This is a genomic window from Gordonia sp. Z-3, from assembly GCF_036233855.1.
Lineage (GTDB): Bacteria > Actinomycetota > Actinomycetes > Mycobacteriales > Mycobacteriaceae > Gordonia > Gordonia tangerina.
The window spans coordinates 56,598-111,173 of sequence record NZ_JAZARS010000016.1 but is presented as its reverse complement, the minus strand read 5'-3'; the positions used below and the strand labels follow the sequence as shown (position 1 = coordinate 111,173).

At 66.9% G+C, this 54,576-nt stretch carries 65 protein-coding genes and 1 tRNA gene (2 of these 66 running past the window's edge); 24 read left to right on the top strand and 42 right to left on the bottom strand.

Annotated features, from left to right (window positions below):
• The 3 genes from topA to VX037_RS18370 form a co-directional block, all read right to left on the bottom strand.
• On the bottom strand, positions 1 to 1,433 hold the start of the coding sequence (gene topA, locus VX037_RS18380; RefSeq protein ID WP_235721803.1) for a type I DNA topoisomerase. 1,570 nt of this gene lie to the left of the window's left edge; the window shows 1,433 of its 3,003 coding nt (coding positions 1-1,433); it begins with the start codon at positions 1,431 to 1,433; its stop codon lies off the left edge, out of view.
• Between the two features lie 219 nt (positions 1,434 to 1,652).
• Positions 1,653 to 2,237 (bottom strand): hypothetical protein, encoded by a 585-nt coding sequence (locus VX037_RS18375; RefSeq protein ID WP_235721802.1) that lies wholly within the window; start codon positions 2,235 to 2,237, stop codon positions 1,653 to 1,655.
• Between the two features lie 162 nt (positions 2,238 to 2,399).
• A complete protein-coding gene (locus VX037_RS18370; protein ID WP_004022110.1) occupies positions 2,400 to 2,603 on the bottom strand; it encodes a cold-shock protein in 204 nt (67 codons plus the stop codon).
• Positions 2,604 to 2,938: 335 nt separating this feature from the next.
• Between VX037_RS18370 and VX037_RS18365 the strand changes: the two genes are divergently transcribed.
• Positions 2,939 to 5,302, top strand: a complete 2,364-nt coding sequence (locus tag VX037_RS18365; protein ID WP_235721801.1) for a DEAD/DEAH box helicase — start codon at positions 2,939 to 2,941, stop codon at positions 5,300 to 5,302.
• Positions 5,295 to 5,840 (top strand): hypothetical protein, encoded by a 546-nt coding sequence (locus VX037_RS18360; RefSeq protein ID WP_235721800.1) that lies wholly within the window; start codon positions 5,295 to 5,297, stop codon positions 5,838 to 5,840. The genes VX037_RS18365 and VX037_RS18360 overlap by 8 nt, the downstream gene beginning before the upstream one ends.
• A gap of 21 nt (positions 5,841 to 5,861) precedes the next feature.
• On the opposite strand, the gene VX037_RS18355 is transcribed toward VX037_RS18360, so the two are convergent.
• The 8 genes from VX037_RS18355 to VX037_RS18320 form a co-directional block, all read right to left on the bottom strand.
• Complete coding sequence (locus tag VX037_RS18355; RefSeq protein WP_235721799.1) at positions 5,862 to 6,215, bottom strand: Rv3654c family TadE-like protein; 354 nt, start codon at positions 6,213 to 6,215, stop codon at positions 5,862 to 5,864.
• Positions 6,199 to 6,645 (bottom strand): TadE family type IV pilus minor pilin, encoded by a 447-nt coding sequence (locus VX037_RS18350; protein ID WP_235721798.1) that lies wholly within the window; start codon positions 6,643 to 6,645, stop codon positions 6,199 to 6,201. The genes VX037_RS18355 and VX037_RS18350 overlap by 17 nt, the downstream gene beginning before the upstream one ends.
• Before the next feature lie 13 nt (positions 6,646 to 6,658).
• Positions 6,659 to 6,877, bottom strand: coding sequence for a DUF4244 domain-containing protein (locus VX037_RS18345; protein WP_328715262.1), 219 nt, complete (start codon positions 6,875 to 6,877; stop codon positions 6,659 to 6,661).
• 137 nt (positions 6,878 to 7,014) lie between these two features.
• The gene (locus VX037_RS18340) at positions 7,015 to 7,686 is read right to left on the bottom strand and encodes a type II secretion system F family protein (RefSeq protein WP_287016585.1); all 672 of its coding nucleotides are present in this window, start codon (positions 7,684 to 7,686) and stop codon (positions 7,015 to 7,017) included.
• Positions 7,641 to 8,453, bottom strand: a complete 813-nt coding sequence (locus VX037_RS18335; RefSeq protein ID WP_235721773.1) for a type II secretion system F family protein — start codon at positions 8,451 to 8,453, stop codon at positions 7,641 to 7,643. The genes VX037_RS18340 and VX037_RS18335 overlap by 46 nt, the downstream gene beginning before the upstream one ends.
• Entirely contained in the window at positions 8,450 to 9,619 is a 1,170-nt protein-coding gene (locus VX037_RS18330) for a TadA family conjugal transfer-associated ATPase (RefSeq protein WP_235721772.1), read from the bottom strand. The genes VX037_RS18335 and VX037_RS18330 overlap by 4 nt, the downstream gene beginning before the upstream one ends.
• Positions 9,616 to 10,677 carry a septum site-determining protein Ssd gene (ssd, locus tag VX037_RS18325; RefSeq protein ID WP_235721771.1) on the bottom strand — a complete coding sequence of 354 codons (1,062 nt, stop codon included), beginning with the start codon at positions 10,675 to 10,677 and terminating at the stop codon, positions 9,616 to 9,618. Before ssd ends, VX037_RS18330 begins: the two co-directional genes overlap by 4 nt.
• A gap of 90 nt (positions 10,678 to 10,767) precedes the next feature.
• Positions 10,768 to 11,712 carry an esterase/lipase family protein gene (locus tag VX037_RS18320; protein ID WP_372474950.1) on the bottom strand — a complete coding sequence of 315 codons (945 nt, stop codon included), beginning with the start codon at positions 11,710 to 11,712 and terminating at the stop codon, positions 10,768 to 10,770.
• A gap of 357 nt (positions 11,713 to 12,069) precedes the next feature.
• Between VX037_RS18320 and VX037_RS18315 the strand changes: the two genes are divergently transcribed.
• Positions 12,070 to 12,954 carry an HAD family hydrolase gene (locus VX037_RS18315; protein ID WP_287016586.1) on the top strand — a complete coding sequence of 295 codons (885 nt, stop codon included), beginning with the start codon at positions 12,070 to 12,072 and terminating at the stop codon, positions 12,952 to 12,954.
• A gap of 653 nt (positions 12,955 to 13,607) precedes the next feature.
• Here the strand turns inward: VX037_RS18315 and VX037_RS18310 are convergent.
• Entirely contained in the window at positions 13,608 to 14,363 is a 756-nt protein-coding gene (locus tag VX037_RS18310; protein WP_235721999.1) for an oxidoreductase, read from the bottom strand.
• A gap of 196 nt (positions 14,364 to 14,559) precedes the next feature.
• Here VX037_RS18310 and acs point away from each other — a divergent pair, with 196 nt between their 5' ends.
• The 3 genes from acs to VX037_RS18295 all read left to right on the top strand — a co-directional run bounded on the left by acs (position 14,560) and on the right by VX037_RS18295 (position 18,261).
• The gene (acs, locus tag VX037_RS18305; protein WP_235721770.1) at positions 14,560 to 16,512 is read left to right on the top strand and encodes an acetate--CoA ligase; all 1,953 of its coding nucleotides are present in this window, start codon (positions 14,560 to 14,562) and stop codon (positions 16,510 to 16,512) included.
• Positions 16,513 to 16,776: 264 nt separating this feature from the next.
• Entirely contained in the window at positions 16,777 to 17,313 is a 537-nt protein-coding gene (locus tag VX037_RS18300; protein ID WP_235721769.1) for a phage holin family protein, read from the top strand.
• A 3-nt stretch (positions 17,314 to 17,316) separates the two neighbouring features.
• Positions 17,317 to 18,261, top strand: coding sequence for an alpha/beta fold hydrolase (locus tag VX037_RS18295; RefSeq protein ID WP_235721768.1), 945 nt, complete (start codon positions 17,317 to 17,319; stop codon positions 18,259 to 18,261).
• A 54-nt stretch (positions 18,262 to 18,315) separates the two neighbouring features.
• Here the strand turns inward: VX037_RS18295 and VX037_RS18290 are convergent, their stop codons facing one another.
• From VX037_RS18290 to nth, 4 genes are all read right to left on the bottom strand, one after another.
• Positions 18,316 to 19,515, bottom strand: coding sequence for a MarP family serine protease (locus tag VX037_RS18290; RefSeq protein WP_235721767.1), 1,200 nt, complete (start codon positions 19,513 to 19,515; stop codon positions 18,316 to 18,318).
• Positions 19,512 to 20,273 carry an NUDIX hydrolase gene (locus VX037_RS18285; protein ID WP_235721998.1) on the bottom strand — a complete coding sequence of 254 codons (762 nt, stop codon included), beginning with the start codon at positions 20,271 to 20,273 and terminating at the stop codon, positions 19,512 to 19,514. The genes VX037_RS18290 and VX037_RS18285 overlap by 4 nt, the downstream gene beginning before the upstream one ends.
• 65 nt (positions 20,274 to 20,338) lie before the next feature.
• The gene (locus tag VX037_RS18280; RefSeq protein ID WP_235721766.1) at positions 20,339 to 21,091 is read right to left on the bottom strand and encodes a redoxin family protein; all 753 of its coding nucleotides are present in this window, start codon (positions 21,089 to 21,091) and stop codon (positions 20,339 to 20,341) included.
• The gene (nth, locus tag VX037_RS18275; protein ID WP_372474943.1) at positions 21,088 to 21,897 is read right to left on the bottom strand and encodes an endonuclease III; all 810 of its coding nucleotides are present in this window, start codon (positions 21,895 to 21,897) and stop codon (positions 21,088 to 21,090) included. Before nth ends, VX037_RS18280 begins: the two co-directional genes overlap by 4 nt.
• A gap of 159 nt (positions 21,898 to 22,056) precedes the next feature.
• On the opposite strand from nth, the gene VX037_RS18270 reads away from it, so the two are divergent.
• Positions 22,057 to 22,326 (top strand): hypothetical protein, encoded by a 270-nt coding sequence (locus VX037_RS18270; protein WP_235721765.1) that lies wholly within the window; start codon positions 22,057 to 22,059, stop codon positions 22,324 to 22,326.
• A gap of 175 nt (positions 22,327 to 22,501) precedes the next feature.
• Positions 22,502 to 23,176 carry a Crp/Fnr family transcriptional regulator gene (locus tag VX037_RS18265; RefSeq protein ID WP_006330855.1) on the top strand — a complete coding sequence of 225 codons (675 nt, stop codon included), beginning with the start codon at positions 22,502 to 22,504 and terminating at the stop codon, positions 23,174 to 23,176.
• Between the two features lie 88 nt (positions 23,177 to 23,264).
• Here VX037_RS18265 and VX037_RS18260 read toward each other — a convergent pair whose 3' ends face one another.
• The 4 genes from VX037_RS18260 to VX037_RS18245 form a co-directional block, all read right to left on the bottom strand.
• Positions 23,265 to 24,089, bottom strand: coding sequence for an MBL fold metallo-hydrolase (locus VX037_RS18260; protein ID WP_235721764.1), 825 nt, complete (start codon positions 24,087 to 24,089; stop codon positions 23,265 to 23,267).
• Between the two features lie 76 nt (positions 24,090 to 24,165).
• Entirely contained in the window at positions 24,166 to 25,296 is a 1,131-nt protein-coding gene (locus VX037_RS18255) for a flotillin family protein (RefSeq protein WP_235721763.1), read from the bottom strand.
• Between the two features lie 128 nt (positions 25,297 to 25,424).
• Positions 25,425 to 25,628 carry a hypothetical protein gene (locus VX037_RS18250; RefSeq protein WP_235721762.1) on the bottom strand — a complete coding sequence of 68 codons (204 nt, stop codon included), beginning with the start codon at positions 25,626 to 25,628 and terminating at the stop codon, positions 25,425 to 25,427.
• 48 nt (positions 25,629 to 25,676) lie between these two features.
• Positions 25,677 to 26,909, bottom strand: a complete 1,233-nt coding sequence (locus VX037_RS18245) for an MFS transporter (RefSeq protein ID WP_372474949.1) — start codon at positions 26,907 to 26,909, stop codon at positions 25,677 to 25,679.
• Positions 26,910 to 27,022: 113 nt separating this feature from the next.
• Between VX037_RS18245 and VX037_RS18240 the strand changes: the two genes are divergently transcribed.
• Positions 27,023 to 28,042, top strand: a complete 1,020-nt coding sequence (locus tag VX037_RS18240; protein ID WP_235721760.1) for a GlxA family transcriptional regulator — start codon at positions 27,023 to 27,025, stop codon at positions 28,040 to 28,042.
• A 27-nt stretch (positions 28,043 to 28,069) separates the two neighbouring features.
• On the opposite strand, the gene VX037_RS18235 is transcribed toward VX037_RS18240, so the two are convergent.
• From VX037_RS18235 to VX037_RS18225, 3 genes are read right to left on the bottom strand one after another with little or no spacing between them, the layout of a single operon-like run.
• Positions 28,070 to 28,828 carry a sulfite exporter TauE/SafE family protein gene (locus VX037_RS18235; RefSeq protein WP_235721759.1) on the bottom strand — a complete coding sequence of 253 codons (759 nt, stop codon included), beginning with the start codon at positions 28,826 to 28,828 and terminating at the stop codon, positions 28,070 to 28,072.
• A gap of 43 nt (positions 28,829 to 28,871) precedes the next feature.
• Positions 28,872 to 29,345, bottom strand: a complete 474-nt coding sequence (locus VX037_RS18230; protein WP_235721758.1) for a RidA family protein — start codon at positions 29,343 to 29,345, stop codon at positions 28,872 to 28,874.
• A 3-nt stretch (positions 29,346 to 29,348) separates the two neighbouring features.
• Complete coding sequence (locus tag VX037_RS18225) at positions 29,349 to 29,513, bottom strand: DUF4177 domain-containing protein (RefSeq protein ID WP_235721757.1); 165 nt, start codon at positions 29,511 to 29,513, stop codon at positions 29,349 to 29,351.
• A gap of 44 nt (positions 29,514 to 29,557) precedes the next feature.
• Here VX037_RS18225 and VX037_RS18220 point away from each other — a divergent pair, with 44 nt between their 5' ends.
• Entirely contained in the window at positions 29,558 to 30,583 is a 1,026-nt protein-coding gene (locus VX037_RS18220) for an ArsA family ATPase (protein WP_235721756.1), read from the top strand.
• A 3-nt stretch (positions 30,584 to 30,586) separates the two neighbouring features.
• Positions 30,587 to 31,690: an ArsA family ATPase gene (locus VX037_RS18215; RefSeq protein WP_235721755.1), complete on the top strand. Its 1,104-nt coding sequence runs from the start codon at positions 30,587 to 30,589 to the stop codon at positions 31,688 to 31,690.
• A gap of 56 nt (positions 31,691 to 31,746) precedes the next feature.
• On the opposite strand, the gene VX037_RS18210 is transcribed toward VX037_RS18215, so the two are convergent.
• Positions 31,747 to 32,061 (bottom strand): WhiB family transcriptional regulator, encoded by a 315-nt coding sequence (locus VX037_RS18210; RefSeq protein ID WP_160903936.1) that lies wholly within the window; start codon positions 32,059 to 32,061, stop codon positions 31,747 to 31,749.
• A 362-nt stretch (positions 32,062 to 32,423) separates the two neighbouring features.
• Here VX037_RS18210 and VX037_RS18205 point away from each other — a divergent pair, with 362 nt between their 5' ends.
• The 3 genes from VX037_RS18205 to VX037_RS18195 are packed head-to-tail and all read left to right on the top strand — an operon-like array spanning position 32,424 to position 36,610.
• The gene (locus VX037_RS18205; protein WP_235721754.1) at positions 32,424 to 34,871 is read left to right on the top strand and encodes a penicillin-binding protein; all 2,448 of its coding nucleotides are present in this window, start codon (positions 32,424 to 32,426) and stop codon (positions 34,869 to 34,871) included.
• Between the two features lie 60 nt (positions 34,872 to 34,931).
• Positions 34,932 to 35,909, top strand: coding sequence for a metallophosphoesterase (locus VX037_RS18200; protein WP_235721753.1), 978 nt, complete (start codon positions 34,932 to 34,934; stop codon positions 35,907 to 35,909).
• Positions 35,906 to 36,610 (top strand): haloacid dehalogenase type II, encoded by a 705-nt coding sequence (locus VX037_RS18195; RefSeq protein WP_287016588.1) that lies wholly within the window; start codon positions 35,906 to 35,908, stop codon positions 36,608 to 36,610. The genes VX037_RS18200 and VX037_RS18195 overlap by 4 nt, the downstream gene beginning before the upstream one ends.
• A gap of 1 nt (position 36,611) precedes the next feature.
• Here the strand turns inward: VX037_RS18195 and VX037_RS18190 are convergent, their stop codons facing one another.
• A complete protein-coding gene (locus tag VX037_RS18190; RefSeq protein ID WP_287016589.1) occupies positions 36,612 to 37,055 on the bottom strand; it encodes a nitroreductase family deazaflavin-dependent oxidoreductase in 444 nt (147 codons plus the stop codon).
• A 159-nt stretch (positions 37,056 to 37,214) separates the two neighbouring features.
• Here VX037_RS18190 and VX037_RS18185 point away from each other — a divergent pair, with 159 nt between their 5' ends.
• Positions 37,215 to 37,616 carry a DUF7144 family membrane protein gene (locus VX037_RS18185; RefSeq protein ID WP_235721750.1) on the top strand — a complete coding sequence of 134 codons (402 nt, stop codon included), beginning with the start codon at positions 37,215 to 37,217 and terminating at the stop codon, positions 37,614 to 37,616.
• Position 37,617: 1 nt separating this feature from the next.
• On the opposite strand, the gene VX037_RS18180 is transcribed toward VX037_RS18185, so the two are convergent.
• Positions 37,618 to 38,583 (bottom strand): AraC family transcriptional regulator, encoded by a 966-nt coding sequence (locus VX037_RS18180; protein WP_287016590.1) that lies wholly within the window; start codon positions 38,581 to 38,583, stop codon positions 37,618 to 37,620.
• Between the two features lie 166 nt (positions 38,584 to 38,749).
• Here VX037_RS18180 and VX037_RS18175 point away from each other — a divergent pair, with 166 nt between their 5' ends.
• From VX037_RS18175 to VX037_RS18165, 3 genes are all read left to right on the top strand, one after another.
• A complete protein-coding gene (locus tag VX037_RS18175) occupies positions 38,750 to 39,961 on the top strand; it encodes a cytochrome P450 (protein ID WP_328715259.1) in 1,212 nt (403 codons plus the stop codon).
• Between the two features lie 2 nt (positions 39,962 to 39,963).
• Positions 39,964 to 40,998: a 2Fe-2S iron-sulfur cluster-binding protein gene (locus VX037_RS18170; RefSeq protein WP_287016592.1), complete on the top strand. Its 1,035-nt coding sequence runs from the start codon at positions 39,964 to 39,966 to the stop codon at positions 40,996 to 40,998.
• Positions 40,999 to 41,094: 96 nt separating this feature from the next.
• Positions 41,095 to 41,304 (top strand): hypothetical protein, encoded by a 210-nt coding sequence (locus tag VX037_RS18165; RefSeq protein WP_235721746.1) that lies wholly within the window; start codon positions 41,095 to 41,097, stop codon positions 41,302 to 41,304.
• Between the two features lie 295 nt (positions 41,305 to 41,599).
• Here the strand turns inward: VX037_RS18165 and VX037_RS18160 are convergent, their stop codons facing one another.
• Positions 41,600 to 41,902 (bottom strand): hypothetical protein, encoded by a 303-nt coding sequence (locus VX037_RS18160; RefSeq protein ID WP_328715257.1) that lies wholly within the window; start codon positions 41,900 to 41,902, stop codon positions 41,600 to 41,602.
• A 54-nt stretch (positions 41,903 to 41,956) separates the two neighbouring features.
• On the opposite strand from VX037_RS18160, the gene VX037_RS18155 reads away from it, so the two are divergent.
• Positions 41,957 to 42,511, top strand: a complete 555-nt coding sequence (locus tag VX037_RS18155; RefSeq protein ID WP_328715255.1) for a hypothetical protein — start codon at positions 41,957 to 41,959, stop codon at positions 42,509 to 42,511.
• A 125-nt stretch (positions 42,512 to 42,636) separates the two neighbouring features.
• On the opposite strand, the gene VX037_RS18150 is transcribed toward VX037_RS18155, so the two are convergent.
• The 13 genes from VX037_RS18150 to VX037_RS18090 all read right to left on the bottom strand — a co-directional run bounded on the left by VX037_RS18150 (position 42,637) and on the right by VX037_RS18090 (position 49,378).
• The gene (locus VX037_RS18150; RefSeq protein WP_328715253.1) at positions 42,637 to 42,987 is read right to left on the bottom strand and encodes an HNH endonuclease; all 351 of its coding nucleotides are present in this window, start codon (positions 42,985 to 42,987) and stop codon (positions 42,637 to 42,639) included.
• 5 nt (positions 42,988 to 42,992) lie between these two features.
• Positions 42,993 to 43,508: a hypothetical protein gene (locus VX037_RS18145; RefSeq protein ID WP_328715251.1), complete on the bottom strand. Its 516-nt coding sequence runs from the start codon at positions 43,506 to 43,508 to the stop codon at positions 42,993 to 42,995.
• Positions 43,509 to 43,653: 145 nt separating this feature from the next.
• Positions 43,654 to 43,842: a hypothetical protein gene (locus VX037_RS18140; protein WP_328715249.1), complete on the bottom strand. Its 189-nt coding sequence runs from the start codon at positions 43,840 to 43,842 to the stop codon at positions 43,654 to 43,656.
• Positions 43,842 to 44,687 carry a phage major capsid protein gene (locus tag VX037_RS18135; RefSeq protein WP_328715247.1) on the bottom strand — a complete coding sequence of 282 codons (846 nt, stop codon included), beginning with the start codon at positions 44,685 to 44,687 and terminating at the stop codon, positions 43,842 to 43,844. Before VX037_RS18135 ends, VX037_RS18140 begins: the two co-directional genes overlap by 1 nt.
• Positions 44,688 to 44,839: 152 nt before the next feature.
• Positions 44,840 to 45,310 (bottom strand): hypothetical protein, encoded by a 471-nt coding sequence (locus VX037_RS18130; protein WP_328715245.1) that lies wholly within the window; start codon positions 45,308 to 45,310, stop codon positions 44,840 to 44,842.
• A gap of 4 nt (positions 45,311 to 45,314) precedes the next feature.
• Positions 45,315 to 45,635 (bottom strand): hypothetical protein, encoded by a 321-nt coding sequence (locus VX037_RS18125; RefSeq protein ID WP_328715243.1) that lies wholly within the window; start codon positions 45,633 to 45,635, stop codon positions 45,315 to 45,317.
• A complete protein-coding gene (locus tag VX037_RS18120; protein WP_328715241.1) occupies positions 45,628 to 45,894 on the bottom strand; it encodes a hypothetical protein in 267 nt (88 codons plus the stop codon). Before VX037_RS18120 ends, VX037_RS18125 begins: the two co-directional genes overlap by 8 nt.
• Positions 45,895 to 46,078: 184 nt before the next feature.
• A complete protein-coding gene (locus tag VX037_RS18115) occupies positions 46,079 to 47,602 on the bottom strand; it encodes a hypothetical protein (RefSeq protein ID WP_328715239.1) in 1,524 nt (507 codons plus the stop codon).
• Complete coding sequence (locus tag VX037_RS18110) at positions 47,599 to 47,934, bottom strand: DUF2742 domain-containing protein (RefSeq protein ID WP_328715236.1); 336 nt, start codon at positions 47,932 to 47,934, stop codon at positions 47,599 to 47,601. The genes VX037_RS18115 and VX037_RS18110 overlap by 4 nt, the downstream gene beginning before the upstream one ends.
• A gap of 100 nt (positions 47,935 to 48,034) precedes the next feature.
• Positions 48,035 to 48,379 carry a hypothetical protein gene (locus VX037_RS18105; protein ID WP_328715234.1) on the bottom strand — a complete coding sequence of 115 codons (345 nt, stop codon included), beginning with the start codon at positions 48,377 to 48,379 and terminating at the stop codon, positions 48,035 to 48,037.
• The gene (locus tag VX037_RS18100; RefSeq protein ID WP_328715232.1) at positions 48,379 to 48,621 is read right to left on the bottom strand and encodes a hypothetical protein; all 243 of its coding nucleotides are present in this window, start codon (positions 48,619 to 48,621) and stop codon (positions 48,379 to 48,381) included. The genes VX037_RS18105 and VX037_RS18100 overlap by 1 nt, the downstream gene beginning before the upstream one ends.
• A complete protein-coding gene (locus VX037_RS18095) occupies positions 48,618 to 49,148 on the bottom strand; it encodes a hypothetical protein (protein ID WP_328715230.1) in 531 nt (176 codons plus the stop codon). The genes VX037_RS18100 and VX037_RS18095 overlap by 4 nt, the downstream gene beginning before the upstream one ends.
• The gene (locus VX037_RS18090; RefSeq protein WP_328715228.1) at positions 49,148 to 49,378 is read right to left on the bottom strand and encodes a helix-turn-helix transcriptional regulator; all 231 of its coding nucleotides are present in this window, start codon (positions 49,376 to 49,378) and stop codon (positions 49,148 to 49,150) included. The genes VX037_RS18095 and VX037_RS18090 overlap by 1 nt, the downstream gene beginning before the upstream one ends.
• 103 nt (positions 49,379 to 49,481) lie before the next feature.
• Here VX037_RS18090 and VX037_RS18085 point away from each other — a divergent pair, with 103 nt between their 5' ends.
• Together VX037_RS18085 and VX037_RS18080 are read left to right on the top strand one after the other, a co-directional pair.
• The gene (locus VX037_RS18085; protein WP_328715226.1) at positions 49,482 to 50,036 is read left to right on the top strand and encodes a helix-turn-helix domain-containing protein; all 555 of its coding nucleotides are present in this window, start codon (positions 49,482 to 49,484) and stop codon (positions 50,034 to 50,036) included.
• Complete coding sequence (locus VX037_RS18080) at positions 50,020 to 51,210, top strand: tyrosine-type recombinase/integrase (protein ID WP_328715224.1); 1,191 nt, start codon at positions 50,020 to 50,022, stop codon at positions 51,208 to 51,210. Before VX037_RS18085 ends, VX037_RS18080 begins: the two co-directional genes overlap by 17 nt.
• A gap of 73 nt (positions 51,211 to 51,283) precedes the next feature.
• On the opposite strand, the gene VX037_RS18075 is transcribed toward VX037_RS18080, so the two are convergent.
• Positions 51,284 to 51,357: transfer RNA gene (locus VX037_RS18075), tRNA-Pro, on the bottom strand.
• A gap of 201 nt (positions 51,358 to 51,558) precedes the next feature.
• On the opposite strand from VX037_RS18075, the gene VX037_RS18070 reads away from it, so the two are divergent.
• The 3 genes from VX037_RS18070 to VX037_RS18060 all read left to right on the top strand — a co-directional run bounded on the left by VX037_RS18070 (position 51,559) and on the right by VX037_RS18060 (position 53,865).
• Complete coding sequence (locus VX037_RS18070) at positions 51,559 to 51,975, top strand: DUF7144 family membrane protein (RefSeq protein WP_235721745.1); 417 nt, start codon at positions 51,559 to 51,561, stop codon at positions 51,973 to 51,975.
• A gap of 150 nt (positions 51,976 to 52,125) precedes the next feature.
• Positions 52,126 to 52,752: a lipocalin family protein gene (locus tag VX037_RS18065; RefSeq protein ID WP_328715222.1), complete on the top strand. Its 627-nt coding sequence runs from the start codon at positions 52,126 to 52,128 to the stop codon at positions 52,750 to 52,752.
• A gap of 48 nt (positions 52,753 to 52,800) precedes the next feature.
• On the top strand, positions 52,801 to 53,865 hold the full coding sequence (locus VX037_RS18060) for an acyl-CoA dehydrogenase family protein (RefSeq protein ID WP_328715220.1): 1,065 nt from the start codon (positions 52,801 to 52,803) through the stop codon (positions 53,863 to 53,865).
• Here the strand turns inward: VX037_RS18060 and VX037_RS18055 are convergent.
• Positions 53,834 to 54,576: the 3' portion of a dipeptidase gene (locus VX037_RS18055; RefSeq protein WP_328715218.1), read on the bottom strand. It continues 628 nt past the right edge of the window; the window shows 743 of its 1,371 coding nt (coding positions 629-1,371); its start codon lies off the right edge, out of view — the gene reads right to left on this strand; it ends in the stop codon at positions 53,834 to 53,836. The two genes, VX037_RS18060 and VX037_RS18055, sit on opposite strands and share 32 nt — an antisense overlap.

Below are 54,576 nucleotides of genomic sequence, written 5' to 3'. Positions count from 1 at the left end.
GCCTGACCACCGGCGAGTTCGTCGACGGTCTCGACATAGGCCGAGAGGAAACCGGGGAAGGTGATGGTGCGTCCCGAAGCGGCGAAAGTGCAGCGTTCGCCGGAGGTGGCGGTGCCGCTGATCCGCAGGCTCATCGTGGTGCCCTTGGCGTCGGCCATCTGCGAGGCGACGGTGCGCTGCCAGATCAGCTCGTAGAGCCGGAACTCGTCGGCCTCGAGTTGCCCACCGACCTGTCCGGGCGTGCGGAATGTCTCGCCGGCCGGGCGGATCGCCTCATGGGCTTCCTGCGCGTTCTTGACCTTGCGGTTGTACTGCCGCGGTGTCGGATGGACGAACGACTCGCCGTACAGCTCCCGCGCCTGGCTGCGCGCGGCGTTGATTGCCGACTCGCTCAACGACGTCGAGTCGGTACGCATGTAGGTGATGTAGCCGTTCTCGTAGAGCCGCTGCGCGATGCGCATGGTGCGGTCCGACGAGAAGCGCAGCTTGCGGCCGGCCTCCTGCTGCAGGGTCGAGGTCATGAACGGGGCGTACGGACGCCGGGTATACGGCTTCTCCTCCACCGACGTCACGGTCATATCGGCACCGTCGAGGGCGGTAGCCAGGCTCGTGGCGCGCTCACCGTCGAGCACCAGCACGCCGTCGGCCTTCTTGAGCGCTCCGCGCGCATCGAAATCTCGGCCGGTGGCGACCTTGGCGTCATCCACCGACACCAGCCGCGACGTGAACGTGCGCGGCGTCGACGAACTCTCCGCACCGACGTCCATGGTCGCCGCGATGTCCCAGTACTCGGCGGAGACAAAGGCCATCCGCTCGCGTTCACGGTCGACGATGATGCGGGTGGCCACCGACTGCACGCGGCCCGCCGACAGCTTCGGCATGACCTTCTTCCACAGCACCGGCGACACCTCGTAGCCGTACAGGCGGTCGAGGATGCGGCGGGTCTCCTGTGCGTCGACGAGGTCGATGTCGAGGTCGCGGGGGTTCTCGGCGGCGGCCCGGATGGCTGACTCGGTGATCTCGTGGAACACCATCCGCTTGACCGGGATCTTCGGCTTGAGCGTCTCCAGCAGATGCCAGGCGATCGCCTCCCCCTCGCGGTCACCGTCGGTGGCGAGGTAGAGCTCGTCGACATCCTTCATCAGCGACTTGAGTTCGGTGACCGTCGACTTCTTGTCGGCCGAGACCACGTAGAGCGGCTCGAAGTTGTCGTCGACGTTGACACCGAGACGCGCCCAGGGCTGACCCTTGTACTTGGCGGGGACGTCGGCGGCGCCGCGCGGCAGGTCGCGGATGTGGCCGCGGGAGGACTCCACGACATAGTTCGCTCCCAGGTACCCCGCGATCTTGCGGGCCTTTGTCGGCGACTCGACGATGACCAGTCGTCGGGTCGAGCTCCCCTTGGTGGGAGTTGCGGTGCTGGAATCGGCCACCGGGCGTCCTTTACTTCGCATTCGCTGATGTCGTCCGCGCCAACGGCCTCGTCACACGCACGACACTCGATCAGGTTTGTACCTTATATATAGCGTCGTCTGCACACTCGGATTCCCGTCGGCAAACCCCCAGTGTGGCAAATTACGGCGCCGCGGCCGCATAATTCCTGGTCAGAGCAATATGCAAGGAATTTTGCGGCCTCGGGTGGGTCGGCGGCATCACAGACCGTCGACATGCGGCCAATGCACGGCGGCGTCGGGCACCGCAGGGGGATCCCCGATGTACTCCAGGAGGTGGCCGAGTCGCCGTTTGCCGGCGATGCGCAGGGCGTGCGACAGCCCCCGGCCGACCAGGGTGGGGGCCACGCCGACCCGCATCAGGGCGGTCGCCAGGGCGGGATGCGTGTCGGGGGCGTGGCTGTCGAGACCCAGCATGAATCGGTCGCCGTCGCGTTCGCCGGCGGCGAGAGTCCACAGCCGCAGGGCACGCGGTGACGGCACCCAGCCCGACGGCATCGCCTTGACCGCACCCGACGACCACCGGCGATGCAGGTCGTCGAGATCATGGCAGGGTTGCGTCCGCGCGATCGGATTGCCCTCATCGGAGATGACGACCTCGGCATCCACCCCGGTCGCGGACATCTCCTCGACGAGCGCGTCGGCGCGCCAGCGTTGCGCCACCACGACCGAGATCCGCGTACCGCCGTCGGATCGGACCGCTTGTCCGTGCGCGGCGAGCAGACCCGACAGATCCTCGTACGCGGGTTGGTCGATCTGCGCGGAGAAGAACGACAACTGGCCCACACACCGAGATTACTGCCTGACCGGCCGCGTGCAGCGTCACGCATCGCGCCGGACACGGATCACCACCGGTCGGCCAAGGCCACAAAAGAGTCGCTCCCGACCACCGTTACGGTGACCGGGAGCGACTTCGCTCAAGCTTTCGCAGCTTGCAGGAGGTGACTCCTAGACGGCGCGGACGCCAGTGGCCTGCGGGCCCTTGGTTCCCTGGCCGACCTCGAACTCGACCCGCTGGTTCTCCTCGAGGGTGCGGAATCCCGAGCCCTGGATCTCGGAGTAGTGGACGAACACGTCATCGGACCCCTCGTCAGGCGCGATGAAGCCGAAGCCCTTTTCCGCGTTGAACCACTTCACAGTTCCCTGTGCCATTACTGCAATCCTTTACATACATTCCAACAGACGCGACACGATGGGTCTCGTGTCGTGGCCGGTCCCGACCGCCATACCTCGATAGTTCCCCACGGAAGAATCCCCGAAAACCTGCCTCAGTACCACGGTCACAACACGATCTCGGGAGATCACCGGGGTCCCGGCGGCTCACGAAAGCTGCGACCGCCCATAAGTCAATCACGTTCACGGCGCGCGCGATAGTCACCCCGATCAACCAGATTCCAAACCTGCCGATTTTCGCGGTCCCGACATCCGTCGGTAACATGGGAGATCCGTGTCGAACCACGACACAGCACAATCGAACTCTCCAGGCAATGCACACTCCCACATTCGGGTCCGAGCTGCTCCGACGCAGCACGGCCGGCACCGACCCGTCCACCTCTCCGATCACACACATGTCGGTGATCGGCTCGCGCGCAGCCACTTTCGCCGACTGGCCGGAGTGGGTTCCGGCCGATCTCGTGGCCGCATTCGGTGCCGACGGAATCGATAAACCGTGGGTGCATCAAGTGGCGGCTGCCGAACATGCATTTAACGGAAAACACGTGGCCCTGTGCACCGGCACGGCCTCCGGGAAATCGTTGGCGTATCAGCTACCCATTGTGAGCACGCTGTTGAAGGATCCGAATGCGACAGCGTTGTATCTTTCACCGACGAAGGCTCTCGGTGCCGACCAGATCCGTTCGGTCACATCACTGCTCAGTGCGGCCGGCGACAGTCGTCGCGGAGCGGCGACAGGTGTTCAACGCCAGTTCACACATCTGCAACCGTGCGCCTACGACGGTGACACCGACGTGGAGCTACGCCAGTGGGCGCGTGCACACTCCCGGTGGATCTTCACCAACCCGGACATGCTGCACATCGGTATCTTGTCCGGTCACGCGCGATGGCGACACTTCTTTCGGCATCTGCGCTACATCGTCGTCGACGAGGCTCACCATTACCGCGGGGTGTTCGGCTCGCACACCGCGTTGGTCCTGCGCCGACTCCTGCGGATCGCGCGCTCGGCCGGTGGTGATCCGGTGGTCATCGCCACCAGCGCGACGATGGCCAAGCCGGCCGAGGCGCTGACGCGGCTCATCGGCGAACCCGCCGTCGCGGTGACCGAGGATGCCTCACCGCGCGGCGAACGGACAGTTGCGCTGTGGGAGCCGGATTTTCTGCCCGCGGTGACGGGTGAGAACGGCGCACCGATCCGACGTTCGGCCGGTTCCGAATCGGCTCGACTGCTCGCGGATTTCGTTGTCGAGGGAGCGCGGACGCTGTGTTTTCAGCGCAGCCGGCGCGGGGTCGAGCTGACCTCACGACAGGCCCGGCATCTGCTGGCGCAGAGCGCTCCTGAGCTCGTCGACCGGGTGGCCGCCTACCGCGCCGGGTATCTCGCCGACGATCGGCGGCGACTCGAACGAGCCATCTCCGACGGTGAACTGGTGGGGGTGGCCACGACCAACGCGCTGGAGTTGGGCGTCGACATCAGCGGTCTGGATGCGGTCATCGTGGGCGGTTACCCGGGCACTGTTGCGTCCTTCTGGCAGCAGGCCGGACGCGCTGGGCGCCAACGCACTTCCGGAGACTCGCTGGTGGTGCTGGTGGCCCGCGACGACCCGCTCGACACCTACCTCGTGCACCATCCCGAGGCCTTGCTCGGGCGGCCGGTCGAGGCAACCGTCACCGATCCCACCAATCCGTACATCCTCAAACCCCACCTGCTGTGTGCTGCTGCCGAACTCCCGCTGCGCGAGAACGAGATCGCCGCCTGGGACGCCACCGACGCGGTCGCCGAACTGACTGCCGAGGGAAAACTCAAGAGACGCAAGGCCGGGTGGTATGTCGCCGCAGGCATCGAGCCGCATGCCGACATCGACATCCGAGGCGGCATCGGCGGTCAGGTGCTGATCGTCGACACCACCACCTCGCAGTTGCTAGGCACCGTCGACTCCGGTCGCGCGATGTCGACGGTGCATCCCGGCGCCCTGCACATCCATCAGGGCGAGTCATTTGTGGTCGACGAACTCGACCTCGACGACGGTCTGGCGCTGGCACATCCCGAGGAGCCGGACTGGACCACGTCGGCCCGCGAACTCACCGACGTCTCCATCACCGACGTGGTGGACCGGCGCGACTGCGGGGACCTCACCGTCTCCCTCGTGGAGGTGGACGTGACCCATCAGGTGGTGGGGTATCTGCGCACGCTGCTGTCCGGTGAGGTGCTCGATGCGGTGGAACTCGACATGCCCGCCCAGACGCTGAGCACCCGCGCCGTCATGTACACGCTGACCCCGGAGTCGCTGGAGGGCGCCGGGGTGACAGTCGGCGATTTCCCGGGCGCACTGCATGCGGCCGAGCATGCCGCCATCGGCTTGTTGCCGCTGGTCGCCTCCTGCGATCGGTGGGACATAGGCGGCCTGTCGACCAACCAGCACCCCGACACCGGCCTGCCGACCGTGTTCGTCTACGACGGATACATGGGTGGTGCCGGTTTCGCCGATCGCGGCTTCACCACCTTCGACACCTGGATCGCCGCCACCCGCGACGCGGTGGCGAGTTGCCGATGCGAGAGCGGCTGTCCTTCGTGTGTGCAGTCCCCCAAGTGCGGCAACGGTAACGATCCGCTCGACAAAGATGGCGCGATCAAGGTGCTGACGCTGTTGTGTCGGAGATACTCGAAGGATGACTGACGATCGCGCAGGCGGACGCGAACATGCGGCCCGCACGATCACCTCGGTGCGCCCGGCGTGGTTCTTGTTGGCACGTCCGACCCAGAATGTCGACGAACTGCCCGCCACCATCGGCGAACGCGACGTGTTCTTCGACGACGAGGCCGCGATGGACGCTCTCGACCTGCATTACGCGTGGTGTGCGGCCCAGCGCGGTGGGTACCACGCGACGGTGGTCCGCAGCGCACATTGGTATCTGCAGAGCGCGATGATCGGGCCCCAGGTGGACCCGGGACTCGGCGATGTCTACGTCGCGCTCACCGACGGCTCCGGTGGCCGGCGCGCGGTCGGTGGCGGCTTCCTCACCGAGGGGGAACTCATTCACTGGACCTCGTTCGTGCGGGCCACAACCCGATTCATGCCCGACGCCCCTGCGGTTCCCGTCTTCGAACTGGCACACCTCGGTGACGACAACGTCGACTTCGGCCACATCTGGTTCGCGCCACTGCAGTCGCGTCGGGTGCACCCGCAGCGGATCGTGATCCCCGACGAGCACTGATCGTGCACCTGCCGGTGCGGTTCAGGGCCCGGCGCGGGCCGACGCCACCGCCTCCCGAACCCCGAACGGCCCGAGACGCACCGGTACCGCAACCGTGAGCACCACATCGATACCGTCGACCTCGCACCGCGCGATCCGCCCGCCGACACGCTGCGCCTCGGCTATCTCGATGGCGGCCGAGCACGGGTCCGGCGCGGCCAACACGTGCTGCTGTGCAGCGGCGAGCGCCGCCAGATCCGCGGTCGACTGCGCGCGATGACGCGCCACCACTGCCCCACCGACGTAGAGCATCGCGACGGCCACCGCAGCCAGCGCCGCAACCGCGAAAGCACCCAGCAGCGTTGCGAAACCGCGGTCATCAGCCCACCAACGCATCACGGCGCTCGCTGTCTTCGGGGATGTCCCCGAACTGCGTGACCCCGGACTGCTTGACCCTGGAGTCGGCGCCGAGGGACTCCTTCGCTGCGACGGCCCTCGCAGACAGCTCCACCAGCGGTAGCAACGGCACGTTGTCGCGTACCTCGGCGACGATCTGTGTGCCACTGTCGCGCAGTGAGACCCGCGCGTCCTGCCCGGCGATGGAGACCGCCGTCGAGAGCGCCGACGTATCGCCGATCGCGGCCAACCTGGCCGCCTCCCGCGCCGCGTCGGTGCACCGGATCTGCGCACCCGCCGCCGCCACCACGCCGACACCGATCACCACGGCGGAGACGATCGCAGCGATCGCGTATGCACCCTCGACCGTGACCATGCCGCGATCATCGGCGATCGCCAACCGGATCGCGGTGATGCTCCGTCGCACCATGTGCACGGTGACCTCAGCCGACCGACGTGTTGAGCGCCTTGCCGATGATGCCGGTCAGGCCGCTGACGATGTTGTCGCCGGTCACCACCGTGTAGAGAATCGCTCCGAATGCCGCCGCAGCAATGGTCCCGATCGCGTACTCGGCAGTACTCATGCCCTCGTCGTCGGTGATCAGCCGCAGCACCTCCGCGGAAAGACGCTCGACGGGTCGGCGAAACATATTGTCGGTCATCAGGTTGCCCCTCCTGGGACGCCGGGTGCGTCCTCTGGTTCTTTGGACGCACCAGAGCCCGATTTGGATCCATCGGACTTGGAGAAACCCCGGGGGACCACCCGCCCGGTGACGAGAACCGGTGCGCCATCGCCTCATCACCCACCCAGGACGGAGCCGGCGAGACCGAGGACCACGGGCACGATGCCCAGGCACACGAACGCCGGCAGAAAACACAGCCCCAGCGGGGCACTGATCGCGACACCGGCTCGCTCGGTGGCCGCAGTGGCCTGGTCGTGGGCGTCGCGGCGCACACCGTCGGCGAGTTCGGTCAATCCGCCGGCCAGCGACGATCCGGCTCGCGCCGAGCGCCGCGCCAGGGTGGCCACAGCGTCGAAATGTTCCGAGGTGGTTTCCCCCGGACCTGGCGCGCCCTTGGTGGTATCGGTCCCCGGCACAGGTCGACTACGGCGCCAGGCATGGTCGGCATCGGCCCCGAGAGCCAGCAGTTCGGCGGACACCGACAGCGGTCGCGCCAGGCCCGGGGGCGCCGAATCGGCGACAACCGCCGCAGCTGCTCCGACCGGAAGACCGGCACGCAGGCACACCGCGAAGAGGTCCAGGGACGCGGCGACCCCGAACGGGTCATCGCGAGCATCACTCGCCCGGACCGGCCGCGCGGCGGGTTGCTGCCCGGCGACCCGCCGCAACGCCCAGTCCGGACCAGGCCAGCACCAGACCGCGGCAGCCACGAACAGGGTGGAGATCAGCGCGGCGGCGACGCTCAACGTCGGGCCGCCCGTTCGGTGATGCGCTGTGCCCACACCCATCCGGCCATCGAGAGGGCCGTGCCGACGATCAGCAGGACGCCGCCGGGGCCTCCTCCCAACAGCACCGCCAGCGGGTTCGCCCCCATCAGCTGTCCGAGGAACACACCGATCACCGGCAAACCGGCGAGTACCGCGGCGGTCGCTCGCGGGCCGGCCAGGCCGGCGTGGGTGCGGGCCGCGAACTGCCGACGCTCGAGCACGTCCGACCGCACCGATTCCAACAGCTCGATCATCGGTAGACCGTGTCGATCAGCCAAGTGCCACGCCACCGCGACTCGGCGCCACGACGCGGCATCACCCCGATCCGGGTGACCGGCGGCCCCGGTGTCGAGGACGTCGCCGCCCAGCTCCGCCCGCCCGGACATCGCGGCCAACCCGTCGGCCACCGCCCCCGAAACTCCCTCTGCCGAACGCAGTTCGCGCGCCGCGGCCGTGCACGCACGGGCCGGCGGCGCACCCACCGACAGTTCGGCGATCATCACCGACAACGCCAGCAGCAGGGCGGCGATCTCACCGTCGCGACGCCGAACCCGCCTGGTGCGCTGCCACTGCCAGATGAGACCGGCTGCAACCACGGCCGACGACACTCCGGCCGGGACACCGGCGAGAACGGTCAGCACCAGCGGCAGTGCGCACACCAGCACTGCGGGCGTCGGCATCGGCGAACGCCTGCGCGCAGCGTCCCGGAGACGGTGCAACCGGGACTCGGTGCCGGTGACCGGCCACCACACGACCCCCAGCGCGACCGCCAAGTACAGCGCGGTCACCGCGATCGGCTGCCGATGAGCTCGTCGAGCCGTCCGGCGGACTCGCCGAATCCACCGGCACGGGTCCACACCGGGCGAATGCGGACCAGACCGTCGTCGCCTGGCGCCACCATCCCGATCTCGACGAGTCCGCGGCTACCGCCCGGTGTGCGTGCGACGCCGAGGACCACCTGGACCGCGGCCGCGAGCTGACTGTGCAACGCGGCGCGGGCCATCCCGCCGAGCGCGGCGAGCGCCTCCATCCGCGCCGGCACCTCGGCGGTGGAGTTCGCGTGCAGCGTGCCCGCGCATCCGTCGTGTCCGGTGTTCAACGCGGTCAGCAGGTCGATGACCTCGGCGCCGCGCACCTCACCGACCACGATCCGGTCCGGCCGCATCCGCAGTGCCTGCCGAACCAGGGCCCGAACCGGTACCTCGCCGACGCCTTCGACGTTCGCGGTCCGGGCGACCAGCCGCACGATGTGCGGATGCGGCGGGTCCAGTTCCAGCGCGTCCTCCACACAGAGAATGCGCTCGGTGTGCGCCATCTCGCCGATCAGCGACCCCAGCAGGGTGGTCTTACCCGATCCGGTGCCGCCGACGATCAGGAAGGCCAGGCGTGCGGCGAGGATGTCACGCAGGAGTCGGACCGTGTCGTCGGGGATCGCGCCCAGCGAAACGAGTTCGTCGAAGTTGCGGGTGGCAGTGCGCAGAACGCGCAGTGAGATGCAGGTGCCGTCGTGCGCGACGGGTGGGATCACCGCGTGCAGACGCACCGTGTGTCCGCGTCGGCCGACGCCGACGAGCTGCCCGTCCACCCATGGTTGGGCATCGTCGAGTCGTTTTCCGGCGTTGAGCGCCAACCGGCCGGCGAGACGACGCACCGCGTCCTCACTGTCGAAGCGGATCTCAGTGCGCTGCAAGCCGTGGCCGCGGTCGATCCAGACGTTATCTGGGCCGGCGACCAGGATGTCGGCGACATCAGGATCGACCAGGAGTTGCTCCAGACGCCCGGCCCCGATCAGCTCGGTCTGCAGAAATCGCAGAGCGGCAAGGAGATCGGTGTCGCCGAGCATGCCCCGCGACTCGGCGCGGATCGCGTCGGCGATGACGTCGGGCGTCGGGTCGGCCGCGTCGGCGGCCAACCGGTCGCGCACCCGGTCGAGCAGCTCGTCGTGTGCGGTCATGCGGCCACCCGCGCCACGCGGTCGGCGGCACGATGGACCGCGCGGGCGGCGCGTCCGAGGGGGCTGCGAGGCGTGATCCGCAATCTGCCGGCATCCATCCGCCCCGGCAACCCCGGGTCCGCGCGATACGCGGCGACCAAGGGCAACCCGACGGTGGCGGCGACCTGTGCAGCCCGCAGACCCGACGGCGCCGGTCCCCGCACGGCCAGTTCGGCCCACACCCCGTGACGCTGCACCCGGGTCGCGACGTGGCGCGTCGATGCCGCGCCGGGCACGGAGGCGGTGGTGACCACCACGACCAGGTCGACGGTGTCGAGCACCGCATCGGTCACCGGCCCACCCGCCCGCGGGAGGTCGACGATGACCGTGTCCCCGTCCGCTCGGCCGGCATCGAGCGCGGCCAGCACCGGCTCGACGGCGACCGGCACCGCGCTGTCCGGTCGGGGCGCGAGCACCGAGAGCCGGTCGTCGACGTGGGGTAGCGCTTCGTGTAATGCGCTGGCACGCATAGCTCCTGCCGTGACGGTCAGATCCTGCCACCGCAGCCCGGCACAACTCTCGATGCCCAACGCGAGGTCGATACCCGCGCCGAGATCGTCGACATCGAGCAGCAGCACCCGCGGTGCCAGCTCTGTCGCCGCCAGCGCGACGGCCGCGGCAAGGGTGGTGGCACCTGCCCCACCGTGTCCACCGATCACGGCGATGGCGGCGGCCGGCGCGGCGGGCGGAGCCCGGAAATCGGTGAGCAGCCCCACCAAGGTGGATTCCTCGGCCGGCAGGGACACCGCGTATTCGGCACCGAGGTTCATCGCCGCACGCCAGGTCTGCGCCGGCGGCTCGCCGGAGGTGACCATCACGATCCCGTCGCGCCGCGGCAGCGCCAGGCCGCTGAGCTCCTCGACGGAACGACCGTCCACCGCGATCGCACTGGCTCGCAACCATTCTCGACGACACTCCGACGTCGACCCGGGCAGGATGCGGTAGCCGGCGGCGGCTGCGCACCGGGCGACCTCGTCGTGCAGGTCGGCGCCCACCAGGGTGAGGAGTTCATCGGTCACCCCGACATCGTCACCGACGACGACGCGACCCAGATCCGATCACCCGGGAAGCGAGAAGATCTGTGGATACGTTGCCGGCCTGTGGATTGGTCAACCGGTGAACGGCGGCACGTACTCACACGGCACCCGAACCGGATGCGCGGGGTCGAGCGCATTGAGCACCATGTAGGCGGTGCGGCGCGACCCCGCGATCGCCAGGTGATCGCTGTGGTCCTGTTCGCAGCCGTCCTGCACGACGATGTTGCGGACGCTCTCGCCGGAGCGGCCCGGTACCTGGCCGCTGGTGTAGGGCACCACGAACTCGTCGTAGCGGGTGGAGATGTTCGTGTAGTCCACACCCGCGACATACGGGCTGCCGCCACTCCAGATCGCCCGGTTCATCGGCGATCCCGCCGCCATCTGACCGCAGGCCGCGCAGATCGGCAGATCCGCACCCTGCAGCAGCTGCCGGGTGATCTCGGTGAACGGAATACCGTCGAACGAGCCACGCCACAGCGGCGCCAACGAGACGTACCTGGTGACCTTCGACGCCCCGCCGAGTCGTTTGAGGTAGTAAGCCGGCATGTACGTGCCTTGCGAATGGCCGACGAGATCGACGGTCTGGGCGCCGGTCGCAGCGAGGACTCGGTCGACGAACCGGGACAATTGCGCTGCGCTCGGCTCCATCCGGGTCATGCCGCCGATCGCCGACACCGGCCAGGGCGATCCGGGAATCGCCCCGTAGGTGAGGGCATACACGCAGTACCCGCGGTTGGCCAGCAACGCGACGTAGGCACCCCAGTTGGTCTGCTGCGAACCACCGGTGCCGTGCACCAGCACCACCGGCCGCGGGTGCTGTGGTGTGGGCCGACAGTCGAAGTCATTCGATCCGGGCAACGATCCGCCTGGATGAGCCAGCTCAGGAGGGATACCGGCGAAGAAGCTGTAGGTCTCGGGCAGCGGCCGCTCGGGGGCGGCCGAGGCTGCGCCGACCCCGACCATCGCCACCGCACATGTCGCCACCAATACCGCGACCAGCACCGCGTACCGGTTCATTCGTTTCGTGGACACCTCGACTACCACCCCCGCGTCAGCACCTGCGGGAGAACCTAGCAACTGCTTGGTCAAGTGTCCCGGTTTTGGCAGATCGCCGGGTAACGGGCCCTAGATAGAGGACAACCCCGGCCAGGGGGGGAGGAGGCCGGGGTCATCGCGTTTCAGCCCCGGGGGGTCGGGCTGAAAGGCACCGGTATCAACCGGTTAAGGCCGACTATACACATCGGATTTCGGCCTGTGCAACTAGAAACAACCGGCCGGCGAGGTCACATTTCAATATCGCTGCCTGCGCTTTCACGCTGCAACGACGTTGCATCGACACTGGCCGGGGTCTCGATCGGGCCGTAGCCTGAACCGGTGACGGACACCTCGTCGGCAAGCACTCCCCAGGCCCGATCGGCCCATGCCGTCCTCCCCACACGTCGTAGCGCAGCGTTCTTCGATCTGGACAAGACGGTGATCGCCACATCCAGCGTGCTCGCCTTCACGCGCCCCTTTTTCGCCGCGGGACTGATCGACCGCCGCTCGGTGATCCGATCCGGCTGGGCCCAGTTGCTGTTCCTGATGACCGCGGCCGACCACACGCAGATCGATCGGCTGCGTCGTCACGTCACCGACATGTGCCGCGGGTGGGATGTCGCGCAGGTGCGCGCCGTCGTCGCCGAGACCCTGCACGAGGTGGTCCACCCGCTGGTGTTCGACGAGGCGGCCGAGTTGATCGCCACCCACCGCGCACGCGGCGACGATGTGGTGCTGGTGTCGGCGTCGGGGCGCGAGATGGTGGAGCCGATCGGCGCGATGCTCGGTGTCGACCATGTCGCCGCCAGCGAGATGGAGGTCGTGGAGGGCCATTACACCGGGGAGATCGAGGTCTACCTCTACGGCGCGGCGAAGACCACGGCGATGATCGCACTCGCCGAGCAGCACGACTACGACCTCTCCACCTGCTACGCGTACTCCGACTCGATCACCGATGTCCCGATGCTCACGGCGGTCGGTCACCCCTACGTGGTGAATCCCGACCGACACCTGCGACGGCACGCCCGGGACGCCGGCTGGCCGATCCTGACGTTCTCTCGACCGGCGTCGCGCCGTTCGCGACAGTTGCCGGCGCGGCTCCGGACGGTCCTCGGATCGCCGCTGGCGGCGGTCGCGCTGGCCGTGGGTGCCGCGGTCGCGACGGCACGCTTGGCGGGATTCGCGTCGCGACGACACCCGGGTCGGCCGACCGACGTGGTGTGAGAGAGCCACCACGACACCATCGGATATTGGTCCGAAAGACCCTTGATGTGATGGCGGTCACGGTGTACAAAAGGTTTTACGGAATCTCGGAAGGCAAAGTTCGCTCCGGAAGAGAAGGAACGGACCCCCACGCCGAGCACTTCCCAGCACGGGCGGCAAGCACCCACGCGGAGCGCGCCGCATAAGGCAAAAGCGTTGTGCGCCTGCGACATCGTAGGTCGACACGGGCAAGCCGGTGACCACCAACGGGCCGTAGACCGGGACACGAAGGATCCCTGTCGAGCCGGACGAATCGATCCGATCGAGGCGAACCGAGAGGTTCGTCAGACGGAAAGAATCGATCCGAATAAGCTCGATCCAATTGCACGGCACCGTCATTCACACGTGGTTCACACCGGGGCGCACCGATCGGCACTCCTTCCCTCGCCGAGGCGGTACCACAACCCACCAAGCACGCTTGGTAACTTGGGTCCGTGCTACGCGGGCGGCCGTCCGACCGGTTCTCCGGTCGGACGGCCGCCCGCAGTGCGTTGTGGGGGACGTTGTGTCACTACCCGGCTCCAGTTCCTCCCACCCGAAATCCGTTCCACCGCGCTGTATTCCGGTCGGACGAACGCGAATACGGGGAAGAACGCTCCGGCGCGAACGGAGCCTCAGCCGGCGCGAGCGGCGTCGGCGATGGATCGGGCCTCACCCGCGCCTGCTTCGAGCGCCTCGCAGCACAGCACGATCCAGGCGCCCACGCCCTCCGGGTCGCCCTCGGCAAAGCGGGTCGACAACGCCCGATACTCATCGGCACGCCGCAGCCAGGTCACCTCCGGGACACCGAGGTTGTGCGGGTCCAACCCCGTCGAGGTGCACACCAGACGCGATGCGGCCCGCGCCACCACACCGTTGGCCGACGGAAAAGCGGCCAGCCCCAACAACTCTCCGTGTACGACTGCGGCCAGAACCGGCGCGGGGACCGCGGTGGCCCCGGTCACCAGTTGGCCGAGCAGATCCAGCCGGGCCGCGACGCCCGGTGCCGCGCTGGGTCGGCCGAGCTCGTCCGGTTCGTCGACGAGGCCGGCGGCGGCGAGCATGTGCAGGCGGGCGAAGGCCTGGGCGGGCGCCCGACGGAAGACGGCGGTGAGTTGCTCGAGAGCGTCACCGTCGAGGGCCTGGGCCACTCGCATCGCCCCCGCCAGCACCGGGTCGTCGAAGTCACCGTCGCGTCGCAGCTCCACACTGCCACCGTCGATGGCCGCAGACGATCGACCCGCGCGCCACGAGGCCTCGGTGGCGGTCTTGTCCCAACCACGCAGATTCGCCGGGTGTCGATGGACGGCACTGAGCGCGTCACGTGCGCGATCGGCCGACTCGACGACACCGGGTAACTCCAACAGCGGTGCCAGCGGGTCAGCTGCCAACGGATCCGAACTCACGCCTTCCCACCATAATGAGGGTGCCGCTCGTCGCGTCCACCGGACCATTCGTCGCGGATGTGCGCTGGTCCGGCCGATCGGCACCTGCAACGAGATTCCAACGTGACTACCCTCACAATCAGAAACCGGCATGACCGCACGTCACGCCAATGTCGTCGAGAGTGAAAGGCACACCTGACCGATGTCTCCCGCCACCACTTCGTCTGCGCAGGGCTACCCGCCGTCGAAGGAGTTCGCCGCCCAGGCCAATGCCACTGCCGAGATGTATGACCGCGCCGACGCGGATCGTCTGGAGTTCTGGGCCGAGCAGGCCCGCCGCCTGGACTGGGACACCGATTTCGATCAGGTGCTGGACTGGTCGGGGGCGCCGTTCGCGAAGTGGTTCGTCGGCGGCACACTCAACGTCGCGGTCAACTGTGTGGACCGTCACGTCGCCGCGGGCAAGGGTGAGCGCGTCGCCATCCACTGGGTCGGCGAACCGGGCGACTCCCGCGACCTCACCTACGCCCAGCTGCAGGACGAGGTGTCCAAGGCCGCCAACTACTTCTCCGCGATCGGGCTGGTCGCCGGTGACCGCGTCGCGATCTACATGCCGATGGTGCCCGAGGCGTTGATCTCGATGCTGGCCTGCGCACGCCTCGGCCTGACACATTCGGTGGTCTTCGCCGGATTCTCCGCCGGCGCACTACGCAGTCGCGTCGACGACGCCGAGGCCAAACTGGTGATCACCACCGACGGCCAGTACCGCCGCGGCAAGCCCGCCCCACTCAAGGCCGCCGTCGACGAGGCACTCGGTTCCGGCGACGACGCCGCGAAGTCCGTCGAGAAGGTGCTCGTGGTGCGCCGCACCAACCACGACGAGAACCTGCCCTGGGTCGACGGTCGCGACGTCTGGTGGGAGGACACCGTCGACGAACAGTCGGCCACCCACTCCCCCGAGGCGTTTGACGCCGAACACCCGCTGTTTTTGCTCTACACCTCCGGCACCACCGGCAAACCCAAGGGCATCGTGCACTCGTCGGGCGGCTACCTCACCCAGGCGTCCTACACCTTCCACAACGTGTTCGACCACAAAGAAGGCCGCGACGTGTTCTGGTGCGGCGCGGACATCGGCTGGGTGACCGGACACTCCTATCTCGTCTACGGGCCACTGTCCAACGGCGCGACCGAGGTCGTCTACGAGGGAACTCCCAACTCCCCCAACGAACATCGCCACTTCGAGATCATCGAGAAGTACGGCGTCACCATCTACTACATCGCGCCCACGCTGATCCGCACCTTCATGAAGTGGGGCCGCGAGATCCCCGACGCCCACGACCTGTCCTCGGTGCGGCTGCTCGGGTCGGTGGGCGAGCCGATCAACCCCGAGGCCTGGAAGTGGTATCGCGAAGTCATCGGCGGTGACACCGCACCCATCGTGGACACCTGGTGGCAGACCGAGACCGGCGCCATCATGATCTCACCGCTGCCCGGCGTGACCGAGGCCAAACCCGGCTCGGCGATGAAACCACTACCCGGCATCAGCGCCAACATCGTCGACGACCAGGGCAACCCGGTCAGCCACGGCGAGCAGGGCTACCTGGTACTCGATCAGCCGTGGCCGTCGATGCTGCGCGGCATCTGGGGTGACGAGGACCGCTTCCGCGAGACCTACTGGTCGCGCTTCGCCGAGCAGGGGTGGTACTTCGCCGGCGACGGCGCCCGCTACGACGACGACGGCGCACTCTGGGTCCTCGGCCGCGTCGACGACGTCATGAACATCTCCGGGCACCGCATCTCCACCGCCGAAGTCGAAAGCGCACTCGTCGGACACGCCGGGGTCGCCGAGGCCGCCGTCATCGGCGCCGCCGACGAGACCACCGGCCAGGGCATCGTCGCCTTCGTCATCCTGCGTGAAGGCGTGGAGAACACCGGCGAGGCATTGGTCAAGGAATTGCGCGAACAGGTGTCGATCGAGATCTCCCCCATCGCCAAACCCCGCGAGATCAACGTCGTCCCCGAACTGCCCAAGACCCGCTCCGGCAAGATCATGCGACGCCTCCTCAAAGACGTCGCCGAAGGCCGCGAACTCGGCGACACCTCCACACTCGTCGACCCCTCGGTCTTCGAAGCCATCCGACAAAAGCGCGCATAGTCAGGCGTCCCGGCGGCGACCCAAGGCACCCAAGCCGCCGCACGGCGCCGCACCCAAGGCACCCAAGCCGCCGCACGGCGGTCGAGTGGGCGTCGTTTTCCGTTGAGTGGGCGCGCGTCTTTCTGACGCGCACCCACTCGGCGAGAAGCGGCGCCCACTCGACGGAAAATGGTGCCCACTCGACGCGAGATATCTCCCCCGCTACCGGCCACGCGAGCGCATGCATGGCAACATGAGTCCGACACCAGAGGTACGGAGGATTCTGTGAGCCGCAACGAGCCCGGCCAAACCGCTCAGGACGCCGGATCGGCCCCGTCGATCCCGCTGTCGGATCCCACCCACGGCCGCAACGGCGAACCCAGCATCGGCAACCTGGTCAAGGACGCCTCGGCAAGTGTGTCGACGCTGTTCCGCTCCGAGGTCGCGCTCGCCAAGGCCGAACTCGTCGGGGAGGCCAAGAAGGCGGGGGCCGGAACCGGGCTGCTGGTGGTGGCCGGCGTGATGGCCCTCTACTCCAGCTTCTTCTTTTTCTTCTTCCTCGCCGAACTCCTGGACAACTGGATGCCGCGGTGGCTGGCGTTCCTGATCGTGTTCGCGATCCTGGTGCTGATCACCGTCGTGATGGCGTTCGTCGGCTATGTGTTGTTCCGCAAGGTCCGCGGCCCGAAGAAGACGATCGCCAGCGTGAAGGAAGTGCCCACCGTGTTGCCGGGCAGTCATCCCAGCTCGTCGTCGGCGACCAAACCCACCGACGGTGAGCACCCGGCGATACCGCGCGCGCACGATCCCGCCAAGGGATGAGTGGTGGCCGGACCGCCTGATCCGTCGAGCGTCCGCGTCACCGGCGACTGGCATCACTTCGACGTCCGCGCCAACGGGCTGCGCTTCCACGCCGTCGAGGCGCCCGACCCGAGTACCGCCAACCGTCCGCTGGTGCTGCTCCTGCACGGATTCGGCGAGTTCTGGTGGAGCTGGCGTCATCAGATCACGGCGCTGGCCGAAGCGGGATACCGGGCGGTGGCCGTCGACCTGCGCGGCTACGGCGACTCCGACAAGCCGCCCCGCGGCTACGACGGCTGGACCCTCGCCGGTGATACGAACGGACTGGTCCGCGCGCTCGGCCACCCCGATGCCACCCTGGTGGGCCACGCCGACGGCGGGCTGGTGTGTTGGGCCACCGCGACGTTGCACCCACGCGTGGTCAATCGGGTGGCCGTCATCGCCTCCCCACATCCACGTGCACTGCGTCGCGCCGTGATCGCCGACCGACATCAGCGCCGTGCGTTCCTGCCCGGCTTCCTGCACAATCAGCTACCCAAGCTGGGTGAGCGTCGGCTCGCGGCGCACGACGGCGGCTACCTCACGCAGTACTTCGCCGAGCGGGCCTCGCCGAGCTGGCAGGCCACCGACGACTACGCGGTCACCGTGGACCGTAATCGCTCGGCGGTGCAGATCCCCTACGTCGCGCACTCCAGCCTGGAGTACCGGCGCTGGGCGTTCCGGTCCCAGTTCCGTCCCGACGGATCGCGGTTCATGGAGCTGATGAATCAGCGGCTGCATCTACCGGTGCTGGCGCTGCGGGGAGCCGACGACCCGTACATCCTCGATCATGTGATGGCGGCGAGTCACCGGTATGCGGCACACATGCAGTATCGGCCGATCGCCCACAGCGGACACTTCGCCCACCAAGAACAGCCCGATGTGGTGACCGAGAAGTTGCTGGGGCTGCTACGCACCGAGGCGGGCTGATCCGCCCGGTCCGCGGACCAGGCGCGGACGTCGCCGGGAAACCCGGGTGGTGGCTCAGGCGTGCACGCACGTCTGCGTGCTGACCCGCGCCGAACGCGCCTCCGAATCGGTCAGGTTCTGCCGCACCTGCTCGGCGGTCAACACGAAGCCGGTCTGGTCGTTGGTGTCCTCGGCAGCGCCGAACACCACGCCGACGACCTCACCGGCCGAGTTGATCATCGGGCCTCCCGAGTTGCCCTGCCGGATCACGCCACGAACGGTGTACACCTGCCGCAGGATCTGACCGGTCCGGTAGATGTCGGGCCCCGACAGGTTGATCTTGTCGCGCACCCGCACCGCGTTGACCGCGAACGGGCCCGCCTCGGGATAGCCGAGCACGATCGCGTCGTCACCGGTCTGCGCTTCCCCGTCGGCGAACCTCAACGCCGGTGCCGTCAGACCGGGGACGTCGAGGACCGCGATGTCGTTGTCGCTGTCGAACAGGACCACCCGGGCCGGGAGCTGTTGCCCGTTCGGCGACGACACCGTCAGCCGCCGCGTACCGGCAACGACGTGCGCATTCGTCATGACCCGCTCTGGGGACACCACGAATCCGCTGCCTTCGAGCGCTTGCCGACAGCTCGGCGCCGTGCCTTCGATCTTGACCACGCTGGGCCGGACCTGCGCCACCGCCGGTAGCTGCAACACCGTCGGATCGGGCGGGCCCACCTCGGCGACCGGCGTACGTCCGAACGGTCCGATGACCTGCGGCAGACCGGAGTTGTCGAGCAGCGCGCTGAAGTCCTTGGGCAGGTCACGCAGCCACTGCGGCGCCAACGCGTCCACGCCGGTGAGCACCTTGGACCCGCGCACCGCGGTGGACACCTGCGTCTCGGCGGAACTGCTCAGCGGAATCGCCAACAGCCATGCCGCGATCAGCACGGCGACAACCTGCAGCATCGACCCGATCACGCTGTCCACGCGGCGCACGCCACGTGACCGGATGCCGCTGCGCGCGGCCCGACCCAGGATCATCCCGGACACCTCGCCGATGATGATCAGCCCCACCAGCAACACCACCCCGACCAGCAGTCGGGTGGTGCGATCCTCGAAATTCGAGATGACATGCGGCGCGAGGAGGATGCCGGCGACGGCGCCGAGCACCACCCCGAGGAATGCCAGCGCCGAGGCGACCGCGCCCTGTCGGAAACCACTGGCCGCGGCGAGCAGCGCGATCACCACGACGATGAGATCGACCCACCCCGAGCCGGTCACCGGGTGCGATCCTCTGCCTGGTGACGCAGGTGGGCCGGCAACACCGCACCCGGACCGATGGTCTGCGGGCTACCGGCGGCCGCGATGGCCTGGTCCAGCGGCCGGACGTCGGAGTGGTCCCAGGGCACATCCCAGCCGGCGACCTCGCTGATCGCGGCGATGAGCCCGCCGGTGAATCCCCACACCAGCAGGCCGTCGACCATGAATGCCGGGCCCTTGTAGGCACGTGCGCCCATCACGGTGCGCTGCACCTGGAACCGGCTCTCCGGCGCGAGCAACGACCGCAGGTTGACGCGCGCCACCCGCGCGGTCTCTCCCGTGTCGACGACGCGCACCTCGCCGGGCTCACGCCAGTGCGCCAGCACCGGGGTCACGTCGAAACTGGACACCGGCACAGGGAACGACGGCAGGTTGGCGAGCACGTCGACCCCCTCGGGGACGAGTCCGGTCTCCTCGGCTGCCTCGCGCATCGCGGTGCCCACCGGGAAGTCGTCGCCGGGATCGAGCCCGCCGCCGGGAAATGCGACCTGCCCGCTGTGTTGACGCAGGGTGGGTGCACGCTCGGTGAGCAGGATCTCGGCGTCGGGTGGGAGCCCGCCGGGATGGTCGACTGCCTCGTCCCACGCACCGCCGATGAGCACCAACACCGCGGCCGCCCGCTTGTCGCGGCCGAGCATCGACGCCCACCTGGTGCGATCGCCGCCGCGGTTGAGCACCGAGTCGGTAACTGCGGCGACGTTGTCGGTGAGGCGACGCATCCAGGGCGGAACCTGTTCGGTCGGAACCAACCGACCCGCGGCGGGACCGGGATCGTGTTCGGCGCTCACGTGCTCACCCCCAGGTATTGCTGCACGACGTCGGCGATCTCGTCCGGGGTGTCGAACACCTGGGGCAGCACCTTGGCCACGGTGCCGTCGGCGCGCACCAGGATCGTCGACGGGAACACCCGGGGTGCGCCGAGTGCCGCGGCGATCGCGGCGTCGGTGTCGAGGACCGACGGCAGGTGCACGCCGTTCTCGATCAGAAACCGCAGCGCCAGATAAGGATTCTGCGCACCTTCCTGAGCGTGCACCGCGAGCACTGTCACCGCATCGCCGGCGCGTTGGGCGTAGCTGTCGACGACCGGGAGTTCCCGACGACACGGCAGACACCAGACGGCCCACATGTTCACCACCATCGGCCGACCCGCGGTGCCGGTGCCGACGTCGTAGTCTGCGCCGTCGGCCAGACACGGCACCGAGACTCCGGCCAGCGCGGACCGGGCCGCCTGGGGCAGTCCGGTTTCCGGACACGGCGGCAACGCGGCGTCTTGTCTGGCCTGCGCCATCTGGGCGTCGTCGGCCTGCGCGTCGGTTGCCCGCGGCCCGGTCGCCGTCGGCGATGTCGCAGGGCCTCCGGAGTCCGAGTCGGCGCCGCGGGGCCAGATCGCGATGACCAGGGCGAGGATGACGACGGTGAACACGATGGTCCACCGCGCCGAGGAAGGAAAGCGGCTGGTGCGGCGGGGTGGTGGCGCGGCGGCGGAATCGTCGTCCTCGTCGGGTCCCGACTCCGCGCTCCTCGGAGTCTGGTTCACTGCGTCGCCAGCCCCGCCAGATCCAGCAGATGCTCGGTTTCGGGGCCCTTCACCAGTTTCGCGGCATCGGCCTTGGCCATCGGCCCGGTGCCGACCGCCGGACAATCCTTGGCCAGAATGCAGACACCGCACGCCGGTTTGCGCGCATGACACACACGTCGACCGTGAAAGATCACCCGGTGCGAGAGGTCGGTCCACTCCTTGCGCTCGATCAGTTCACCGACGGCGCGTTCGATCTTGACCGGATCGGTCTCCTCGGTCCAACCCCACCGCCGCACCAATCGCGCGAAGTGGGTGTCGACGGTGATCCCCGGGACGCCGAAGGCGTTACCCAGTACGACGTTGGCGGTCTTGCGGCCGAAACCGGGCAGGGTGACCAACTCCTTGAGGGTGTCGGGCACCTCGCCGTCGAACCGTTCCACCAGGGCCTGACCGAGTCCGATGATCGAGTTGGCCTTGTTCCGGTAGAAGCCGGTGGACCTGATCATCTCCTCGAGTTCGGTTCGGTCGGCCTCCGCATACGACCGGGCGGTGGGATACCGCTCGAACAGTGCCGGCGTGACCTGATTCACCCGGACGTCGGTGCACTGCGCGGACAGAATCGTCGCGACCGACAGTTCGAGTGGAGTGGTGAAGTCGAGTTCGCAGTATACGTGGGGGAAGGCGATCTGGAGCGTGCGGTTCATCCGACGTGCCCGCCGTACCAGCCCTAGATGGGTCTCGGTCTTCGACCGGCGCCCACCGCCGCGGACGCGCGTCTGTCTCGCCGACGCCTCTGCGGAGTCGGTGGTCTTACGTGCGGTCACGCAATTCAGGTTAGCCACGTCGCGGCGAAGTAGCCCAAAGAGATGCCTCCGGCGGGGTGGTGAATTGCCGATCCTGACCGTGCTTCGCCTTGGTAACAAGTCAGTGAAGCCGGTCCTTCTGGTTGGCGAGAGGCTCCCCGAGTTGTGTTTACTGTCCCCATGCAAGGACTCGCCGCGCTGCTTTTCCCGGCTGTGCTGATGCTCTTCGCACTCGCGATGGAGAAGGTTCAGGCCAGGATCGACCGCCTCGCGGTCACCCAGGATCACGTCGAAGAGTTCCTGGAATCGGCAGACGCCGCGCAGGTCGACACGCTGGCCAAAGAGGGTTTTCCCGCCGCATTGGATGAGTTCCGTGCCCGCCGCGCGCCCGATGCGGCCGACGCCGCCCGCGACAGCGCATTCTCGGCCTCACCGCAGCGGGCGAGCTGAGGCGATAGCCGACACCCGCCCCGACTCACCGCTATGTACCGGCCAGTGACCCATTCAACACATATGCTTGGGGCGAGAGTAGCGTTGCACGAGGCAACACGGCGACCGACGGCATAGATCACCACCGGCGTGGGGTTGCCATGCGAGTGTGGTTAGGACGAGAAAGGTTCCTTAGGTGGAGGACGTACTGGCGCGGGCGGGCATATTCCAGGGTGTCGAGCCCTCCGCCGTCGCAGCGCTGACAAAGCAACTTCAACCGGTCGATTTCCCTCGCGGGCATGTGATCTTCCACGAGGGAGAACCCGGTGATCGGCTGTACATCATCCTGTCCGGCAAGGTGAAAGTCGGCCGTCGTTCGCCTGATGGTCGGGAGAACCTGCTGACCATCATGGGACCGTCGGACATGTTCGGCGAACTGTCCATCTTCGATCCGGGGCCGCGTACGTCGTCGGCCACCACCGTGACCGAGGTGCGTGCGGTATCGATGGACCGCGACGCCCTACGCGCCTGGATCAAGGACCGTCCCGAGATCGCCGAGCAGTTGCTCCGCGTGCTCGCCCGCCGTCTGCGCCGCACCAACAACAACCTCGCCGACCTCATCTTCACCGACGTGCCCGGCCGTGTCGCCAAACAGCTGCTGCAGCTCGCGCAGCGGTTCGGCACCCAGGAGGGTGGCGCGCTGCGCGTCACGCACGACCTCACGCAGGAAGAGATCGCGCAGCTCGTCGGCGCCTCCCGCGAAACCGTCAACAAGGCACTCGCCGACTTCGCTCAGCGCGGTTGGCTGCGCCTGGAGGGCAAGAGCGTCCTGATCGCCGACTCCGAGCGCCTCGCACGCCGCGCGCGGTAGCCCACTGACCTGGCGGTTCGTCCCCCGGGTATTGTTTCCTGCCCTGCGGCCGCCGGGGCAGGAAACGATACCCGGGGGACGAACTGTGTCAGCGGTCCCGCAGGTACTCCAACTGGGCCTTGACCGACATCTTGGCGGCCGGCCAGAGCGACTTGTCGACGTCGGCGTAGACCTTGCGGACCACCTTCATCGGCTTCGCCTTGTCGGCCGACACACCCAGCTCGTCGAGCGCGGCCACGATCTGATCGATCCGTTCCTCCCGGTGTGCCTTGTAGAACCGCGCAACCGGCCCCACCTGTGGGTGGTCGGGTCCGTGCGCAGGCAACAGCACCGCGTCCTCACCCTCGACGATGATGCGGTTGAGCGAGTTCATGTAGTCGCGCAGGGTGCCGTCGGTGGGGTCGATGACGGTGGTGCCGCTGCCGAGAATGGTGTCACCCGACAGCAGGGCACGATCCCCGTCGCACTCGACGAGAAAACTGAGCGAGTCCCCGGTGTGGCCCGGAGTGTGCAGCACGGTGATCCGCAGACCCGCCACGTCGATGACCTCCCGGTCGGCAAGCGGCGCGGCACCGTGTGTGAACTTGGCCGACCGCGCGCGCACCGGGACGTCGACCCGTTTGCGCAGTCGCCGGATGGCGCCGGTGTGGTCGAAGTGACGGTGGGTGATGAGCACCAGCGCAATCCCCTGCTGCTCCGCGATGCGTTTGACGTGCCCCTTCTTGTTGGGCGGGCCCGGATCGACGATGACGCACTCCGGATGGCCGGGAGCACGCAGGATCCAGGTGTTGGTTCCGTCGAGCTCCATCGTGCCCGGGTTCTTGCACAGCAGCACCGACGCGAACGGCGTCACCTCGCGTACGACGCCATAGGCGGGATGCTGTGCCGTGTCGCCGTTTCCGCTGTCAGTCATGTCTTCCGACACTACCCACCACCGGGGTGCCGCCGCGGTCGAGGTCAGCCGCGAGGGCGGTAACCCCGAGCAGCGCTCACGCCGAGCGGTCGATGTCGTCGGCGACCTCGTCGTCGACGATGACCTTGGGCGCGAACTCGCTCTGCAGACTCTTCAGCAGCGCAGCCCCCTGCGTCACCACCCCGGTCATCACCTCGTTGACCCCGTCGGCGCCGTTGAACACCGTGAGGTTCGACGATCCGAGTCCCTTCGCGATCTCACCCACGAGGGCCGGGAGTTGTTCGATGATCTGCTGATCGAGCGCGATCCGATTGTGCTTGGCGGCCGCCGCGGACTGGATCTCCACGGCACGCGCATCGGCTTCGGCGATGATGTGGGTGCGCCGCGCCTCGGCCTCGGCCGGTTTCACGACCTCGGAGATCAGCTGCTGTTCACGCAGTTCCGCCTCGGCCTGGGCCAGGACCGACTGCTCCCGGATGATCTCCTGGTTGACCCGCGCCTGTGCGAGCGGACCGGCCTGGGCGGCCTCGGCGTCGGCCTTGTCGGTCTCGGCCTTGATCTGCGCGCGCTTGATCGAGGTCTCCCGCTCGTAGTCGGCCTGGTTTCGCAACGACTCCTGCTGCGCCTTCGCCGATTCCTGGTCGGCGCGAGCGCGTTCCACGGCGGCCTCGCGCTGCACCTTCGCGATGTTGGGTGCGGCCAGTGCGTTGATGTAGCCGGAGTCCATGTCGTCGATGGATTGGATCTGGAACGAATCGACGACCAGCCCGATCGAGCCCATCTCTCGCTTGGACGCCTCGAGCACCTGGCGCGCGAGGGTGTCGCGTTCGCGAATGATCTGCTCGACGGTCATCGAGCCGACGATAGAGCGCAGATGGCCGGAGAAGATCTGCCCCGTGAGCTGGTTCATCTCGTTCTCCTGTTCGGAGATGAATCGCTGACCGGCGTTGACAATAGAGGCGACGTCGCCGCCGACCTTGTGCGCGATCACCGCACGCACGTCGAGTTGAATGCCCTGGGTGGTCACGCACACCTCGCGGATCTGCGCCTCGTGCATGGCCATCGACAGGAACCGCACCTTGCGGAAGAACGGCAACACCCATCGGCCGTGACCGACGACGACGTCGAACGGACCACCGCCGACATCGGACTTCTTACCCGAGATGAGCATCGCCTCGTCGGGTTCGGGGACGTAGTAGCCGAGCATGGAGCCTCCTGGGTGCATCGTGAATCGCCGCCGGGACACGGCGTCTCGTCGCGGTGGGCACGCGGTCACCACTTAGACGCCGTGATCCTACGGGGCCGTTCCCGGCATCGTCCGTTCGAATGACACGGTCAGGACGGCATCGGCAGCCAGCGCTCTACCATCACCACCCGGCCCGGCCGCTCCTCGACGACGAGCACCGTCTCGTCCACCCCGATCGCCTCGGCGGCCAGGGCGAGGAACCGTTCGGTGCCACCGGCCATGCGCAACTCCACCTCTCCCATGGCCTGCCCGCCGCCGATGGCGAGCACCACCACACCCGTCGTCCCGATCATCTCCACCCCGCTCGGCGTCTGTGCGGACAACGGTAGCGGTGCGTGGGGTCAACGGGGGCGATCGGTCAGCACATAGATCGCGGCGATCACGCTGATCGAACCGGCGCCGAGCACCAGCACCGGATACCCGAACAGCCCCACGACGACACCCGCCAACGCGCCGGCCATCGCCCCCGCAAGACTCATCGCGGTGTCCGAGATCCCCTGCACCCGCGGACGTTGCGGCACCGGAATGCTCTCGGTGAGCAGCGTGGAGCCGGCCACGGTGGTGGCCGACCAGCCGAGTCCGAGCAGGACCAGCGCGACGACGAGACCGCGCTGGCTGTGTTGCGCCGCGAAGCCGGTGACGCACGCTGCCAGCAACAGCGCCTGGCCGATCACCACCGTCGGTACCCGGCCGACCCGATCGGTGAGAATGCCCATCACTGGGGCCAGTGCGTACATGCCGGCGACGTGGGCGCTGATGGACAGCCCGACGAGGGTGATACTCGCACCGCCGTGGGTCATGTGCACGGGGGTCAGCGCCATCACCGCCACCATCACCGCATGCGCCGAAACCACCGAGACCACCGCATTGCGGGCCTCGGCAATCTGCCGGATCGTCTGCCACCCCTGCGCGACCGACGGTTTCGCGACGGCCGTCGAATCCGACGACGCGGCCGCCGTCGAGAGCAACAGCGGGTCGGGCCGCAGACCGGACCACAGCACCAGCGCGGCCGCGGCGGCACCGGCCGCACCGATCACGAACGGTCCGGCGAGTTCGTCGACACCCAGTACGCCGGCGATCTCGGCCCCCATGGGAAGCAACGCCGGGCCCGCGACGGCGCCGACCATCGTCATCCACACGACCAGCGAGAGATCGCGTCCGCGCGTGCGCGGTTCGGCAAGATCGGTTGCGGCAAAACGGGATTGCAGGCTGACCGCGGTACCGCTGCCCACTCCGGCCATTCCGAGCAGCAGCAACGGGAACCTGCCGACGTCGACCGCGATCGCAACCACTGCGGCCCCGACCGCCGCGATGACGAATCCGGTTGCCAGCGCCGGTCGACGGCCGGCGCGCTGGGCCAGCGCCGCGAGCGGCAGACCCGCGGCCGCCGCGCCGAGGGTGAGCACCGTGGTGGCGAGGCCGGCCACCGATTCCGAGCCGGAGAGCCGTTCGGCCAGGATCGCGCCGAGCGCCAGCGACGCACCCATCGCCAGGCCGCCGAGGACCTGCGCGCCGCACAGCAAGGCGATGGTCCGGTGTTGTACCCGCACGAGCGTGGCGCGGGGCGGTAGCACCGGCGGTTGGGGGACGGCCGTCGGGTCGGAAGAGGTGTGCTCGGTCACCCATCCAGCGTGGACCGCCCGGTCGCGCAGCACCAGCGGCATGAATGCCGGTATACCCTTGATTCATGCCAACCGACGCCCACCGGGTGGTGGTCCTGGTCACCGATGGTCTGGTCATGATGGACATGGCCGCCCCGGTCCAGATCTTCGGGCACATCGGCGCGCCGCGCTACACGCTCATCACCTGCGCCGAGACACCCGGATTGGTACCGACCTGCGCCGGGGTGTCGGTGCATGTCGAACACGGACTCGAGGCGCTCGCCGAGGCGGACACCGTGGTGATCCCCGGCTATCACGACGCCGCGCGGCGCACGCCGTCGCCGCCGGTCCTCGAGGCGCTGCGGGCGGCGCATCGTCGGCAGACCCGACTGCTCTCGATCTGTGTCGGCGCTTTCACCCTGGCCGAGACCGGCCTGCTCGACGGACGGCGCGCCACCACCCACTGGCTGGATGCGGATGCGTTGGCCACCCGGTATCCGCGGGTCATGGTGGACCCGGCGGTGCTGTACGTGGACGACGGCGACATCCTCACCAGCGCCGGCCTCGCCGCCGGCATCGATCTGTGCCTGCATCTGGTGGAGCGCGATCATGGCGCCGACGTCGCGCGGGACTACGCGCGACGCACCGTGGTGGCGTTCCATCGCCCCGGCGGGCAGGCACAGTTCATGCCGCCGGGGGCCAGCCTGCACGACGAGGCCGTCGACGAGATCGCGGCCGGCCGCCGACGACACGACGACACCCACGCGGACACGCCGGGCCGCACCGGATTGGCGGCGACCACATCCTGGGCGATCCGCCACCTCGATCGGCCGTTGACCACGCGCGACCTCGCCGACCACGCGTCGATGTCGTTGCGCACCTTCAACCGCCGGTTCACCGACGCCCACGGGATGGGACCGGGCGCCTGGCTGACCGGACAGCGTGTGCGCGCGGCGGCGGCACTTCTCGAGCGCACCGACGATCCCGTCGAACAGATCGCGGCGCGGGTGGGCCTCGGCCCAGAGGCCCTGCGCACACACTTCCGACGGCGGATGGCGTTGTCGCCGAGCGCCTATCGCAACAACTTCCGGCCCCTGTCGCACTGAGCGGGCAGCGCGCTCGCGGGCGGGCCGTCAACCGACGACGAGGTCGTATCCGAGTTTCGCGACCATCACCACGACCACCGCCAGCAACACCCATCGCACGAAGGCGCTGCCCCGACCGATCGCCATCCGGGCGCCCAGCTGGGCACCGGCGATGTTGGCGACGGCCAGCCCCAACCCCAGTAGCCACAGCACGTTGCCCTGCCACGCAAACACCGCCAGCGCGCCCAGATTGGTGCCGGTGTTGATCACCTTGGCCATCGCCGAACTCTCCAGGAACCCGGTGCCGACCAGCGCGGTGAGAGCAATGATCAGGAAGGTGCCGGTGCCCGGCCCCATCACCCCGTCGTAGAAGGCGATGACCACTCCGCACAGCACGAACCCGAGCACCACCGACCAACGGGGACGATTCACCGCGAGTCCGGAGCCGAACCCTGGATTGAGCGCGACGAACAACCCCACCGCGACCAGCAGACACAGCACCACCGGCGTGAACACCTCGGCGGGCAGTCTGCTCGCGGTGTAGGCGCCCAGGCCGGAACACCCGACTGCCGCGATGAACACCGGGACGAGTCGGCCGACCTGGACCGGCAGCCGCCGGGCGTAGGCGAGGGCTGCCGAGGCGGTGCCGAACACCGCGGCGAGTTTGTTGGTGCCCAGGGCGGTGGCCGGCACCAGTCCGGGCTGCACGATGAGCAGGGCCGGGATCAGTACCAGTCCCCCACCGCCGACGACCGCGTCGACCCATCCCGCCGCGGCGGCCGCGGCGATGAGTAGCGCGACGTCCACTAGCCGCGACTCCCGGCCGGGTGCGTCCGGGAGGTCGGACGGGTCAGGAGACCTCGACGATCATCTCGACCTCGACCGAGGAGCCCAACGGCAACTCGGCCACACCGACCGCCGAGCGGGCGTGCACACCGGCATCGCCGAAGATCTCGCCGAGCAGGTCCGACGCGCCGTTGATGACGGCGGGTTGGCCGGTGAAACCGGGGGCCGAGGCGACGAAGCCGACGACCTTGACGATCCGCACGACGGCGTCGATGCCGACGAGTCCGTCGACCGCGGCGAGCGCGTTGAGCGCGCACTGCCGAGCCGCCCGGTTGGCCTGGTCGGGGTCGACGACCCCCTCGGCACCCTCGTGCACCTTGCCGGCGACGTCGAGCTTGCCGTCGATGATCGGGAGCTGACCCGCGGTGTAGACGAGATTTCGGGTACGCACGGCGGGCACATAGCTACCCGCCGGCGTGACCACCTGGGGCAGCGTGATGCCCAGTTCGGCCAGCCGCTGCGACCACGTCGTTGTCATCGGTCAGCCCTTCGGACGCTTCAGGTAGGCGACGTGCTGCTCACCGGTCGGCCCGGGCAAGACTGTCACCAGTTCCCAGCCGTCGGCTCCCCACTGATCGAGGATCTGCTTCGTCGCGTGCGTCAGCAGGGGCACCGTTGCGTATTCCCAAGCGGTCGATTCACTCATGGACTAGAGCCTAATGGGTACGTCTTTGTCGATATGGTGATGCGGTGGTGAACGAGACACCGCCCGACGAAGCCGGGCACACCAACGAATGGCCCCAGTCCGCCGGACGGGCGCGACTGCATTTCGTGTCGGGCAAGGGGGGCACCGGCAAGACCACGGTCGCGGCGGCGCTGGCGCTCGCGCTGGCCGCCGACGGCAAGAAGGTGTTGTTGGTGGAATGCGAGGGCCGCCAGGGCATCGCTCAGCTCTTCGACATCCCGCCGCTGCCGCCTACCGACACCAAGATCGCGACGGCCTCCGGCGGCGGCGAGGTCTCGGCGTTGGCCATCGACATCGAACACGCGCTGCTCGAGTACCTCGACATGTTCTATAACCTCGGTTTCGCCGGGCGCGCGATGAAACGGATCGGTGCGATCGACTTCGTCACCACCATCGCGCCGGGCCTGCGTGACGTGTTGATCACCGGCAAGATCAAAGAGCGCATCATCCACACCGACAAGCAGGGGCGTCGGGTGTATGACGCGGTGGTGGTCGATGCGCCGCCGACCGGCCGGATCGGCAACTTCCTCGACGTCACCCAGGCGATGGCCGACCTTGCCAAGACCGGACCGATCCGCAATCAGAGCGACGGTGTGGTGAAACTGCTGCACTCCGAGGACACGGTGATCCACCTCGTCACGCTCCTCGAGGCGATGCCCATGCAGGAGACGATCGAGGCGGTCGAGGAACTCCACGCGAAGAATCTCACCGTGGGCACCCTCATCATCAACCGCGTCAGTCCCACCCACCTGCCGCCGGGGTCGATCGACGAGATCGCCGAAGGCACCATCGATGCGCCCCGCGTGCTCGAACACCTGCAGGCGGCCGGTCTGCATCTCGCCGACGGCGATCTGTCCGGATTGCTGACCGAGACCATCGAGCACGCCTCCCGCCTGCAAGCCCAGCAGGTCGCCAAAGCCCAACTCGACGAGGTGGAGCTGCCGACTCTGGAGTTGCCGGCACTCGGCGATGGCATCGATCTGGGGTCGATCTACGAGCTCGCCAACCTCTTGCAGAAGGCAGGTGCCTGATTCATGCCGCTCGATCTGAAGATGGCCTCGGTGCTCACCGACCCCGCGACCCGAGTGGTGATCTGCTGCGGCGCCGGCGGCGTGGGCAAAACGACCACCGCTGCGGCGATGGCGATGTATGCGGCCGAACACGGTCGCAAGGTGGCGGTGCTGACCATCGACCCGGCCCGCCGCCTCGCCCAGTCGCTGGGGATGTCCGAGCTCACCAATGATCCGCAGCCGGTGAACGTCGGCCTCGGCGAGGGTGCCGGCTCACTGGACGCGATGATGCTGGACATGCGGCGCACCTTCGACGAGATGGTGCTCGAGTACTCCTCACCCGATCGCGCCTCGGCGATCATGGAGAACTCCTTCTATCAGACGATGGCGTCGTCGTTCTCCGGCACGCAGGAGTACATGGCGATGGAGAAGCTCGGCAAGCTGATCGAACAGGAGCGATGGGACCTGATCGTCGTCGACACCCCGCCATCGCGCAATGCCCTGGACTTCCTCGACGCCCCGCAGCGCCTCGGGTCATTTCTCTCCGGGCGGCTGATGAAGATGTTGGTCGGCGGCGGACGCGGGGTCGGACGCATGGTCACCGGCGCGATGAGCCTGGCGATGCGCGGTGTCTCCACCATCATCGGCGGCGACATGTTGCGCGATGTCGCGACGTTCGTGCAGTCGCTGGACTCGATGTTCGGCGGCTTCCAGGACCGGGCCACCAAGACCTACGAACTACTCAAACAACCGGGCACCCAGTTCGCTGTGGTGGCCGCGGCCGAACCCGACGCGCTGCGCGAGGCCGCCTTCTTCGTCGACCGGCTCTCTGAGGAGAGGATGCCGCTGGCCGGGCTCATCCTCAACCGCACCCACCCGAATCTGACGTCCATCTCCGAGGCGTCGGCGCAGGCCGCGCTGGAGACCGTGGACGACGAGCTCACCCGCGGGGTGCTCGAGATCCACGCCGAACGCGCCTCCACCGGCAAGCGGGAGTTGCACCTGCTGCAGCGCTTCACCGCCGCACACCCGACGGTGCCGATCGTCGGGGTTCCGTCACTGCCCTTCGAAGTCGCCGACGTCGTCGCGCTACGGGCGGTGGCCGAGCAGATCACCAGTCGGGGCTGAGTCAACGACGATGGCCGACCCATTCGGGTCGGCCATGCCTGCTGATCGTCCGCGACTCACACCGCGTCGGCGCGGTGCCTCCGTCGCTGAGCCTCGAAGAACTGCGCCCACGAGGTGACCTCCGGGTGCTGCCGGAGCAACGCCCGCCGCTGACGCTCGGTCATGCCGCCCCACACACCGAACTCTACCCGGTTGTCGAGAGCGTCCGCGCCGCACTCGAGCTGGACCGGGCAATGCCGGCAGATCGTGGCGGCCTTACGCTGGGCCGCGCCGCGGACGAACAGGTCATCGGGGTTCCCTCCCCGGCATCGCGCTTGTGACACCCACATCAATCGAGCGTCATCTCCGGTGGAAACTGCCGCTATCGCCATCCGCCGACCCCTGTCTGTCGTTGCGTCTCGTCGGACCCTTTCGGCGCTGCTGCGCCGCCCGACGGTCCTGACCCGAATGCCCTCACCCGGTCCACCCGATCCACTCGTCGTTAACCGAAACGCTGGTTGCGGTTCACAACTTCAGGGCGACTGTTAAGTGAGTCACATTCTGCACTCAATTTAAGGATCTGTGCATCACGACGCAAGCCCTGGGGCAAAGAAAATGGCACCATCGTGCAAACCGGGACGATCTGCGCAGGTCACAAGCAATGTGTGCGATGAGGCTGGGTCGTGACCGGCTCGCGACCTTTTGGTGGCGCGCGCTCAGCCGGCTTCGCGCACATCGCACGTATCCTGTGCGTGTGCCGAAGTCGAAGAAGCTGTGGTCACTGGCCGGCGCCTGCCTGTTGGCCGGTGTCCTGGTGGCCGGATTGTTGTATCCCGTGGCCAGCGGACTGGGCGTCATGTCCAACCGTGCGGCCGCCGCCGTCGAGAATGTGTCCTCCGAGTTGCTCAACGGCACCCTGCCGGAGGTCACCACGATGACCGATTCGGCCGGCAACCCCATCGCCCTGCTGTACGACCAGTACCGCTATCAGGTCGGGTACAACGACATCTCGCCGGACATGATCCGCGCGATCATCTCGATCGAGGACCGACGATTCCTCGAACACGACGGCGTCGACTGGAAGGGCACGATCCGGGCGGCGCTGAAGAACTCGTCGTCGGGCGAGGTGCAGCAAGGCGCCTCCACACTGGACCAGCAGTACATCAAGAACTATCAGCTGCTGGTCCTCGCGCGCACCGAAGCCGACCGCCAGGCCGCCATCGAGACCACCCCGGCCCGCAAACTGCGGGAGGTCCGGATGGCGTTGACGATGGAGCAGTCGCTCATCGATCAGGCCAAACGCGACAAAGGGCTCGACGATGCCGCCGCCAAGCAGGAGGCCAAGAAGCAGATCGTCACGCGGTATCTGAACGTGGTGCCCTTCGGCAACAACTCCTACGGCATCGAGGCCGCGGCACAGACCTACTTCGGCAAGCACGCCAAGGACCTCGACGTCCCGCAGTCGGCACTGCTGGCCGGCATGGTGCAGTCGAGTTCGGCGCTCGATCCCTACACCAACCCGGAGGCGGCGACCAATCGCCGCAACACTGTCATCGACACGATGATCGAGAACTTCCCCAATCGCCGGGACGAACTCGTGGCGGCCAAGGCGGCTCCCCTCGGGGTACTACCCAGCCCGCGCACCCCCATGCAGGGCTGCATCGCGGCCGACGCCAACGGGTTCTTCTGCGACTACGCGCTGCAGTTCCTCGCCGAAAACGGCATGTCTCGCGACTCGGTGATGCGCGGCGGTTACATCATCCGCACCACCCTGGACCCGCAGGTGCAGCGGTCCACCGTGCGTGCGGTGCGGGCGCAGGCCTCCCCTGACGCCGACGGTGTCGCCGACGTGATGAGCGCGATCCGGCCGGGTAAGGAGACCCACGACATCCTCGCGATGGCGTCGAGTCGCGACTACGGTCTCAACCTCAAGCGAGGCCAGACCGTGCAGCCACAGCCGTTCTCGATGGTCGGCGACGGCGCCGGTTCGGTGTTCAAGATCTTCACCACCGCCGCCGCCATGGAGAAGGGCCTCGGCGTCGCGTCGAACATCCCGGTGCCGAGCTTCGTCGCGGTGGAGGGCATGGGTAACAGCGACACCCCCGGTTGCCCGGAGGAGTCCTATTGCGTCCGCAACGACGGCCGCTATCCCGCCTCGTTGTCGGTGACCCAGGCGCTGGCGCAATCGCCGAACACGGCTTTTGTGAAGCTGCTGCAGGAAGTCGGAGTGAAGCCGGCAGTCGACATGGCGGTGCGGCTGGGCCTGCGCTCGTACACGGTCCCGGGCTCGTCGGGCTACGGCGACAAGAGCATGGCGCAGTACGTCAAGGACGGGAACTTCGGTTCGTTCACGCTCGGCCCGCTGCCGATCAACGGGCTGGAACTGTCCAACGTCGCGGCCACCCTCGCCTCCGGCGGCACCTGGTGCCCGCCGAACCCGATCGCATCGATCAGCCGGATCAAGCGCGACGCATACGGCAATCCGGTGATGACCCCGGAGGGGGAGCCAGCGCTCACCGCGATCCCGTTCACCGCTCCTTCCTGCGAACAAGTAGTCGAAGAAGGCTTGGCGAACACGCTGGCCAATGCGATGAGCCACGACGATCGCGCCGGTGGTACAGCAGCCGCGGCGGCCGGTTCGCAGGGCTGGACGTTGCCGATGTCGGGCAAGACCGGCACCACCGAGGCCCATCGCTCCTCGGCGTTCATCGGCTTCACCAACAACATCGCCGGCTCGGCCTACGTCTACAACGACGGCCCGAACCCGACCGGTATCTGCAGCAGCCCGTTGCGCCAGTGCTACGACGGCAACCTGTACGGCGGCATGGAGCCCGCCCGCACCTGGTATCAGGCCATCAAGCCGGTGGCCACCAAGTTCGGGCCGGTCAAACTGCCACCGACCGATCCTCGGTACATGCGCGGCAGCGATCGCGGCCGCATCCCGAAGGTCAGCGGACTCACCGCCAGTGCGGCGACCTCCCGGCTGCAGTCCGCCGGCTTCAAGGTCAACCAGCTCGATGTGGACAGCAACCGGCCGCAGGGCACGGTGGTGTTCACCGCGCCGTCGGACTCGGCGATGCCCGGCAGTGTGGTGACCATCTATGTGAGCAACGGGCGACGCGACGACGACGGCCAGGGACCGACGGAGACGACGGTGGAGGTACCCGGTGTGGGCCCGGTGGTGATCCAACTCCCGGGCTGACCGGCGGGTAGGGACAAAACCCGGCGGCGGGCCACACCCGGATCTGCGTATCCTGGGTGAATGGCTCACCTCGACAACGCCCTCACCCGCCGCGTCGCGGCTGCCCCGACACTCGGGGGTCTGGCCGGTCTGGCGGCTGCGGGTCTCTTCTATTCGACGGTGATCGAGCGCAACGCATTCACGTTGCGGCACAACACGCTCGCCGTGCTGGAGCCGGGCGCCGCGCCGCTGCGCGTCCTGCACATCAGCGACCTGCACATGATGCCCAACCAGCGCCTCAAGCAGGCGTGGGTGTCCGAGCTGGAGGCGCTGGAGCCGGACCTGGTGATCAACACCGGCGACAACCTCGCCCATCCGCAGGCGGTGCCGTCGGTGATCCAGTCGCTCGGTGGCCTGCTGTCGCGGCCCGGGCTGTTCGTGTTCGGCTCCAACGACTACTTCGGTCCGAAGCCCAAGAACCCGTTCCAATACTTCAAGACCGACCACACCCGGTCGTTCGGCCAGCCGCTGCCCTGGCAGGATCTGCGTGCGGCGTTCACCGAGCGCGGCTGGCTTGACGCCACGCACACGGTCCGCGAACTCGAGGTCGGCGGGGTGCGCGTGGTGGCGGCCGGCGTCGACGACCCGCACATCGAACGCGACCGCTACGAGACCGTCGCCGGCCGTCCCAACCCGCTGGCGCATCTGCGGCTGGGGTTGACCCACTCTCCCGAACCGCGCGTGTTGGACCGGTTCGCCGCCGACGGTTACGACCTGGTCATGGCCGGTCACACGCACGGCGGTCAGCTGTGCCTGCCGTTCGTCGGGGCCCTGGTCACCAATTGCGAGCTGGATCGCTCCCGCGTCAAGGGTGTCTCCAACTGGGGTACGTCGATGAAACTGCACGTCAGTGCTGGTCTCGGAACGTCGCCATATGCACCTGCGCGGTTCTGCTGCCGGCCAGAGGCGAGCCTGTTGACGCTCACCCCGGTCTCGCACGGCGACGCCGCGTTCGCCGAGGATCATTCGCTGCCGCAGCTGGCCTCCGAACCCACGTGACCCGGTCCCCGGTGGACGGCGTCCGGGTCCTGGCCTTCGACACCTTCGGCACCGTCACCGATTGGTTCACCGGCATCTCCGGCGCGGTCCGGGCGACGATCCCCGGCCTCGACGCGGGTGCATTCGCGCGGGAGTGGCGCCGTCGCTACGGCCCCATCTTGGCTCGGGTGGAATCCGGCGAAATCGGCTGGCGACGGCTCGACGACTTGCATACCGAGACGCTGCACGAGGTGGCCGACCAGTTCGGCGTCGCCCTCACCGAAGCCGCGTCGACATCGCTGGTGCGCGCCTGGCGCACCATCCCCGGTTGGCCCGATGCGGCGCCGGGGATCCGCCGGCTCAAGGGACGCTTCGTCGTCTGCGCCCTGAGCAATGGCACCGTCGCGCTGCTGACCGACATGGCCAGACACAACGGATTCGACTGGGACTTCGTGGGCGGTTCGGATCTGTGGGGTCACTACAAGCCGGCACGGGAAACCTACTGCGGCCTTGCCGCATTGTTCGAAGTGGAGCCGGCCGAGGTGATGATGGTCGCCACGCACCAAGGTGATCTGGATGCGGCCCGATCTTTCGGCCTGCGCACCGCCTTCGTCGAACGGCCACTGGAGTGGGGCGGCGAGGAGAAGGACGACACCGGTTCCGCCGACAACGACGTACACGCCACTGATTTGTGCGACCTGGCCGACCAACTCGGTTGCTGAGTCAGCTCATCGTCAGCTCGACGTAGGGCACCTTATCGATGGTCTTACCGATCGATTCCTCGATGACGCCGGACAATTTGGCGTACGCCTTCGGGTGATCACGCCGATAACGGGCGACGATCTCGGCCCTTTCGGCAGCATCGACCACCCGCGCCACGGCCCGAACGCGGTGGCGCCGACCGATGGAGACGCGACAGTTCGGTTCTGCCTGCAGGTTCTTGAACCACTGTGATGTCCTGCCGAAGCCCGATGCGATGACCACTCGATCCGGACTCGGACGCTCCACCGCTTCGAGCACCACATAGCGCGGCTCGCCGGAGCTACGGCCGACATGTTCGAGCAACAACATCCGACCGCCGAACACGAAGCCCAGATGTGCCCGGAACACGACGATGGGCGCTCGCACCACCCAGCGGGTGTGCAGCAGTCGAGCAGAAAGACTCATGATGTACCCCAATCTCGTTCGCAGAACGAAAGACTCGCCCTCGTTCACCTTTCACGCAATCACCCACAACGGATGATGCGGACCACACACCGTCGCGACCACGATCACGATGAGGTCACCTGACATCACTCCCGACCCATCGAGAGAAAGCGAACCGTCATGACCACTCAACACTCCGATCATCGAGTCCAACAGGGATTCGCGGCCGTCGGCGTCATCGGCGCGGCCATCCTCTTGCTCGTCGGCGGCATCCTCGAACTGCTGCAGGGCATCTCGGCGGTCGCCAAAGACGACCTGTTCGTCGTCGGACCCGAGTACGTCTACCAGCTGAACCTGACGGCCTGGGGCTGGATCCACATCGTGCTGTCCATCATCGCAATCGCGATCGCGATCGGGATGTTCACCGGCGCCGCCTGGGCGCGGGTGGGCGCGATTTGCATCGCGTCATTGTCGATCATCATCAATTTCCTGTGGCTGCCGTACTTTCCGTGGTGGTCGATCCTGGTGATCGCGATCGACCTGGTCATCATATGGGCCGTGGCCACCTGGCGGACCGTCTGACTCAATCCGGCTGCCGAGTCCCGCGCAGACCTCGCAACGTCTGCGCGGGACTCGCGCCGTATCTGCGGCGGTAGGCAGCGGCGAAACGGCTCGGGCTGCTGAACCCCCAGCGCGCGGCGGCGTCGGCGACGGTGCCCTCGGCGCGCTCCAGGTCGGCGTGTGCGCGATCGAGCCGAATGTCGGTGAGCGCCCTCGTCGGCGAGCTCTCCACGAATTGTGCGAACGCCTCCTGCAACCGACGCACGCTGGTTCCGCCGATCGCCGCCATCTCCGCCAACGTCCAGGGCCGTCCCGGGTCGTCGTGCAACGCGTCGAGCACCCGTTTCACCATGCCCGGTCGCATCTGGTGGTCGGGGTCGGCGGAGTCCGGGGTCACCGCCAGCAGGAAAGCAGTGGTCACCGCGCTGGCCAGTTGAGGGCCGACCAGCGGGTTGGCCAAGAGGTCGACCGGCTCGCGGGCCTGCGCCGACAACGCGGTCACCAGCGACAGCCACGAGGCGCCGGCGTCGGTGGAGACGTCGATCTGGGGCGGCAGCGACAGGCGCCGACGGATCGGTGCCACGCGAATCCGATCGGCCTCGCGTTCGAGGTGCTCGGCGTCGAACTTCACGCCGAGCACCTGACAGTCCGCGGTCCACCGAGTGATCAACGACGGCTGGTCCGCGGTGAAGATGGTGCCCTGACCTGGCGCGGAGACCAATTCGTCGTGGTGCCCCCGCGAGTGCAGCCGCCCCGAAATGGGCACATTGACCTCGTAGGCACCGGGATAGTCGCATTCGATCGAGACCGCGGCACCCCAGGTGAGTCGACCGATGGTGACGCCCCCGAGTTCGACCGTGCGCAAGGTCAGGTCGACCTCGTCGCGTTCGTCCAACGCACGGAGTTCGTGCGGGAAATAAACATCGGCGACCGCCCGGTGCGCTGTATCCCAATCCCGGGTTCCCACGGGCTGCTCGGATGTGGACATGGTCTTTGTGTTCTACCGCATGGAACCCCCGATATGCGATGCACATCACAACTTGATCGCGCGATCCGTCTCGGGGCCGCGTGAACGGTATCGATCAATCGCCACACCTGCGCATAGCGTCTGTCGACACCTGGCCCCCGGGCCGACCTTCGACGAGGAGAAGCTGATGACCGCAACCGTGTCCTGGCTCGACGACATCACCATGACCGAACTGGAGCGCAATCCCTACCCCGTCTACGAACGGCTGCGCAGCGAGGCGCCGCTGGCCTACGTCCCGGTTCTGGGTTCCTACGTGGCGAGCACCGCGGAGATCTGCCGGGAGATCGCCACCAGAGGCGACTTCGAGGCGATCATCACCAAGGCCGGCGGGCGCACCTTCGGCCACCCGGCGGTGATCGGGGTCAACGGCGAAATCCACAAGGATCTCCGCTCGATGGTCGACCCGGCGCTGCAGCCGCAGGAGGTGGACCGATGGATCGACGACCTGGTGCGACCGATCGCACGCCGCTATCTCGAGACGTTCGAGGACGAGGGCAGCGCCGAACTCGTCGCGCAGTACTGCGAGCCGGTGTCGGTGCGGGCACTCGGCGATCTGCTCGGTCTGCAGTCGGTGAGTTCGGACAAGCTGCGCGAGTGGTTCCACAAGCTGTCGCGGTCGTTCACCAACGCGGGCGTCGACGAGAACGGGGAGTTCACCAACCCGGACGGTTTCCGCGAGGGTGACGAGGCGAAAGCGGAGATCCGGGCCATCGTCGACCCGCTGATCGACAACTGGATCGAGAACCCCGACGACAGCGCCATCAGCCATTGGCTGCACGACGGTATGCCCGAGGGGCAGACCCGCGAGCGTGACTACATCTACCCCACCCTGTTCGTCTATCTGCTCGGCGCGATGCAGGAACCCGGCCACGCGATGGCGTCGACCCTGGTCGGCCTGTTCACCCGGCCCGATCAGATGGAACAGGTGGTCGACGAACCGGGACTGATCCCGCGGGCGATCTCCGAGGGAATGCGGTGGACGTCGCCGATCTGGTCGGCGACCGCCCGGATCAGCACCGCCGACGTCGAGGTCGCGGGAGTGTCGCTGCCAGAGGGTTCGGTGGTCCTGATGTCCTACGGGTCGGCCAACCACGACCACTCGGTGTACGAGGCGCCCTCGGAGTACGACCTGTCACGGCCGCCGCTTCCCCACCTCGCGTTCGGGGCGGGCAACCACGCGTGCGCGGGAATCTACTTCGCCAACCACGTGTGCCGGATCGGCCTCGAAAAGCTGTTCGACTCGATCCCGAATCTCGAACGCGACACCGCCGGCGACGTGGAGTTCTGGGGATGGGGATTTCGTGGTCCGACGTCGTTGCACACGACGTGGGAGGTGTGACGATGTCGTCACACACCGTCGAGGTGACCGGCCCGGATCCGCGGAGCGTGGCATGCGCTCCCGGACAGCGCCTGCTGGACGCGTTCCTGCGCAGCGGCGTCTACCTGCCGAACTCGTGCAACCAGGGCACGTGCGGAACCTGCAAGGTGAAAGTGTTGTCCGGCGACGTCGAGCAGCCGGCCGTGTCGGAAACGGTGCTCGGCGCCGACGAGCAGGCCGATGGATTCGTCCTCGCCTGCCAATCGTCGCCGACATCGGATGCACGGATCGAGGTTCCGCGCGGTGCCGGGTCCGGGCCCGGCCATCCACTGCGCGACCTGAGCGGCGTCGTGCACGAGGTGCGCGAGATCGCCGACGACACGCTCGAACTCACCGTGGGCATCGATGAGCCACTGGACTTCTCGGCGGGTCAGTACATCGAGGTGACCGTGCCCGGCATCGGTCATATCCGTCAGTACTCGATGGCCAATCCCCCCAGCAGCGCCGACCGTCTAGAGTTCCATGTCCGCCGGGTACCCGACGGTGTGGCCACCGATCGGTGGATCTTCGACTCGCTCGATCAGGGCCACCGGATCGAGATGCGCGGCCCGTGGGGCGATTTCGTGCACGACACCGAGGCGGATGCGCCGATGATCCTGCTGGCCGGTGGCACCGGGTTGGCACCGCTCAAGTCGATCGCACGTCACGCACTCGAACTCGACCCCGAACGCGAGATCCATCTGTATCACGGCGTCCGTCATCGGTCCGACCTCTACAACGTGGAGTTCTGGGAGACGCTGACCGAACGGCATCCGGGGCTGCGCTACACCCCGTGCCTGAGTCGTGACGACGGGTTCGGCCGGCACGGCTACGTCGGCGACGTCGTGCTCGCCGACTTCGACTCCCTGCGGGGCTACTCGGCGTACCTGTGTGGTCCGCCCGCCATGGTCGATGCCGGGGTGAAGGCCTGCAAACGGCGCCGCATGCCCGGCCGCAACATCCACCGGGAGAAATACACCCCGGCGCCGACGTCGGCGCCGGACATGGTGCCGGCGTGATGGTTGAGGGTCCGCGCACCCGGGTACCCGCCGGAACGCGGTGCGGCGTGAACATCGCGCCGACGGGAAGCACCCGAGATCGATAGGAGTACGAGCATGGCGCAGTATCGAGTGGTCAACGCCGACGGCGATGTCATCGACACCAAGGAGTTCTCCGACGCGACCGGCGCCTACGACTGGTTGAAGACCGTGGAGGCCCCCGACGACCAGCTGGGCGTGGCCATGCAGGTGTTCGACAACGGCGAGTGGAAGAACTTCGAGGTGTCCGACGGCGGCACCAACGCCAATCCATCGGCGGATGCCTGACGGCTCACCCCGAGCCGAGTGAGGTGAACGTGCCGCTGGCCGGCACGATCACCTCACTGGTATCGAAAACGAGGAAGCCCTGACCGGATCTCTCCTGGTCAGGGCTTCTTCTGCTATCTCAACCTAGCGTCGGGGTGGCGGGATTCGAACCCACGACCTCTTCGTCCCGAACGCCGTTACCTGGGCGTTTGCCGTGTTGGCGCGTGCTGGATGCACATGGTTAATGCATGTCGTGGCGTTGGCGGGGTTGGCTGGTGTCGGGCCGTGCTTGATCTGCTGCGGGCCGACTGCGGGCTCACTCCGATCTGATCCGAGTGCCGCGCCACAGCCACTCAGCCTGGAAGTCAGGATGATCGGACCAACGAGACGCCACGACCCGACAGAGGACGGCACGCTCCGCATCATCCGGAACCTCAACACCCCCTGACGCCATCATGTCGTCGATCATCCGGCGCGTCGACTCATGCTGGCGAACCGCCCCAAGGGCGTACGAAGCCACGTCCCCCTGCGGCGGGAACTCTGCCTGCGACACCTTGATACCGGCGATGTAGTCAGCCTCATCGTCGAGACGGGCCGCAATGAAATCCGTGATCTTCACGGCTCATGAATCTATCCTCGAACCCTTCCAATCGACAGTGCATTGTTGACTCTTGTGAAGACATACCTGGCCGACACGGTCGTAAACGTAGTCAATAAGGGAACGCCGACTTGGATTACCGTCGTTACCGCAGTCATCGCCGCGGCTGCGTTGATCCTTAGCGCCTATCAAGCTCTGTCCAAGTGGCACGACGGCCGGCGCACCGGCCCGACAACGCGGGTCAGTGCAGCATTCACGGACAAGCTCGTGACATCCGGATACAGACTGGGAAACCTGCCGTTAGTCGTTTCCATCACCATAGAGAATGTCGGAAGGGAACCGACGCGGATTCGCAGCCTGTTTGTGAGGGGCGAGAACGCGGCGCTGAACGGGATGTCAAACGTCCTCGACCTGCCACACCCGCCCGATGACTACTGGATCATCGAAGGACACTCGACGAAGAACTTGCTGGTCGACGCCCAGCTGCTCACAGGCGATGATCGCGTTGAGCTGGTGTGTCACCTAGGGCACGGCAAGACGTATCGTAGAGTCCTCGAACGCAACGAGTTTCGACGGCGCCGGTTCCACCGTTTTCGCACGCGATCTAACACATCACACTTGCTCCGCTGACGACCCCTTAACAGGGTGAGAGAAAGGGTCGGGATGCTGAGATCTTCCAGACCGTACGGACCAAAATTCGCAGAGCTTCGCGGGATGGTGTGTGTCGGTGGGGGGAGGGGGTGGTGCCCATGGGGTCAGTGGTCGCGTTCGGCGCGGGTTTTCTGGTTGTGGCAGGGCCGGCAGGCTGATTGCAGGTTGGTGGGGTCGTAGGCGCGGTCGGGTGCGCTGGCGACTTTGATGATGTGGTCGACGTCGGTGGCGTGTCCGAGGCAGTGTGGTCCGCGTAGCTGGCATTGGTGGTGGTCGCGGTCGAGTATGCGGGTGCGGAGTCGTTTGAAGCGGGTGGTGGAGTGGACTTCGCTGCTGGCGGTGCGTGGGCCGGCCCAGGCTTTCTGGCGGGTGCAGTCGGGGCAGTAGCGGCCGGTGCGGATGAGGTTTCCGCACCGGCCGTTGTGTCCTTGGCACTGTCGTGGTGCTCGGGGCATTGCTGCTACTTCTTTTCGAACTTGACGTCGATGGGTCGTCCGGTCTTGTTGACGATGGTGTAGTCGGAGACGTGGAGCTTGACGCGGCCTGGTTGCTGGGGCTGCGGTGCCGGGGGTTGCGCGGCACTGGTTTGGTGTGGTGTTCGGCGTGCTCGTGCGAGGGCGGCGTCTCGGCTGCTGCGCCGTCGTCGGGGGTAGTGGCGCTCCAGGTGTGGGTTGTGGTCGATGATGTCGTCGAGCTGTTCTTCGGCGGTGGCTGGTGGATCGTCGTGTGGTCGGGCAGGTGTGGTGTCGCCGACTGGTCCGCCGTCTGCGAATCCGGAGATGAGGCCGAATCCGGGGAGGTTGGTGGCGGCGTCGATGATGGCGTTGGCTGCGTCGACTCCCCAGGTGGGTACGCCGAGGGCGTGTGCTGCGAACTCGACGGGGGTGTCGGTGCCTTTGGTGGTGTCGGGGAAGCTGACGCTGTGGCCGTCGTCGGGGTTGAGGCGGATGTATCCGGGTTCAGGTTGTTTCGGCATGGTGTTCTCCTGATGGTGGGGTGAGGGGTGGCAGCGCTGGCGCAGGTCGTGGCTCGCATCTCACAGTGATGGTCGTGGCTACGCCTTGCCCGGAAGATGTTCGGAGTAGTCGGGTTTGACGCCGTGCGCTGCCTGGTCTTGGTGTTCAGTTGTTGGGTGGCTTCGGGTAGAAGCAGGTGATGTAGCGCTGTTTGGCCCAGTGCAGGGCGGTCGCTGTCGGGATGTTGTCGACGATGCCGTCCCGGTGGTGCCCGTCGTGGTAGATGAGTACGCCGGGGGTGACTTCGACGGTGACGATCTCGGGTAGCGCCGCGATGTCGTTGACCGGTGCCATCAGGCGGTGGTGGTGATCTTGACCATGGTCAGGGGTGCGGGGAATCCGAACCCGACACGGACCTTGGCGCGCACTGCGACGCGGTCGCTGGTGAAGAACACGCTGTTGTCGGCTTCGACCTCGGCCTTTTCGCGGATCACCATGTAGCCGTACATTTTCGAGATGCCCCACACGACGTTGTCGGTGGTCGGAACGTACGGGCTGGTGAGCAGAGGGACGCCGAGGATCTGGCGTTGACCCGGGCTGGTGGGGTCAGCCCCGAGCAGTGGTTTGTTGCTGCCGGTCTGCTCTTTCACTTTCGCCAAGGTCTTCGCGGTGGCGGGGTTGGTGACCCAGTGGGTGATGACGGCGTTGTTGTCGGCGGCCACGTAGACGGCGTCGGAGAAGGCGTCGATGGTGGTGTAGGCGGCGCCGGCTGACACTGTCGACACGCCGGACTGGGTGCCCAGGGTGTAGGCCGGTCCGTTGGTGATTGCGGAGGTGGCGAACAGGGCCTGGTCGACTTTGCGGGTGAGGTCGCGGACGATGCCTTCGCCGATGACGTTGGCGGCGGCCGGGTTCGAGTCGTTGGCCAGCTCGTTGGAGATGACCGAGAGCGCGGCCAGTTTCTTGGGGGTGACGGTCAACTCGTCGATGTCGGCGTCGGTGGCTGAGATTTCGGCGCCTTCGGCGGTCCACGAGGCGGTGGGGTCGGTGTTGACGATCGGGATGCGCCAGTCGTGGGAGTCGGTGATGACCTCGGTCAGGACTTGGCCGGCGATCGAGTTGGTGACCAACGGTTTGATGATGAGGTCGAGGACCCGCTGTTCGGGAACGATGGGGTTGTAGTCGGCTACGACAGCCATGAGAAATGCCTCCTAGGCGAGTGCGCTGGTGGCGCAACGAGATACAGGGAAGGTGTTTTCCGTGTCTCGCCTGGAGGCATCGGGTGGGCGGCTGGCCCGTGTCGGTGACGGTCGGTTCGGTCCTACCGGCTCTCCGACCGTCACCCACGAGTCTATCGGTTACCTATGACCGAATCCCATCCGACATTCTGGGAGGGGACGCCTCCGCCTTGCCCCCAGTTGCGGTGCTGAGGCAGGCCGGAACCGAATTGCTGGTAGTTCTTGCCGAGTTTGGGTCGCTGATCGACCAGTGCGGACGCGGCCCCCAGTAGTGCGGTCTCGTCGAGGTCGCCGGTGTCGGCGTTGATGAACTCGGTGAGGTCGACCTGCCCGATGGCCCACAGGTCGGCGGGGTCGTCGAGGACGTCGGCGACTGTGCGTTCGGCAGCCTGCCGTTGGAAACGGGCCAGGTGTTCGGTGGTGGTGGCCAGTTGGGCTTCGGTCTCCCGCAGCCGCACCCGGTAGCGGGCGGCCTCAGCGTTCGGGTTCTGTTCCTCGGGAGGCTGCTGCTCGCCGGGAACGGGGGCGTCGGCGCTGTCGCCGACATCATCGAGCGGGGTTGTCTCAGTGGTCGTGTCAGCCATTTTTTCAGGACTCTCCTTGTGGTTCGGTGTCGGGTAGTTGGGGCCAGGACCGATGGCGGGTGCCGGTGTTGCGGACCCGTGTGGTCAGCTCGTCGGGCAGCTCGTAGCCGAGGTGTGCGAGTAGGGCGCGTTCGGTGTCGGTGGCAGGCCGGTCCATGTAGGGCGGGACGAGCCAGTTGCTCGAGGCGCGGTGCGGCCAGTTGTCGCGGTCAGCGACCGCAGTCGAATCCTCAGCTTTCTGCATGTCGTCGGGCAGGTGCTCGAAGGCCAGAACGCCGCGGGGGTCGTTGCGGTGGCCGACCTGGCTGCCGATCTGGTCAGTCATCGTCACCTCCTCGCGAGGCGAGGGTCAGCGCAGTCTTCTGCAACTGGCTGATGCGGTGTTCGAACTCGGCGTCCCCTACTCCGAGTGACAGCGCCATCTCACCGATCACGACGCCGGCCTTGGCCAAATCCATCGGGTCGGTGTCGGTGGTGTCCATCAGTTCGCGGTATTCGAACCCGCAATGCATCGAGCGGATGTAGGACAGCACCTCCAGCAGTGCTGCCGATGATCGCTGGATTTGCTCGTTGTTCAGTGCCATGGTCGTGTTGTTCCGTTTCGTGTGGGTGTGGCTCGTTGGTTGAGTGCTGCGGTCAGATCGGTAACCAGTTGCGCGGCTTCGTCGGCTTTGAGTTCGAACGCGCCGAGTTCGCCGCAATCGAGACGGATGCACCACTTGGCGTCGTTGGTCACCCGTACTCGAGGTTCGCCATAGCGGCGCGATCTCACGACGCCTCCGAGGAGAATCCATTCGGGGCTTTGTAGTCGAGAGCGAATCGGCGATCGAGATGGGCGTCGGTGCTGTTTTTCCCGCTGTGCACGACGTGCATCGGTCGTTCGGGGGCCTTCTCGGCGACGTGATGGGCTGGGTCGGCACATTCCTCGCAGACGCCGGTGACGGGGTCGAGCGGCATGTGGATGAAGCATCGCGAGCACGTTCCCTGAGTCACTGTCGTCTCCGTTTTCGTGGCCGGTTCCGGTACACGCTGTACATCTGGTACAGCGTCTGTGACCTGCGCAGATGGGGGCTGTACGTCGGGTACAGCGTGTACCTGCGAAAGTCGGTACTTTGATCCATTTGGCACAGCACGTTCGAGGATGAGGCCGTCGGCGACCAACTCGGCGAGCGCCGTGGTGAACTGGTCTCGGATGTCGGCCTTGAGCTTGGGGCGCAGGTCTCGCTTGGAGAGTTCGCCGTCTCGTTCGAGCCACCGCAGGATTCCCGCTTTTGCGCGGTCGAGTCGGCGGTCTGAGATGATCTCGTCGCCAGCCGCCCGCGCCATCGCTCGGTCGCGGACCTTCTGTCGAGCGACCTTCTTGGACTCGGCGACGACCCAGTCGCGGGTGCGGTTGCTGTATTCCATGACCTTCGCCGACAGCGCCCAATCGAGATCGGAAACGACCGAACGGTGGTGAAGTATCGCCAGGGTGGCGGCGACCTTGCACCGAGTCAACATCGCGTGCCCGTCGAGGGCGTCGGCCTCCCCTCGCTGGCGGGCGATATGGGCGGCAATAATCTGCTCGCGGATCTCGGCCGGCCCGTACGCGATCTCCACGACACCGTGGGCGTCCGGTGTCCAGATCGGTAGCCGCGTATCGAGGCTCTCGGGATCGGCTGGAGCGTCGGCAGGCATGTCCGGGTCAATAGTCATTGCCCACAACATGCGCTGCGGGGTGCCTCCGGTGGTGTCATCGAAGATCACGCCGGTGTGCGCGGGCTGGGCTCCGATCGACATGCATAGTCTGTAGGTGTGTGCCTGAACGATCCGAGTGGTCGCCTCGGATGCGTTGCCCTGGCCGATGAGTTCACCCATCGCTGCGGCTTTCAACTGGCCGAGGATCGTGCTGCCCTGGCGGGAGGCCTGACCTGCCAGGGTGTCGATCTCGGGGACGCTGATGACCGCCCGCGTGATTCGCTCGACACCTTCGCGCTTCGGGGGCATGAATGTCGCCGCGATGCCCTCACCTGAGCCGCTGGGACGCTCCTCGATGGATGCCGGCCACGCGAGGCGGGCCACCTTGTCCGAGATCCCCTTACCGCCGCCGGAGGGCGATACGAAAACGCCGAACAGGTTCAGGGATGCTCGGCCGCCGATCACTCCCGGTAGCTGGACATTTGGTTCAGTCGAAGCCGACACACGCAGCAGCACTTGGACAAGGACGGCCCACGCCGCCGCGTATCGGGCGTGCGCCCATCCTCGGATGGTTTTCAGTTGTTCTGTCGTGGAGAAGAACTCGTCGTCGGTCACGATGCAGCCTTTCGTCGGTCTGCCCAGTCGGCGTTCTCTGCGAGGAACTTGTCGCGCTCGGCGATCCGCCGGCCAACCTTGCCCCACAGCAATGACTGTGAGACCTCGATGGCCGCATCCTTCTCGGCGGCACGTCGGCGGTGAATCTGGGTGATGTTCTCCTCCAGAGCCCATCGGTTGCCGGCAACGATGAGGGAGAAGATCTTGTCGTCGCGTTCGGCGGCACACCATTCCGCTGTGCCGGGAAGGGGTAGTCCGATGGGAAGATCGAGTGTTGCGGTGAAGTCGCGGACGAGTGTCCAGTCGACGGTGGGTGGCCTGCTGATGCCCATGGCGGGCACGTCCTTTCGTTGATACTGGGGGTGGGCCGGACGGGCGGGGTGAACGTGGGTGAGTAGCAGGCCAGCTGCTCGTCCACCCCGCCTCCGGGACTTACGTATTCAGTTGTGTGCCAACGGCGACAGCCTCGCGTGCCATGCCGATAGCGTCCTGGAGTGCACCGAGGACAGCGTCAGCCTCATCGAGGCGCAGGTAGACGTCCTCGTCCACGTCGCGGGGTCCACCAGACAGGTGGATGTAGATAGCGGGAGTGCCCTCGTCCTCCTGGTATCGGATACCGACGCCCACCGTGGGGACCGTGAAGCCATTGACGCTCACTTGTTCCGGGACGATGGAACCCATCGTTGCCGGTGTGTAGCTCACCTGGGTCCAATGCGGCTCGTCGGCGCTGCCTTGCTCGCACCACCGGAAAGCGCATGTGTGTTGTTGCTCGCTCATCAGACCATCACCGCCTGCACGTGCACTCGTGCAACGAGCACAGACACGACGCTGTCGCGGACACGCTCAGGCAGGTCTCCAAGTTTCGGATCGCTTGATGTCACTGAGTTCTCATCCAGGGCGTCTTCGAGCCTCCAGATCGCGTGCCGAAGCCTGTCGGCCTGCGCGGTGGTGCGCTTCTGGTCGCGGGCCTCGTCGTGCACGCGCCACGAGCGTTCGATCAGCGTGTCGATGGTGTTCACCGGCGGGCCTCCTTCTGGAAGACCAACGCGAGGCCAGCGGATTCCTGTACTGCGCGCACCAAGCAGGCGATGAGGTCCAGGGCCTCGGAGCGGCGTAGCGACAGCACTTCTGTCGGTGGTGTGGTGTTATCGCGGGCGATCCACACCCCGTCGTTGTCTGCATCGACGACGTACGTGGTGCCGCCACTGGCGGTGAATTCGTAATCGGGGTGGTCGGGACCTCGGTAGCCGGGAATGCGATCGGATGAGGTCGGGGTACTCTCTGAGTTGTGCACTTCTACTCCTTGCTGGGTGGTGGTGTGGTCGCCCTCAACACCCGTTCCGCCAAGATCTGCGGTGTTGGGGGCGGTTTCATCTGCGAGTCGGCCCATCAGCGCCTGGAACGAGCGTGGGGGGTCCTCGCTGCGCAAGATCTTCTCCGCTGCGGCAACCAACTCGCCGTGGGTGCGGAGATCTTCCGTTCGGTCGGCGCTCGGATCGAGCTGCAGATCCTCAATGCGATCGCGGTCGTTCTGGTCGATAGCCATCAGGCAGCGCCACCACGTGTAGTTGCAGCTTCTTGCTCGGCCAGCCACCGCTCGATCTCACTCCGCCGATACAGAACCTTCCCGTTGATGACGAAAGATGCTGGCCCCTCGCCCTTGTGTCGGAGATACCGCAGAGTCGCTGCGTTGATGAACGGGTAGTCATGATTGACCTGTTTGCTGGTCAGCACGTCTCGATACCGCTCGGCGGTCTCGTCAGTTGCGTGGGTCACGATCGCCTCCTCCAATACGTTGTACGGTGTTGTTTCAGCACTTTGGTGCTTGAACAGCACTATACATTGATCTCGGTGCTGTTCAAGCATTACGCTGCTGATTGTGCAGCGATACGAAGATCTGAGTGCCCAGGAGATGCAGGACCTGGACGAGAGCGCGCGGGCGCGCCAGTTGAGACACTCGGCACGGCTTGTGGAAGTGTCGCCGGACGAGTTCCGACAGCAGATGAAGATGGTCCGCGAGTTACGAGGGTGGAGCCAGCGTCAGCTGAGTGAACATCTGAAAGAGATCGGCTTAAAACTGGATCCTTCGGCCGTCACACGCATCGAGAACGGTCAGCGTGAACCGAAATACCGTGAGGCTGTAGCGATTTCAGAAGCACTAGTAATGAGCCTGAATCCCGCTGCAGAGAGAGATCGGAGCCTGGTCACTGATGGCCTTGTGCTGGTCGACTCCTACATGCGAGTAGTCGATGACTTGAGGGATTTCGCCGACCGAGTGCGGTCGAATCCCGACGAGTCCGTATCTGTCACTGGCGTCGAGGATCTGCTGGATGCGATTCCAGAGGCCGAAATTGAAGCATCTTTGGGAGAGTCGACGTCGCTGAGGATCACACTGCCCACGAAGGATGGCAGAAGCGATGACCCAAAGACGTAACCGCCGATCCGGCGTCGAGGACCGCTGGCATAAGGCAGACAACACGCCCAGCGCGAAGAACGGCCAGGGTAAACGCTGGCGTGCAAGGTACGTCGACTCCGACGGCCAGGAACGCGAGAAGTTGTTCGCCCGCAAGGTCGACGCGCAACAGTGGCTCGACGACATCACCTCAACGATCGTTTCCGGCACCTACGTAGCTCCGGGTGCCGGCCAAGTCACGGTCGGACAGATGCACGAGCAGTGGACGGGCACCTTCGGACACCTGAAGGACACCACCAAGGCCACCCGCGAGACGGTGTGGAACAAGCACGTGAAACCACGGTGGGAGTCAACCCGAGTCAGCGAGATCCAGACCTCGACCGTGCGAGCGTGGGTGCAGGACATGCGTGACGACGGCGCGAAGGCCGCGACCATCGAGAACGCACTCGGCATCCTGCGCATGATCCTCGAGCTAGCCGTCGAGGACCGCCGACTACCCCGCAACCCATGCCAGGGCGTCAAAGCACCTCGACGAGAGCATTCGGCCAGGGCGTACCTCTCCCACGAGCAGGTGGAGCTGCTCGCTCAACGCGTCGACCGGGAGCGGCTGGTGATCCTGTTCCTTGCGTACACCGGGCTCCGGTACGGGGAGATGGCCGCACTGCGGGTGGAGAACTTCGACATGCTGCGCCGACGGGTGAACGTCCGGCAGTCGGTGACCGAGGTGAAAGGGAAGCTGGTGTGGTCGTCGCCGAAGAATCACGAGCGCCGGTCGGTTCCGTTTCCGAAGTTCCTGGCTGACGATCTCGCCAAGGCGATGGCCGGCAAGGGCCGGGATGACCTGGTGTTCACGGCGCCGGAGGGTGGTGTGCTGCGGTTGGCGACGTTCCGCACCCGAACGTTCAACAAGGCTATCGAGGCGCTACGCCCGGTCGACGACAAGGGCAACGTGACCACCGACTTCCCGAAGGCGACCATCCACGACCTACGACACACCGCGGCCTCGCTGGCGATCAGTGCCGGCGCGAACGTCAAGGCCGTGCAGACGATGCTCGGCCACCAGTCGGCGGCGCTCACCCTGGACACCTACGCCGACCTGTTCCCGGACGATCTCGAACGTGTGGCCGAAGCGTTGGACGCTGCGCGCGAATCTGCTGCGGGCCGACTGCGGGCTGCTGGCGAGACGACCAGCTGATCGAACAGAGAAACGAGGAAGCCCTGACCGGATCTCTCCTGGTCAGGGCTTCTTCTGCTATCTCAACCTAGCGTCGGGGTGGCGGGATTCGAACCCACGACCTCTTCGTCCCGAACGAAGCGCGCTACCAAGCTGCGCCACACCCCGTGTGCAACCTGCGATAGCTTACCCCCACGCCCCCGCCAGAACTAAATCGCCTGGTCAGGATCGCTATCGCCGTATCGCAACGCCGTGACGGAGCCGTTACGAGCAGTCTGCGTATCTGTGGGCTTATGTCCACATCGGCCCACTAGAGTTATTCCAGCACTTGTGTCTCATATACCTCGTCCGTACCGAAAGGGAACCCACATGAGCGCGCCTGAGCAGGACATCAACTACAGCACGAAGGAAGGTTTCGCCTTCGGCATCTCCATCGTCGCGGCCGCGTTGCTGTTCGTCGCGGGTCTCGTCGCCGTTTTCCAGGGCATCTCGGCGTTGGCCAATGACGACCTGTTCGTGGTCGGCGCGGAGTATGTCTACAAATTCGACCTCACCACGTGGGGCTGGATTCACCTGATCATCGGCATCCTGGCGATCATCGTGGCGGGCGGGCTGGCGGTCGGCGCCGACTGGGCCCGGATCTCGGCGATCATCATCGCTTCCATCTCGATCATCGCCCAGTTCCTGTGGCTGCCCTACTACCCGCTGTGGGCGATCCTGATCATCGCTCTCGACCTCGTGGTGATCTGGGCGGTCGCGACGTGGAAGCCGTCGAACATCGCCTGACCCACCTCCATGTACACGCCGCCCGCCGGGCCCTCGGGTCCGACGGGCGGCGTGTTCTCACTTGCGACCCATCCGACAACGCCGTGTCTCCGAATCGCCTCCGTTCGTCCAGTGTCCGAGTCCTTCCGATGACCCGAGCGGAGCCGCACGATGCGCATCACCCGCACGATCCGACGCTTGTTCACCCTCCTCGCGACCGCAGCCCTGGCCGTCGCCGCCCTGGTCGCGAGCACCGGCCCGGCGACTGCCGCGCCGCTGCAACCGATCCCGAAGCTCGACACCGAGCGGTATCTCGGGTCCTGGTGGCAGCTCGCGGCGATTCCGGCGTTCTTCAATCTGAACTGTGCCAAGGACACCAAGGCCACCTACACCCTGATCGATGCGACCACGATCGGCGTCGAGAACACCTGCACCACGTTCACGGGCCAGACCAACGGCGTCAAGGGTCAGGCGAAGGTCGTCGACCCGGTCACCAAAGCACAACTGTCCGTGTCGTTCCCGCAGGTTCCGGTGAGCATCGATCCGAACAACGCACCCAACTACATCGTCACGTGGATCGCCGACGGCGCCACCCCCGACGACCCGTACCAGTTCGCCCTCGTCGGCGATCCGACCCGCTTCTCCGGGTTCGTCCTCTCCCGGGACAAGGTCGTCACCACCGAGACCTTGCGGATGCTGCGCGGACAGGTGGAGAAGGCCGGATTCAACTCCTGCACCTTCTTGGTGTCCCCGACCACCGGTGGCCGCACCGACTACTCCCCGCTCTGCACCGTCTGACACTGCATCTGAAGGCATCCGGTGCTCACCCGGCCGTACGCTGGCCGGGTGAGTACGGATCTCGACCTCCGGCGTACCCAGCTGATCGCCGACGCCTACCGGGTCGCCGACGACGTGCTGTTCCCCGCCGCCTCCGACGTCGATCGCACAAGTTCGGTACCTGCCTCGCACTGGACGACGATCGCCGAGGCCGGCCTGTTCGGAATTGCCGCACCCGTCGACGCCGGCGGTCCCGGCCTCGACTTCGCCCAGGTCATCGAGATCAGCGAGGTGATGGCGAGCGGGTGTCTGGCCACCGCGTTCACGTGGCTGCAGCATCATGGTGTGGTCATCGCGCTGGCCACCACCGCCAACCAACGACTGCGTGACGAATTGTTCGCTGCAACAGTTGCCGGCCGGCTGCGCGCCGGCGTGGCGTATGCCGGAGTGGTCCCCACCCCACCACGAATGCGCGCCACCCGAGTCGACGGCGGGTGGCGCTTCGACGGCCATGCGCCGTTCGTGAGCGGTTGGGGCATCGTCGATCTGCTGCAGATCTCGGCCCGTGATGTGGACACCGACGACGTGCTCGCGGCGATCCTGCCGATCCAGCAGCCGCCGGACGCCATCACCGTCAAACCCCTGCACCTCGGCGTCGCCGATGCGACCCGCACGGTGTCGCTGGCGGTCACCGGCCTGGTCGTCCCCGACGATCGCATCGTGAGCCGGGTGACCCTCGACGACTTCTTCGCCAACCAGAACACCGGCGTCCGGATCAACGGCACGCCCCCGCTGGGAGTGGTGCGGCGGTGCGCCGCGCTGCTCGACGTCGGCGGTCACTCACGGGCCGCTCGCGCATTGCGCGACCGCGGCAGCACCATCCGCACTGCGCTGGACGCCGGACTCACCGACGCCGCCACGCTGATCGCGGCACGTGCCGACGGCGCACAATTGGCCGTCGACGCGGCAGCCACACTGATCGCCGCCGAGGGCGGCGCGGCCCTGCTGCGCGGCGCCCATCCCGAACGCCTCGCCCGCGAAGCCGCATTCACGCTGGTCGCGGCCAGTAGACCACAGTTGAAGGAGCTGCTGGTGGACAGGTTCAGCGCGCCGCCCGCCGCGCGTACTCCCTGAGAAAGGTGGCCTCGACGATGGCCATGTTCTCGATCTCGCCCGGATCGACGCTCTCGTTGGGCGCGTGGATCAGGCACGACGGTTCCTCCACACCGAGCAGCATGATCTCCGCTTCCGGATAGGTTTCGGCGAACACGTTGCACAGCGGGATCGAACCGCCCTGCCCCATCAGCACGACGTCGGTGCCGTAGGTCGTGGTCATCGCGTCGACCATCGTGTCGAAACCGGGCCCGGAGGTGGTGCCGCGAAACGGCGCGCCATCGGCTTCACGCTCGAAGGAGACCCGGACGTTCCACGGGGCGGCCGCGGTGAGATGGTCGATGAGCGCCTGTTGGGCGACCTTGGCGTCCACCCCGGGTGGCACCCGCAGGTTGATGCGCGCACGCGCTTTCGGCTGCACGGCCGCCGACGACCCCACCACCGGCGGGCAGTCGATGCCGAGCACGGTCGCCGCCGGCCGTGCCCACACCATGTCGGCGACGCTGCCCGAACCGACGACGTCGACCCCGTCGAGGACGCCGGCGTCGGTGCGGAAGGCCTCGACCGGGTAGTCGACGCCCGGCCACGTCGCCGAGGCGTCCAGCCCGGTGACGGTGGTGTTGCCCTCGGCGTCGCGCAGCGAGGCGAGCATCGCGATGAGCGCGGCGAGTGCATCCGGTGCCGCTCCGCCGAACATTCCGGAATGCATTGCCGAGGAAAGCGTCTCGACGG

What these genes read in the sequence shown, in the direction of transcription:
- VX037_RS18105 (WP_328715234.1), bottom strand. Translation starts at nt 48,379, where the DNA reads ATGAGCGAGCAACAACACACATGCGCTTTCCGGTGGTGCGAGCAAGGC.
- VX037_RS18360 (WP_235721800.1), top strand. Translation starts at nt 5,295, where the DNA reads ATGACTGACGATCGCGCAGGCGGACGCGAACATGCGGCCCGCACGATC.
- VX037_RS18285 (WP_235721998.1), bottom strand. Translation starts at nt 20,273, where the DNA reads ATGCGTCGCCTCACCGACAACGTCGCCGCAGTTACCGACTCGGTGCTC.
- VX037_RS18165 (WP_235721746.1), top strand. Translation starts at nt 41,095, where the DNA reads ATGGCGCAGTATCGAGTGGTCAACGCCGACGGCGATGTCATCGACACC.
- VX037_RS18180 (WP_287016590.1), bottom strand. Translation starts at nt 38,583, where the DNA reads ATGTCCACATCCGAGCAGCCCGTGGGAACCCGGGATTGGGATACAGCG.
- VX037_RS18260 (WP_235721764.1), bottom strand. Translation starts at nt 24,089, where the DNA reads ATGACTGACAGCGGAAACGGCGACACGGCACAGCATCCCGCCTATGGC.
- VX037_RS18370 (WP_004022110.1), bottom strand. Translation starts at nt 2,603, where the DNA reads ATGGCACAGGGAACTGTGAAGTGGTTCAACGCGGAAAAGGGCTTCGGC.
- VX037_RS18240 (WP_235721760.1), top strand. Translation starts at nt 27,023, where the DNA reads ATGCCAACCGACGCCCACCGGGTGGTGGTCCTGGTCACCGATGGTCTG.
- VX037_RS18190 (WP_287016589.1), bottom strand. Translation starts at nt 37,055, where the DNA reads ATGAGTCTTTCTGCTCGACTGCTGCACACCCGCTGGGTGGTGCGAGCG.
- VX037_RS18230 (WP_235721758.1), bottom strand. Translation starts at nt 29,345, where the DNA reads ATGACAACGACGTGGTCGCAGCGGCTGGCCGAACTGGGCATCACGCTG.
- VX037_RS18120 (WP_328715241.1), bottom strand. Translation starts at nt 45,894, where the DNA reads ATGGCACTGAACAACGAGCAAATCCAGCGATCATCGGCAGCACTGCTG.
- VX037_RS18255 (WP_235721763.1), bottom strand. Translation starts at nt 25,296, where the DNA reads ATGCTCGGCTACTACGTCCCCGAACCCGACGAGGCGATGCTCATCTCG.
- VX037_RS18095 (WP_328715230.1), bottom strand. Translation starts at nt 49,148, where the DNA reads ATGGCTATCGACCAGAACGACCGCGATCGCATTGAGGATCTGCAGCTC.
- VX037_RS18350 (WP_235721798.1), bottom strand. Translation starts at nt 6,645, where the DNA reads ATGGTGCGACGGAGCATCACCGCGATCCGGTTGGCGATCGCCGATGAT.
- VX037_RS18140 (WP_328715249.1), bottom strand. Translation starts at nt 43,842, where the DNA reads ATGGCACCGGTCAACGACATCGCGGCGCTACCCGAGATCGTCACCGTC.
- VX037_RS18270 (WP_235721765.1), top strand. Translation starts at nt 22,057, where the DNA reads ATGCAAGGACTCGCCGCGCTGCTTTTCCCGGCTGTGCTGATGCTCTTC.
- VX037_RS18070 (WP_235721745.1), top strand. Translation starts at nt 51,559, where the DNA reads ATGAGCGCGCCTGAGCAGGACATCAACTACAGCACGAAGGAAGGTTTC.
- VX037_RS18345 (WP_328715262.1), bottom strand. Translation starts at nt 6,877, where the DNA reads ATGACCGACAATATGTTTCGCCGACCCGTCGAGCGTCTTTCCGCGGAG.
- VX037_RS18365 (WP_235721801.1), top strand. Translation starts at nt 2,939, where the DNA reads ATGCACACTCCCACATTCGGGTCCGAGCTGCTCCGACGCAGCACGGCC.
- VX037_RS18065 (WP_328715222.1), top strand. Translation starts at nt 52,126, where the DNA reads ATGCGCATCACCCGCACGATCCGACGCTTGTTCACCCTCCTCGCGACC.
- VX037_RS18080 (WP_328715224.1), top strand. Translation starts at nt 50,020, where the DNA reads ATGACCCAAAGACGTAACCGCCGATCCGGCGTCGAGGACCGCTGGCAT.
- VX037_RS18175 (WP_328715259.1), top strand. Translation starts at nt 38,750, where the DNA reads ATGACCGCAACCGTGTCCTGGCTCGACGACATCACCATGACCGAACTG.
- VX037_RS18185 (WP_235721750.1), top strand. Translation starts at nt 37,215, where the DNA reads ATGACCACTCAACACTCCGATCATCGAGTCCAACAGGGATTCGCGGCC.
- VX037_RS18130 (WP_328715245.1), bottom strand. Translation starts at nt 45,310, where the DNA reads ATGGCTGACACGACCACTGAGACAACCCCGCTCGATGATGTCGGCGAC.
- VX037_RS18135 (WP_328715247.1), bottom strand. Translation starts at nt 44,687, where the DNA reads ATGGCTGTCGTAGCCGACTACAACCCCATCGTTCCCGAACAGCGGGTC.
- VX037_RS18250 (WP_235721762.1), bottom strand. Translation starts at nt 25,628, where the DNA reads ATGATCGGGACGACGGGTGTGGTGGTGCTCGCCATCGGCGGCGGGCAG.
- VX037_RS18215 (WP_235721755.1), top strand. Translation starts at nt 30,587, where the DNA reads ATGCCGCTCGATCTGAAGATGGCCTCGGTGCTCACCGACCCCGCGACC.
- VX037_RS18200 (WP_235721753.1), top strand. Translation starts at nt 34,932, where the DNA reads ATGGCTCACCTCGACAACGCCCTCACCCGCCGCGTCGCGGCTGCCCCG.
- VX037_RS18340 (WP_287016585.1), bottom strand. Translation starts at nt 7,686, where the DNA reads ATGGGTGTGGGCACAGCGCATCACCGAACGGGCGGCCCGACGTTGAGC.
- VX037_RS18145 (WP_328715251.1), bottom strand. Translation starts at nt 43,508, where the DNA reads ATGCCGAAACAACCTGAACCCGGATACATCCGCCTCAACCCCGACGAC.
- VX037_RS18125 (WP_328715243.1), bottom strand. Translation starts at nt 45,635, where the DNA reads ATGACTGACCAGATCGGCAGCCAGGTCGGCCACCGCAACGACCCCCGC.
- VX037_RS18320 (WP_372474950.1), bottom strand. Translation starts at nt 11,712, where the DNA reads ATGAACCGGTACGCGGTGCTGGTCGCGGTATTGGTGGCGACATGTGCG.
- VX037_RS18330 (WP_235721772.1), bottom strand. Translation starts at nt 9,619, where the DNA reads ATGACCGCACACGACGAGCTGCTCGACCGGGTGCGCGACCGGTTGGCC.
- VX037_RS18150 (WP_328715253.1), bottom strand. Translation starts at nt 42,987, where the DNA reads ATGCCCCGAGCACCACGACAGTGCCAAGGACACAACGGCCGGTGCGGA.
- VX037_RS18210 (WP_160903936.1), bottom strand. Translation starts at nt 32,061, where the DNA reads ATGGCGATAGCGGCAGTTTCCACCGGAGATGACGCTCGATTGATGTGG.
- VX037_RS18170 (WP_287016592.1), top strand. Translation starts at nt 39,964, where the DNA reads ATGTCGTCACACACCGTCGAGGTGACCGGCCCGGATCCGCGGAGCGTG.
- acs (WP_235721770.1), top strand. Translation starts at nt 14,560, where the DNA reads ATGTCTCCCGCCACCACTTCGTCTGCGCAGGGCTACCCGCCGTCGAAG.
- VX037_RS18110 (WP_328715236.1), bottom strand. Translation starts at nt 47,934, where the DNA reads ATGGGCATCAGCAGGCCACCCACCGTCGACTGGACACTCGTCCGCGAC.
- VX037_RS18225 (WP_235721757.1), bottom strand. Translation starts at nt 29,513, where the DNA reads ATGAGTGAATCGACCGCTTGGGAATACGCAACGGTGCCCCTGCTGACG.
- VX037_RS18355 (WP_235721799.1), bottom strand. Translation starts at nt 6,215, where the DNA reads ATGCGTTGGTGGGCTGATGACCGCGGTTTCGCAACGCTGCTGGGTGCT.